Source organism: Pseudorhodoplanes sp. (assembly GCF_035565855.1).
Lineage (GTDB): Bacteria > Pseudomonadota > Alphaproteobacteria > Rhizobiales > Xanthobacteraceae > Pseudorhodoplanes.
Genome location: NZ_DATMRX010000331.1, coordinates 1 through 41,425, shown reverse-complemented (window position 1 = coordinate 41,425; position 41,425 = coordinate 1). Strand labels below are relative to the sequence as shown.

The 41,425-nt window shown below is 62.9% G+C and carries 40 protein-coding genes and 1 pseudogene; 17 read left to right on the top strand and 24 right to left on the bottom strand.

The window, feature by feature from the left end; all coding sequences use genetic code 11:
- Nucleotides 1–629: pantoate--beta-alanine ligase (panC, locus tag VN004_RS19035; protein WP_325613442.1), on the bottom strand; the 629-nt coding region annotated here is incomplete at its 3' end.
- A 160-nt stretch (nt 630–789) separates the two neighbouring features.
- Between panC and VN004_RS19030 the strand changes: the two genes are divergently transcribed.
- The 3 genes from VN004_RS19030 (at nt 790) to VN004_RS19020 (ending at nt 3,361) form a co-directional block, all read left to right on the top strand.
- Entirely contained in the window at nt 790–1,710 is a 921-nt protein-coding gene (locus VN004_RS19030) for a division plane positioning ATPase MipZ (protein WP_325613435.1), read from the top strand.
- Nucleotides 1,711–1,912: 202 nt separating this feature from the next.
- Complete coding sequence (locus VN004_RS19025) at nt 1,913–2,644, top strand: VWA domain-containing protein (protein WP_325613432.1); 732 nt, start codon at nt 1,913–1,915, stop codon at nt 2,642–2,644.
- Between the two features lie 18 nt (nt 2,645–2,662).
- Complete coding sequence (locus VN004_RS19020) at nt 2,663–3,361, top strand: DnaJ domain-containing protein (protein WP_325613428.1); 699 nt, start codon at nt 2,663–2,665, stop codon at nt 3,359–3,361.
- A 44-nt stretch (nt 3,362–3,405) separates the two neighbouring features.
- On the opposite strand, the gene VN004_RS19015 is transcribed toward VN004_RS19020, so the two are convergent.
- Nucleotides 3,406–5,133 (bottom strand): serine hydrolase, encoded by a 1,728-nt coding sequence (locus VN004_RS19015; RefSeq protein WP_325613424.1) that lies wholly within the window; start codon nt 5,131–5,133, stop codon nt 3,406–3,408.
- Between the two features lie 282 nt (nt 5,134–5,415).
- Here VN004_RS19015 and VN004_RS19010 point away from each other — a divergent pair, with 282 nt between their 5' ends.
- Entirely contained in the window at nt 5,416–5,766 is a 351-nt protein-coding gene (locus VN004_RS19010; RefSeq protein ID WP_325613421.1) for a phasin family protein, read from the top strand.
- A 98-nt stretch (nt 5,767–5,864) separates the two neighbouring features.
- Here the strand turns inward: VN004_RS19010 and VN004_RS19005 are convergent, their stop codons facing one another.
- Together VN004_RS19005 and VN004_RS19000 are read right to left on the bottom strand one after the other, a co-directional pair.
- Complete coding sequence (locus tag VN004_RS19005) at nt 5,865–7,169, bottom strand: TadE/TadG family type IV pilus assembly protein (protein WP_325613417.1); 1,305 nt, start codon at nt 7,167–7,169, stop codon at nt 5,865–5,867.
- Between the two features lie 167 nt (nt 7,170–7,336).
- Nucleotides 7,337–8,926: a vWA domain-containing protein gene (locus VN004_RS19000; protein ID WP_325613414.1), complete on the bottom strand. Its 1,590-nt coding sequence runs from the start codon at nt 8,924–8,926 to the stop codon at nt 7,337–7,339.
- A gap of 563 nt (nt 8,927–9,489) precedes the next feature.
- On the opposite strand from VN004_RS19000, the gene clpS reads away from it, so the two are divergent.
- The 4 genes and pseudogenes from clpS (at nt 9,490) to VN004_RS18980 (ending at nt 14,343) form a co-directional block, all read left to right on the top strand.
- Nucleotides 9,490–9,882 carry an ATP-dependent Clp protease adapter ClpS gene (gene clpS / locus VN004_RS18995; protein WP_325613412.1) on the top strand — a complete coding sequence of 131 codons (393 nt, stop codon included), beginning with the start codon at nt 9,490–9,492 and terminating at the stop codon, nt 9,880–9,882.
- Nucleotides 9,883–10,035: 153 nt separating this feature from the next.
- Nucleotides 10,036–12,480, top strand: a complete 2,445-nt coding sequence (gene clpA, locus VN004_RS18990; RefSeq protein ID WP_325613410.1) for an ATP-dependent Clp protease ATP-binding subunit ClpA — start codon at nt 10,036–10,038, stop codon at nt 12,478–12,480.
- Nucleotides 12,481–12,654: 174 nt separating this feature from the next.
- A pseudogene (locus VN004_RS18985) lies at nt 12,655–13,936 on the top strand (gallate dioxygenase).
- Between the two features lie 221 nt (nt 13,937–14,157).
- Nucleotides 14,158–14,343, top strand: a complete 186-nt coding sequence (locus VN004_RS18980; RefSeq protein WP_325613408.1) for a hypothetical protein — start codon at nt 14,158–14,160, stop codon at nt 14,341–14,343.
- 80 nt (nt 14,344–14,423) lie between these two features.
- On the opposite strand, the gene VN004_RS18975 is transcribed toward VN004_RS18980, so the two are convergent.
- Nucleotides 14,424–15,044, bottom strand: coding sequence for a glutathione S-transferase family protein (locus VN004_RS18975; protein ID WP_325613405.1), 621 nt, complete (start codon nt 15,042–15,044; stop codon nt 14,424–14,426).
- A gap of 374 nt (nt 15,045–15,418) precedes the next feature.
- Here VN004_RS18975 and VN004_RS18970 point away from each other — a divergent pair, with 374 nt between their 5' ends.
- Nucleotides 15,419–16,126 carry an AzlC family ABC transporter permease gene (locus tag VN004_RS18970; RefSeq protein ID WP_325613402.1) on the top strand — a complete coding sequence of 236 codons (708 nt, stop codon included), beginning with the start codon at nt 15,419–15,421 and terminating at the stop codon, nt 16,124–16,126.
- The gene (locus VN004_RS18965) at nt 16,123–16,473 is read left to right on the top strand and encodes an AzlD domain-containing protein (RefSeq protein WP_325613399.1); all 351 of its coding nucleotides are present in this window, start codon (nt 16,123–16,125) and stop codon (nt 16,471–16,473) included. Before VN004_RS18970 ends, VN004_RS18965 begins: the two co-directional genes overlap by 4 nt.
- Before the next feature lie 3 nt (nt 16,474–16,476).
- Here the strand turns inward: VN004_RS18965 and VN004_RS18960 are convergent, their stop codons facing one another.
- The 4 genes from VN004_RS18960 to VN004_RS18945 form a co-directional block, all read right to left on the bottom strand.
- Entirely contained in the window at nt 16,477–16,905 is a 429-nt protein-coding gene (locus VN004_RS18960; protein WP_325613397.1) for an HIT family protein, read from the bottom strand.
- A 69-nt stretch (nt 16,906–16,974) separates the two neighbouring features.
- Complete coding sequence (locus VN004_RS18955) at nt 16,975–18,231, bottom strand: GNAT family N-acetyltransferase (RefSeq protein WP_325613395.1); 1,257 nt, start codon at nt 18,229–18,231, stop codon at nt 16,975–16,977.
- A 22-nt stretch (nt 18,232–18,253) separates the two neighbouring features.
- Entirely contained in the window at nt 18,254–18,979 is a 726-nt protein-coding gene (locus tag VN004_RS18950) for a glycerophosphodiester phosphodiesterase family protein (RefSeq protein ID WP_325613394.1), read from the bottom strand.
- 13 nt (nt 18,980–18,992) lie between these two features.
- On the bottom strand, nt 18,993–19,460 hold the full coding sequence (locus VN004_RS18945) for a RidA family protein (protein WP_325613392.1): 468 nt from the start codon (nt 19,458–19,460) through the stop codon (nt 18,993–18,995).
- A 121-nt stretch (nt 19,461–19,581) separates the two neighbouring features.
- On the opposite strand from VN004_RS18945, the gene VN004_RS18940 reads away from it, so the two are divergent.
- Nucleotides 19,582–20,430, top strand: coding sequence for a cell envelope integrity EipB family protein (locus VN004_RS18940; protein WP_325613389.1), 849 nt, complete (start codon nt 19,582–19,584; stop codon nt 20,428–20,430).
- Nucleotides 20,431–20,439: 9 nt separating this feature from the next.
- Here VN004_RS18940 and VN004_RS18935 read toward each other — a convergent pair whose 3' ends face one another.
- Both VN004_RS18935 and VN004_RS18930 read right to left on the bottom strand, forming a co-directional pair.
- A complete protein-coding gene (locus VN004_RS18935) occupies nt 20,440–21,717 on the bottom strand; it encodes a DNA polymerase IV (protein ID WP_325613385.1) in 1,278 nt (425 codons plus the stop codon).
- A gap of 25 nt (nt 21,718–21,742) precedes the next feature.
- Complete coding sequence (locus VN004_RS18930) at nt 21,743–22,042, bottom strand: DUF3572 domain-containing protein (protein WP_325613382.1); 300 nt, start codon at nt 22,040–22,042, stop codon at nt 21,743–21,745.
- Nucleotides 22,043–22,176: 134 nt separating this feature from the next.
- On the opposite strand from VN004_RS18930, the gene VN004_RS18925 reads away from it, so the two are divergent.
- On the top strand, nt 22,177–22,548 hold the full coding sequence (locus VN004_RS18925) for a response regulator (protein ID WP_325613380.1): 372 nt from the start codon (nt 22,177–22,179) through the stop codon (nt 22,546–22,548).
- Between the two features lie 12 nt (nt 22,549–22,560).
- The gene (locus VN004_RS18920; RefSeq protein WP_325613378.1) at nt 22,561–23,934 is read left to right on the top strand and encodes a PleD family two-component system response regulator; all 1,374 of its coding nucleotides are present in this window, start codon (nt 22,561–22,563) and stop codon (nt 23,932–23,934) included.
- Between the two features lie 371 nt (nt 23,935–24,305).
- Here VN004_RS18920 and rpmG read toward each other — a convergent pair whose 3' ends face one another.
- The 9 genes from rpmG to VN004_RS18875 all read right to left on the bottom strand — a co-directional run bounded on the left by rpmG (nt 24,306) and on the right by VN004_RS18875 (nt 35,280).
- Entirely contained in the window at nt 24,306–24,473 is a 168-nt protein-coding gene (gene rpmG, locus VN004_RS18915; RefSeq protein WP_325613376.1) for a 50S ribosomal protein L33, read from the bottom strand.
- A 71-nt stretch (nt 24,474–24,544) separates the two neighbouring features.
- A complete protein-coding gene (locus VN004_RS18910) occupies nt 24,545–25,288 on the bottom strand; it encodes an NUDIX hydrolase (protein WP_325613373.1) in 744 nt (247 codons plus the stop codon).
- Entirely contained in the window at nt 25,276–25,725 is a 450-nt protein-coding gene (locus VN004_RS18905) for a DUF983 domain-containing protein (RefSeq protein WP_325613370.1), read from the bottom strand. Before VN004_RS18905 ends, VN004_RS18910 begins: the two co-directional genes overlap by 13 nt.
- The gene (rnr, locus tag VN004_RS18900; protein WP_325613367.1) at nt 25,722–27,998 is read right to left on the bottom strand and encodes a ribonuclease R; all 2,277 of its coding nucleotides are present in this window, start codon (nt 27,996–27,998) and stop codon (nt 25,722–25,724) included. Before rnr ends, VN004_RS18905 begins: the two co-directional genes overlap by 4 nt.
- Before the next feature lie 43 nt (nt 27,999–28,041).
- Entirely contained in the window at nt 28,042–30,798 is a 2,757-nt protein-coding gene (topA, locus tag VN004_RS18895; RefSeq protein WP_325613363.1) for a type I DNA topoisomerase, read from the bottom strand.
- A 405-nt stretch (nt 30,799–31,203) separates the two neighbouring features.
- Nucleotides 31,204–32,304: a DNA-processing protein DprA gene (dprA, locus tag VN004_RS18890; RefSeq protein WP_325613438.1), complete on the bottom strand. Its 1,101-nt coding sequence runs from the start codon at nt 32,302–32,304 to the stop codon at nt 31,204–31,206.
- Nucleotides 32,305–32,327: 23 nt separating this feature from the next.
- A complete protein-coding gene (gene plsY / locus VN004_RS18885) occupies nt 32,328–32,927 on the bottom strand; it encodes a glycerol-3-phosphate 1-O-acyltransferase PlsY (RefSeq protein ID WP_325613361.1) in 600 nt (199 codons plus the stop codon).
- A gap of 89 nt (nt 32,928–33,016) precedes the next feature.
- Nucleotides 33,017–34,324, bottom strand: coding sequence for a dihydroorotase (locus tag VN004_RS18880; protein ID WP_325613359.1), 1,308 nt, complete (start codon nt 34,322–34,324; stop codon nt 33,017–33,019).
- Nucleotides 34,325–34,326: 2 nt separating this feature from the next.
- Entirely contained in the window at nt 34,327–35,280 is a 954-nt protein-coding gene (locus VN004_RS18875) for an aspartate carbamoyltransferase catalytic subunit (RefSeq protein ID WP_325613358.1), read from the bottom strand.
- 123 nt (nt 35,281–35,403) lie between these two features.
- Between VN004_RS18875 and VN004_RS18870 the strand changes: the two genes are divergently transcribed.
- Nucleotides 35,404–37,002, top strand: a complete 1,599-nt coding sequence (locus VN004_RS18870) for an acyl-CoA dehydrogenase family protein (RefSeq protein ID WP_325613355.1) — start codon at nt 35,404–35,406, stop codon at nt 37,000–37,002.
- Here VN004_RS18870 and ruvX read toward each other — a convergent pair.
- Nucleotides 36,999–37,484 carry a Holliday junction resolvase RuvX gene (ruvX, locus tag VN004_RS18865; RefSeq protein WP_325613352.1) on the bottom strand — a complete coding sequence of 162 codons (486 nt, stop codon included), beginning with the start codon at nt 37,482–37,484 and terminating at the stop codon, nt 36,999–37,001. The genes VN004_RS18870 and ruvX overlap by 4 nt on opposite strands.
- A 120-nt stretch (nt 37,485–37,604) precedes the next feature.
- On the opposite strand from ruvX, the gene VN004_RS18860 reads away from it, so the two are divergent.
- Nucleotides 37,605–38,378, top strand: coding sequence for a type II CAAX endopeptidase family protein (locus VN004_RS18860; RefSeq protein WP_325613350.1), 774 nt, complete (start codon nt 37,605–37,607; stop codon nt 38,376–38,378).
- Here VN004_RS18860 and VN004_RS18855 read toward each other — a convergent pair.
- Nucleotides 38,375–38,701, bottom strand: coding sequence for a hypothetical protein (locus tag VN004_RS18855; protein ID WP_325613348.1), 327 nt, complete (start codon nt 38,699–38,701; stop codon nt 38,375–38,377). The genes VN004_RS18860 and VN004_RS18855 overlap by 4 nt on opposite strands.
- Before the next feature lie 229 nt (nt 38,702–38,930).
- On the opposite strand from VN004_RS18855, the gene VN004_RS18850 reads away from it, so the two are divergent.
- The gene (locus VN004_RS18850; protein ID WP_325613346.1) at nt 38,931–40,007 is read left to right on the top strand and encodes a hypothetical protein; all 1,077 of its coding nucleotides are present in this window, start codon (nt 38,931–38,933) and stop codon (nt 40,005–40,007) included.
- A gap of 98 nt (nt 40,008–40,105) precedes the next feature.
- Nucleotides 40,106–40,345, top strand: coding sequence for a hypothetical protein (locus VN004_RS18845; RefSeq protein ID WP_325613343.1), 240 nt, complete (start codon nt 40,106–40,108; stop codon nt 40,343–40,345).
- Nucleotides 40,346–40,418: 73 nt separating this feature from the next.
- Here the strand turns inward: VN004_RS18845 and VN004_RS18840 are convergent, their stop codons facing one another.
- Both VN004_RS18840 and VN004_RS18835 read right to left on the bottom strand, forming a co-directional pair.
- Entirely contained in the window at nt 40,419–40,709 is a 291-nt protein-coding gene (locus VN004_RS18840; protein ID WP_325613340.1) for a DUF2218 domain-containing protein, read from the bottom strand.
- Between the two features lie 82 nt (nt 40,710–40,791).
- Nucleotides 40,792–41,283 (bottom strand): hypothetical protein, encoded by a 492-nt coding sequence (locus VN004_RS18835; protein WP_325613337.1) that lies wholly within the window; start codon nt 41,281–41,283, stop codon nt 40,792–40,794.
- Nucleotides 41,284–41,425: the final 142 nt, after the last annotated feature.

Here is a 41,425-nt window from a genome sequence, read left to right as displayed (position 1 = left end):
ACCCGGTAGAGCACGGGAGCGGTCTGCCGCTCCTCCGGGGAGAGGTAGACGTTACGCGAGGACATCGCGAGGCCGTCCTTCTCCCGGACGGTCGCACAGCCGACGATCCTGACCGGGATATCGAGATCCCGGGCCATCCGGGTCACGACCTTGAGCTGCTGGTAGTCCTTCTGGCCGAACAGCGCGAAATCCGGCGTGACCTGGAGGAACAGCTTGGCGACCACGGTGGCGACCCCGCCAAAAAAATGCGGGCGATAGGCATCCTCCAGCCCGACCTGGGCGGGTCCCGAGGGGGAGACCGCCGTCGAAAATCCGTCGGGGTACATCGCGGCGTCGGTGGGCGCCCAGACCAGATCCACTCCAAGTTTAGATAACGCGGCTACGTCGCGTTCGAAATTGCGGGGATAAGATCCGAAGTCTTCGGTCGGTGCGAACTGCTTTGGATTCACGAAGATCGAGACGACAACGGCTCCGGCCTGTCTGCTTGCACGTTTTACAAGTGAAAGATGCCCTTCGTGCAATGCACCCATGGTCGGGATCAGCGCAATGCTCTTACGCTTGCGCCGTAAGTCGGCAATGGCCTTGCGTAGCGACGGAAGCGTTCTGACGATCACCGGCCTTCGCACGATTAACCCTCCGGTTCGCTGCGCGACATGTTTCTGATCCGATTGGCCGCCGCGCCGTTGCCGCGCGGCCACGGATTAATGATGAACGCGCCGGCGTGCAACGAATGCTTGACCGGGCACGATGCAAAGGCAGAGGATAGCAAGCGGCAAGGGTGTTTGCGTCATGTTGGTCCAGGCGAATATTGGGCCCCGCAAATCAGCGCATGTTGTCGTTGTCGGAAACGAGAAAGGCGGGTCTGGCAAGTCCACCACCGCCATTCACGTCGCCATCGCGCTGCTGAAAGCGGGCCAGAAGGTTGCGACCATCGATCTGGACTCGCGCCAGAAGAGTCTGACCCATTACGTACAAAACCGTAAACTCTGGGCGCAACGCGAAAATCTGCCGCTCGAGATTCCTCTTCATTTCTGCGTCGCCCGGGCCGAAGGCTTGCGCAATGACGAGAACGAGCATGCCGAGTTCATCGCTTTTGCGGAGACCATCGGCGCCATCGAGCATACCCACGACTTCGTCGTCATCGATACGCCCGGCTCGGACTGCTACCTGATGCGCCTCGCGCATGCGATGGCCGACACCCTGATCACGCCGCTCAACGACAGTTTCGTGGATTTCGACGTCCTTGGGACGGTCGATCCCCAGACCTACGAACTGACCGGCACCAGTCATTATTCGGAGATGGTGCGGGATGCGCGGCGCCAGCGCCGCAAGGTCGATCAGGAGGCCGCGGACTGGATCGTCGTGCGCAACCGGCTTTCAACTTTAGGATCGCGAAACAAGCGTTTGTTGTCGGAGGGATTGCAGTCGCTCGGACTCCAGCTCGGCTTCCGCGCGACCGATGGGTTCTCCGAACGCGTCGTCTACCGCGAGTTTTTCCCCCGCGGGCTTACGGCGCTCGACGCCATCAACGAAACCACGTTGGGCACCCGGCCAAATCTGTCTCATGTCACCGCTCGCGAGGAGGTCTATTCGCTCCTCGAGGCGCTGATGCTGCCGATAGACGAAAAGGGCCGGCGCCGGGCGGCGGCGCGCGCGGAATGGTTCAACTCCGCCCACAAGCCGCTCGAAATCCACGACCTTCTGGATTGAGTGGTTAGCGCCACAGGCACGACCGACGCGGATTTTGACCTTCGTCCGCCAACCAGCCATTGATTCTATTCAGGAAAAAGCTTGTCCGCGCCGCGGTGTCGCGGCTACGAGGCGCGCAAAGTGAGGCGTGTGCCCCTATATTGCCGTGCGAGCGAGGGAATCGGACCTTTGCTGGCGCTTCGCAGGATCAGGGTCAGGCTGGATGAGCAAGGATCGTCCCGATACCGGGGTTTCCAAGACCGGCTCCGCAAAGCCGGTCGCGTCCCGTGCGGAAATCGACGCGTTTCTGGCGAGAGTTCGCGAGATGGCGCCGGTCACGCTGGCCGGGCAGCGCGGACGGCTGGTGTTTGCGCTCGACGCCACCATGAGCAGACAGCCGACCTGGGATTCCGCATGCCAGCTGCAGGCGCAGATGTTCGAGGAAGCTGCACGGATCGGCGGCCTGGATGTCCAGCTGGTCTATTTTCGCGGGCTCGGTGAGTGCAGGGCGTCCGATTGGGTCGCCCAGCCGGAACGGCTCGGCGCTTTGATGGAGCGGATCGATTGCCGGGGCGGGCATACCCAGCTTGGCCGGGTTCTGAAGCATGTCCGCAAGGAAACGAGCAGGCGCAAGGTTCAGGCGCTGGTCTATGTCGGCGATGCCATGGAAGAGCCGATCGACGATCTCTGCGCGGTCGCAGGCGAGCTTGGCCTCAGCGGAACTCCGGCCTTCATGTTTCAGGAGGGAAGCGATCCCATCGCCGAAAATGCTTTCCGCGAGATCGCGCGCCTCAGCCGCGGGGCCTATGGCCGCTTCGCGCCGGGTGCAGCGCAGGAATTGGCGGAGCTGTTGCGGGCGGCGGCCGCCTACGCAGCGGGTGGCATGAAAGCGCTCAGCGATCTGTCAGCCCGGCAGAGCGGCGGTGCGCAAAAGCTGCTACGTCAGATGAGCTGATCCGGGCATACCTCAGACATGGGTCCTCTTATCCTCGGCGCCGTTTTGCTGCTCGTTGCCATATGGGCAATGTATGGCTTCGCTCGCGTTGATCCGAAGGTTGCGGCCCAGGTGCTGCGCAAGAGCGGCGGCATCGCCGCGTTGGCAGGAGCGGCCTTTCTGACCGCGCGGGGGCAAGTGGGGCTCGGGATCCCGCTCGGCTTTGCCGGACTTTCGCTGCTCGGCTGGGTGCCTGGCATGGCCAGTCTCGGCAAGCGCATGAACAAGAGCGCCGGTCAAACGTCGCAAGTGCGTTCCGAGTTCGTCGAAATGGAGCTCGATCACGATACCGGCGTGATGCGCGGTCGCATTCTCAAGGGACGCATGGCCGGCGTGACGCTCGACGCGCTCGATGTGCCGGGCCTGATATCGGTGCTGCCGGAGATGGACGACGAAAGCCGCGCGCTATTGATGGCGTATCTTGACCGCAGGGAGCCCGCCTGGCGTGAACACGCGAATGCGGGTGCGGCAGCGGGGCCGGGTCACGTCGACAGCGGAAAAATGACGGAAGAGGAGGCCTATCAGATCCTTGGCGTGGAGCCGGGAGCGAGCGCTGCGGACATCGGGCGCGCGCATCGTGCGCTGATGAAGAAACTCCATCCCGATCAGGGGGGCTCGACGTATCTCGCGGCGCGGGTCAATCAGGCCAAGGATCTTCTTCTCAAACGCCATCGGTAGTCTTCCTACTCAACGCAACACACACACAGACGTGTCGATCAGCTTCAGTTCCTGGTCGTGAAGCAGGCGATCTTGCTCCGCTTCAACTCCTTGCAGGCCTGTTCGGCTGCGCTTTCGTTCAGTCCTGCAAAGCGCGCGCGGTAAAAGCGCTTGTCGCCCTTCGCATAGACCTCAGTATAAGGCTCAGCTCCTTTCAGAAGGTTACCAGCCTTGCTTTTTGCATCTGCGAGCTTTTCGCGCGCTTCGTCGGGCGCTTCAAAGGCGCCGACCTGAATGATCCAGCCGCTGCCCCTTGGCTTGCGATCGGAGATCGAGAGCGGCGCGGACGATTTCACTGGCGCCGGTGCCGTCATGGCGGATGAGGTCGTTGGAACCATCGGCGTGACAGATGCGGTGACGACGGGCTGGGCAGGGGGCTGCGTCATGTCTTTCGCGCTGAGAACGCCGAGCACACCAGGACGCGCGCCAGGCGGCGGCGGAGGCAGCCGCTCGGACTCGGTTTCCGTGCGCGCGTTCTCGGCCGACCCCGATGCGTCGGTGCTCAGCGCGGTTCTTGCGGCAAGCGGTTCCGGCGACAGCATCGACAGCGCCGTAACTGTTTTCGGGTTTCCGGCCTTCACCGAGAAGGTCTTAACGAGCAGCGGCTTGATGGGCTCGGTCGAGCCCGGCACCGGCTGCTCCGGCTCTTTCGCGCTGCGTTCGGCCGTCCGGGCCTCCGGCTTGCGTTGAGGTGCCTCGGCCTTGGCGGGCGGGTTCGCAGCAGCGAGTCGGACCGGCTTTTCGGGGCGAGCCTGCGGTTCGGGTCGGGGCGTAGGGGCGGCTACAAGGACCGGCTTCGGCGCCGCAGCGTCGGCCACTTCGACGATCTTCGGAGCTGTGCGTGTGGTCGAGGCGAGGACGATCTTCTGATCGATCAGGCTGCGCATCTTGGCATCGCGTGAGCCGGCCGATGCGCCGCCCAGCACCACCGCAACGATCCGCCGGTCGCCGCGCTGGACTGCGCTGACCAGATTGAAGCCCGAGGCGCGGATATAGCCGGTCTTGATACCGTGCACGCCCGGCACGCGTCCGAGCAGCCGGTTATGGTTGGACATGCGAACACCGCGATAGACGAAGCTCTGCGTCGCGAAGTAGCGGTAATAGCGCGGGAAGCGGTCCTGGATCGCCAGACCCAGCAGCGCCTGGTCGCGCGCCGTGGTCACCTGACCGGGATCGGGCAGACCGTTCGCGTTCCGATAAACCGTCCTTGTCATACGCAGGGCCCGCGCCTTGCGGGTCATCAGCCGGGCAAATTCGTCTTCGGAACCGGCGATGTGTTCGGCAATCACCACCGAGGCGTCATTGGCGGATTTCGTCACCAGCGCCTTGATGGCGTCCTCGACCATCAGCGTCTGGCCGGGGCGCAGGCCAAGTTTGGTCGGCGCCTGACTTGCGGCATGCTCGGACACTTCCATCTGCGTGTCGAGTTTCACCCGGCCGGCTTCGAGCTGCTCGAACAGCAGGTAAAGCGTCATGATCTTGGTGAGGGAGGCAGGATAACGGATCGCATCCGCATTCGTCGCATGCAGCACGTCGCCGGTATTGGCGTCCACGACGATGTCGGCGTAGCGCGCGTCCATGGTCGAGGTGGCGGCTGTGTTGCGTTTGAAGAATTTCCGTTTCCCCCGGGCGTCCGCATCGGTCGAGGACAGCGACAGGACGGCCACGGTGCAGGCCAGGACGGCGAGACCGCAACGCAGCCCAAGCGAGGCTCCGGTCGTTACGCGAAACATGGTCACCCGATTTCCGCTTGATGAAGGCGCGTAGCGCGAATGTGATTTCCCCCAGCGATCCGGCAGGACGTCGCCGGACGCGTCCAAACTTCCACCGAAAATCAAGGTAGGAGCGTGACATTGCTAAAAAGTAAATCAAATCTGATGGTTAATGGAACTTGCCGCGATGCGGAAATCAGGCCTTGATTTTTTGTGCAGTGCAACATAAATGTGGCAACGGCGGAGAGAAAATGGCCGCCTTGAGACAAACGGCCCTGCGGGCCGGCGCAAAGGGCAAATGACATGACTCACTTCGACACCAAGACTTTCGACGAGTTCCAAAAGTTCGGCAAAGAGAGCGTCGATGCCGGATTGAACGCTTTCAGCACTCTCTCGAAGGGTGTTCAGCAGATCGCGGTCGAAACTGTCGACTACAGCAAGAAGGCGTTCGAGGACGGCACGGCGACTTTGGAAAAGCTGTTCGGCGCCAAGTCTCTCGAAAAGGCCGTGGAGATTCAGCAGGACTACGTGAAGAGCGCCTATGAAGGCTTTGTCGCACAGGCGACCAAGGTGGGCGAACTTTATGTCGACCTCGCCAAGGAGGCCTACAAGCCTTACGAGAGCTATCTCGCCAAGGTGACCCCGGGCAAGTAAGGGCCTGATCAGACGACCCATCGGCTCCACGACTTTGCCGACGATGAGATCAAGGCCCGGCCATGCGCCGGGCCTTATCGTTTCCAGCGGCGCGCCGATTATTTCGAGAGCCGCAGCCTCGCGAGATTCTGCGCGATGGTGGAGAAGACCGCGCTGAGCTGCGAAGCATTCTGGACGTCGTAATACATGTCACTTCTGGTCGCGCAGTCCTGCAGGAGCGATGCGTTGCCGTTGATGACGCGCACTGTGTAAAGCTTGATATTCGACGCTTTGACGTTGTCGCAGGCGAGCCTCGTCCTCGCATCGATCGATTTCTGGTTCGTCGACCAGCGGTTCTGCGTGTTGTCACCGTCGGTGAGCAGGATGATGACCTTGTCGATGTCGGCCTGAGGCGCGGCGGCGTTGAACGGGGCGACCGGCGACAGCATCTGGAACGCCATCTGCAAGCCGATGGTGACGTTGGTATTGCCGGTCGGGGTCATGGCATCGACCTTCGCATTCAGCGCAGACCAGTTGTTCGTCAGCGTTATCATTGCCGCCGGGCAATTTTTGGCCTGGCTGGCGGGATAGAGCGTGGCTTTCGCGCCTGCGCTAGCCGGAGCATTGTTCACGTCATTGTCCTGGTCGCGGTCCGTGACGCAGCCCTCCCAGGTATTCCTGCTGGCCGGCGTCCATTTCGATCTGGCGCTCTCGCAGCTCGATTTCGTGCTGTAGCCCCCCTGGGCACAAGACCCGTTGGTCTCTTCCCAATCCTGCCACCGGATCCAGGTCGCACTCCTGTTGGCTGTGTCGACATTGACGTCGGTGGCGAACGGCACGATGCCGATCTTCACATCGTCCGGCTTCTTGGCCGCGTTTTGCAGCGTCTTGAGCAGATCTTTCGCCGCGAGCTTGAGCTGCGCCATCTTGTTCGCCGACGCCATCGATAAGGTGTTGTCCAGCGCCAGTACGAGCTCGAGCCGCTTCATTCCCCAGACCACCTGAGCCGAGGAGCCGATCGCCATTTCCGGTTGCCACAGTGCCATGACGGTCGTTTTGACCAATCCCGTCGCAGACAGTTGCAGCTGGAAGCTGCCCGGCTGGGTCTCCGAAAAGGCAGCAGTAATCTTCAGATCCCTGACGTCGGGCCGATTGAAGTTGGTCTGAAATACCGAGACAGCCTTGGCCTGAAGCTGTTCGCGCGTAAGCGTCTGTGCGTCGCGCGACAGGATGAGGCCGGTCGCATCGAGTGCGGCCTGGATTGCGGTGCGCGCCGCGTTGGCGCGGCTGTAATCGATGGCCGCTCCAACGCCGCCGATCACGGGAATGAGGAGGAGCGCAAATGTCATCGCGACATTGCCGCGCCGATCCGCCGCAAGCCGTGTGATCGTTGCCGTGAACCGGCGGAAAAGATTGCGTATCATGACGCCACCCGATTTGCCGTTGGCTCGGGTGTAGGGCGGGCGGCTGAAAGCGCCGTAAAACGAAGCCCCGGAAAGTGGTTACGTTTCGTAAACGAACTGCCTCGAACGCCGCGCAAATTTTACGCCAATGCCCCGCTCTCGGCCAACATCCGCAAACCTGCGGCTGGCTATCTGGCCAGCCGCAGATTGGCGAGGTTTTGCGCGATCGTTGCGAAGACGGCAGTGAGCTGCGAAGCGCTCTCGACGTCATAATACATGTCCGACTTGGTCGCGCAGCCCTTCAGAAGCGTCGCATTCCCGTTGATGACCCTGATCGTGTAGAGCTTGATCGACGCGGCCTTCACGTTCTCGCAAGTGAGCTTGGTGCGCGCGTCGATCGCGTTCTGGCTGGTCGACCACCGGTTCTCGGTATTGTCACCGTCGGTCAGAAGCACGATGACCTTATCGAGGTCGGCTTGAGGGCTGGCCGCTGCAAACGGCGCGACGGGCGACAGCATCTGGAAAGCCAGTTGCAGTCCGATGGTGACGTTGGTGTTGCCGGTCGGCGATAGCTCGTCGACCTTCGAATTCAGTGCCGACCAGCTGCTGGTCAGCCCGATCATCGAGGCCGGGCAGTTTTTCGCCTGGTGCGCAGAATAGAGTGTATTCTTGAGCGCGGCCGAAGTCGCAGTGTTCTTGACGTCATTGTCCTGGTCGCGATCCCAGACGCAGCCGTTCCAGGTGCTGTGGGGGTTTGGGACCCAGCTGTGCTGGTAACCGGTGACCTGCTTACATTGCTTATTATTGCCAGATCCGGAGCAGGTGCAGTTCTGCAGATTGCCGCAGCTCGCATTCTTGCCGGTCGCGACCGTCTTGGTTTGCTTCACGCTATTGTAGCAGCCATTGGCAGCGGTTCCGTCCGTGTTGGAGCTCGGGCAGATGTAGCCGCTGTAGGTGCCGCTGGAGGGGATGGTCGTTACGGTGCTGGTGCTGCCCGGGCTTGCAAGGCATCGGAACTTGTAAGGCGAGCTGTTGGTGAACGGGCAGGTCGATCCCGGGCCGATGCTCGACCAGTTGGAGGGCCGGCTGCTGGCAAGATCCTTGTGCTCGGCCTCCCATTCGTCCCAGCGGATCCAGGTCGCGTTGACGTTGCTGGTTCCGACATTGACGTCGGTTGCGAAGGGCACGATCGCGACCTTGATGTCGTCGGGCTTCTTTGCCGCGTTCTGCAGCGTCTTGAGCATGTCCTTTGCGGCAACCTTGAGCTGGGTCATCTTGTTGGACGAGGACATCGAGCCCGTAACGTCCAGCGCCAGCACCAATTCAAGGCGCTTCATTCCCCAGACCACCTCCGTGTTGGCGCCGATAGTCATTGTCGGCTGCCACATCGCGGTAAAGGTGGTCGGGACCTGCGCGGTGGCTGACAGATCAAGCGAGTAGCTGCCGCTTTGCACAGTCTTGAAGACGGGGGTGACAACGAGATTGCTCAAGCTGGGATAGTTGAGATTTGCTTTGACCAGGGCGTCGGCCTTGGACATCAGCTGAGCCTGCGTGAGGGTTTGCGCGTCCTTGGACAGGATGAGCCCCGCCGCATCGATCGCCGCCTGCAATGCCGATTTTGCCGAATTGGCCCGGCTGTAATCGACGGCGGCGCCGACCCCGCCGATCACCGGGATCGTCGCGAGCGCAAAGGTCATGACCACATTGCCGGACTTGGCCGCGGCGAAGCGGGTAACGAGCTTCCGGGCCCGTTCGAAGAGTGCTGCGGTGTCAAACATGTGAGCGCACCTACGAGAGAAGGTTGCCGCAGCATGCTCCTGGGCCAGTCAAGGCCCGGTAAATTCAAATGAGTAAAGCCGGGGCGAGCGGAACATGAGCCGGCCGGATCGTCCCGCTATGCTGAAGAGATCGGTAACTCCGGCGCGCAAATTCGACCGATCTCCTTAAGGCTTCGCCGCACCGGCGCTCGACGGACGGGTTGTCAGTGAGCTCCGGCCTCAGCTCCACGGGCCTCGGAACTTCAAAGGGGGGCAGATGGGCGACATCGGGGAGGGCAAGCCTGGCAGGAACTCCGACGATGTCCCGCGGGACCTGAGGATAGTGGCTTGTTTTGCGACGTTTTCCGGTGGAAATGCCGCGAATTGTCCGCATTTGGCCGGATCATGGGTGGTGGACGCCCGCGATCGGTCCGACCAAGCCGTTCGCCAGCCTTGCGTTTCTGCGTGTGTCGCCTATTTGCCGCGGTCTGGCACAGCGCTTGCTCCGGCATTAATATAGTGCAGATTGCTGCGCGCCCGCCAGGATCACGACGCCCGAAACTCTGTGAATGCCCGAATCTGCAATGTCCGCTCTTCGTTCTGACCCGACCCGGGTTCCCTCTTGGCGGCTTGCGCCGCGCCTGGCCGATGACGACCGCAAGAAGCGCTCGGATTCCGGCGCGCCGGGGACCGCTGTCATCACCAAGACGCGGCCGCAGACCAAGCGGCCGAGCATGTATCGCGTGCTGCTGTTGAATGACGACTACACTCCGATGGAGTTCGTGGTCCATGTGCTGGAGCGCTTCTTCAACAAGGACCGCGAGGCCGCGACTCAGATCATGCTGCATGTCCACCATCACGGCATCGGAGAGTGCGGCATTTACACATACGAAGTGGCCGAAACAAAAGTCACACAGGTCATGGACTTTGCCCGCAAACATCACCATCCTTTGCAATGCGTCATGGAGAAGAAGTAGTCTTGGCTTCGCGCCGGGCTTTTCACGCAGCAAGTCACGACGTCGTCGATGAGGGGACGCAAGGCCGGGGGCGGCCATAAACAGGGGCTCTTGAAACCGGATCAATCCAGTCACTAATCCGGTTGAGACCCTGGGGACCTTTAGGGATATCGAATGCCAAGTTTCTCGCGCAGCCTCGAACAGTCACTTCATCGGGCGCTCGCGCTCGCCAACGAACGACACCACGAATACGCGACGCTCGAGCATCTGTTGCTTGCGCTTCTCGACGATTCCGACGCCGCCGCGGTGATGCGTGCCTGTAACGTCGATCTGGACAAATTGCGGCGGTCCCTGACCGCCTATCTCGAAGCCGAGCTGGAAAACCTCGTGACCGACGGTGGCGAGGATTCCAAGCCGACGGCCGGCTTCCAGCGCGTGATCCAGCGCGCGGTGATCCATGTCCAATCTTCGGGCCGGGAGGAAGTGACCGGCGCCAATGTGCTGGTCGCGATCTTCGCCGAGCGCGAAAGCCATGCCGCCTATTTCCTGCAGGAGCAGGACATGACGCGGTATGACGCGGTGAATTACATCAGTCACGGGATCGCCAAGCGGCCGGGCCTGACCGAGTCGCGCCCTGTGCGCGGGGCCGACGAGGATACCGATGCGAAAGGCAACGAGGAGCCCAAGAAGAAGGGCGACGCGCTCGAAGCCTATTGCGTGAACCTCAACAAGAAGGCGAAAGAAGGCAAGATCGATCCGCTGATCGGTCGCGACGCCGAGATCAACCGCACCATCCAGGTGCTGTGCCGCCGGCAAAAGAATAACCCGCTTTTCGTCGGCGATGCCGGTGTCGGCAAGACGGCGATTGCCGAAGGCCTGGCGCGCCGCATCGTGCATGGCGAAGTTCCCGATGTGCTGAAGAACGCCACCGTGTTCTCGCTCGACATGGGCACGCTGCTCGCCGGCACCCGCTATCGCGGCGATTTCGAAGAGCGCCTGAAGCAGGTGATCAAGGAGATCGAGGCGACTCCGGGCGCGATCATGTTCATCGACGAGATCCACACCGTAATCGGTGCCGGCGCCACTTCGGGTGGGGCGATGGACGCCTCTAACCTGCTCAAGCCGGCGCTGGCCTCCGGCACGATCCGCTGCGTCGGCTCGACTACCTACAAGGAATACCGCCAGTATTTCGAGAAGGACCGCGCCCTGGTGCGCCGGTTCCAGAAGATCGACGTCAACGAGCCGTCGGTTCCGGATGCCATTGAAATCCTCAAGGGCCTCAAGCCGTATTTCGAGGAATATCACAAGCTCAAATATACCAATGAGGCGATCAAGGCCGCGGTCGAACTGTCGGCGCGCTACATCCACGATCGCAAGCTGCCGGACAAGGCCATCGACGTGATCGACGAGTCGGGCGCCGCGCAGATGCTGTTGCCGGACTCCCGCCGCAAGAAGACGATCGGCATCAAGGAGGTCGAGACGACCATCGCGACGATGGCCCGGATCCCGCCGAAGACCGTCTCCAAGGACGATGCCGAGGTCCTGCAGCATCTGGAACAGACCCTGAAGACGGTGGTCTACGGCCAGGACAAGGCTGTCGAGTCGCTCGCCGCCTCCATCAAGCTGGCCAGGGCAGGGCTCCGCGAACCGGAAAAGCCGATCGGCTCCTACCTGTTCTCCGGACCGACCGGCGTCGGCAAGACCGAAGTGGCCAAGCAGCTCGCGGCTTCGCTCGGCGTCGAGCTGATCCGCTTCGACATGTCCGAATACATGGAGCGCCACACCGTATCGCGGCTGATCGGTGCGCCTCCCGGCTATGTCGGCTTCGACCAGGGCGGGCTCCTGACCGACAGCGTCGACCAGCATCCGCATTGCGTGCTGCTGCTCGACGAAATCGAGAAGGCGCATCCGGACCTGTTTAACGTGCTCCTGCAGATCATGGACCACGGCAAGCTGACCGACCACAATGGCAAGCAGGTCGATTTCCGCAACGTGATCCTGATCATGACCACGAATGCGGGGGCGGCCGATCTCGCCAAGGGCACCTACGGCTTCACCCGCAACAAGCGGGAAGGCGACGACGTCGAAGCGATCAACCGGCTGTTCGCGCCGGAATTCCGCAACCGCCTCGACGCCATCATCGCCTTCGGCCATCTGTCGCAGGAAGTCATCGCCAAGGTGGTCGAGAAGTTCGTGCTGCAACTCGAGGCGCAACTCGCGGACCGCAACGTCACGATCGAGCTGTCGGACGAGGCGTCGCGCTGGCTGATCGCGAATGGATACGACGAACTGATGGGTGCCCGACCGATGGCGCGGGTGATCCAGGAGAACATCAAGAAGCCGCTCGCCGACGAGGTGCTGTTCGGCAAGCTAAAGGATGGCGGCCACGTGAAGGTGGTCGTGGTCAAGGAAGAGGGCCGCGACACGCTTGGCTTCGAATATCTCGAAGGGCCGGTGACGCCGAAGCCCGAGAAGTTGCCCGCCGCGCGCGCCAAGGCGAAGCGCAAGCCGCCGCAGCGCAAGCCGAAGCCGCCTTCATCGGGTGGTGGTGGCAAGGGCAATGGCGGCTCGGATCCGTCGGGCCGCGGCTCGGTGCCGAAGGTGCCGCTGAAGGCGTAACGCTCAAGGTCCGACGCGGACAATTCAATCGATGACGAGGACGCCCGGAGCAATCTGGGCGTCCTGCGTTGCGGGATCCCCTTTCGCGGTCCGGCGGCGTGCTTGCGTTAGATCAATGTTGTGGGCGGAGCAGCCACGCAGCGTGCCTGTAACCATACCGGCAGGAGACGCAACATGGCCCGCATCATCGGCGCGATCGCGACATCACACACTCCAACGATCGGTTTTGCGTACGATCGCAACAAGCGCGACGATCCGGTGTGGGGGCCCATCTTCGAAGCCTACGAACCGATCCAGCGCTGGATCGCGGAGAACAAGCCCGATGTTCTGTTCATGATCTACAACGATCATGTTCACGCTCGGCATCGACGATCGCTACGAGGTCGCCGATGAGGGTGGCGGACCACGGGCGCTGCCGCCGGTGAGCGGGCACGCAGCGCTATCGCATCACATCGGCGCGTCGCTGATGGCCGATGAATTCGACATGTCGTTCTTCCAGGACCGTCCGCTCGATCACGGTTGCTTCTCGCCGCTGTCGATGATGTGTCCGCACGAGCCGGACTGGCCGGTGTCGATCGTGCCGCTTCAGGTCGGCGTACTGCAATTCCCGATCCCCACGGCGAGGCGCTGCTGGAAGCTTGGACAAGCCCTGCGGCGTGCCATCGAAAGCTATCCGGAGGACCTGAAGGTGGCGATGGTCGCCACGGGCGGGCTGTCGCATCAGGTTCATGGCGAGCGCGCCGGCTTCAACAACATGGAATGGGATCGCCGCTTCCTCGATCTGATCGAGCGCGACCCGATGCGGCTGACGGAGATGACGCACGCCGAATATGCCGCGCTCGGCGGGCTCGAAGGCGCCGAAGTGATCATGTGGCTGGTAATGCGCGGCGCGATGTCGGCAAATGTCCGCAGGATCCATCAGACCTATTATCTGCCGTCGGTGACCGGCATCGCGACAGCGATCTACGAGAACGAGGCGATGCACGCGCCAGCGGAGATTGTCGAGCGGCACCGCGCCCATATTGACCGGCAGTTGCAAGGCGCAGAAGCACTAAGCGGAACCTATCCTTTTACCCACGCCCGTTCGCTCAAAGGCTATCGCATCAACAAGTTTCTGCATCGTCTGATTGAGCCCGGCCATCGCGCGCGATTTCTCGCCGACCCTGAGCGGTCATTCGAAGAGGCACAGCTTTCGCAAGAGGAGCGCGCCATGATCCGCAACAGCGATTGGCGCGGGTTGATCAAATACGGCGCGAATTTCTTCATGCTGGAGAAGCTGGCCGCGGTAACAGGGTCATCCAACCTGCACATCTATGCCGGAATGCGCGGCGAAACGCTCGATGCCTTTATGAAGACGCGCAATGCGCCGGGTGCGCTCTATTCGGTTGCCGGCAAGGACGCAAAGAGTCTCGTTTGGGACAAGCCGGAACCCATGATGGAAAAGACGGACGCTTGATCCCGCACATAGGGTCGATGTTTTTTGTCGCGCGCAGCACTCACGCGCGCGATTTTTCTTGCTTGAACTTGCATCCAAGTACCATTCACGAATGCGGAGCCACACCTTCGTACCGACGATACGCATTTGCGCTGGAGGAACGAACGCCATGCGTCATTGTTTGTTTTGCATCGCTGCTTTTTCGTGCAGAACTGCAAGGCAGATGTGGAGTGAGTTTGCCGATGGTGGATGCGTCAGATCCGAAGAATATCAAGAACAAGATCGTGGATTTCCGCGAACGGGCCGCTCAGGCCAAAATGAAGGCGGCCGCCACTTCGGAGCGCGGCGCAAAGCGGATGTTCGAAGACGCGGCGCAGCAATACGAAGAGATGGCTAACAAGCTCGAACAGACAGGGCGGATTTATTAACAGCGCTGACCGGTTGAATTCGATTGATGGCGAGTGAAGGGTGATGGTCCTCACTCGCTGCGAGACTATCGGGACCAGACTCAATCCCGCTTCGGCATTGCCGCATCATCGAGTTCCGTTGCGCGTTTCGCTGCCGGCCGTGCCGCGAGCTTGGCGTAATAGGTTTCGAAGACCGGCCGCTTTTCGATTGTGCCAAACTGCATTCCCCAACCGAGATGCGAGCCGACATAGACGTCTGCGGCGGTGAAGCGCTCGCCGGCGATGTAGGGCGAACTCATGAGTGCCCCCTCCAACGTATCCAGGACTGCCTCATAGGTCCCGTAGCCGATCATCGCCCGGCGATCCGCGGGGACCTCAAATCCGAGCGCGCGATTGACTGCGGCGGCCTCCAGGGGGCCGGCGGCGAAGAACAGCCAGCGGTAATAATCAGCACGGTCGGCCGTGGCGGGCGCAAGGCCTGATTGCGGAAACGCATCGGCCACATAGGCGCAGATCGCAGCGCATTCGGTGATGACTTTGCCGTCATGCACGATGGATGGCACTTTCCCCATCGGATTGATCGCGAGATAGGCCGGCGCCTTCATCGTCGTGCCGAAATCGAGAATTTCGGTATGGTAGGACACGCCGGCTTCCTCGAGCATCCACCGCGCAATGCGCCCGCGCGACATCGGATTGGTATAAAGGATCAATTCGCCGGCCATGGAATCCCTCTTTGCGCGACTGGTGTTTGAATGGGAACAAGGCTCCGCTTGTTCGCGCAACGCTGCGTAATGCGCAAGGCGTTTCGATGACAGCGGAAAGGCATTTGGGCCGCGCCCGGGTTTCGGACGAGGGCAGGGCGCCCAAACGATGATCGCCGAATGTCGCTTGAAGACTGACCCCCATCATCGCCATCGCGCAACTCAGTGGCCGCTGTCTTCAAATCATGCTCGAGGGGTGATAGGACTATTTTCATGTGAAACGTTCGTCGGACCCATGCAGCGATAGCTGCACGCCATGAGGCAGTTAGCCGTTGTTCTTGCGCGCGGGGTTCAGCATGCTGCGGTCTATGCCGGAGCCCTACCGAATCAATTTCGTGAGCGACACCGCGGCCTGGCTCGGCGGCATCCGCTCTGCGTGGCTCTCGGTCTTCGCGTATGTGCTGTTCGGCACGTATATCGGCATCGGCGCGCTGGCCTACGATTTCAACTTCAGTCTCGCCTGGGTGATCTGGTCGACCCTGCTGGTTTGGGCAGGACCCGCGCAAGTGATCCTGATCTCGACCCTCGGCGGAGGCGCGCAGCTCATCGAGGTGGCGATAGCGGTCGGCCTGAGCGGTGTGCGCTTGCTGCCGATGGTGGTGTCTCTCATGCCGCTTCTGCGCGCACCGCAGACGCGCTCCTATCAGCTTCTGCTGCCGGCGCATTTCACGGCGGTCAGCATGTGGGTGGAATCGATGCGTCTGGCGCCGCAGATGCCGGTTGAGCGCCGCATCGCGTTCTGCAACGGTCTCGCCAGCGGCTACATGATGTCGGCCATGATCGCGACGGTCGCGGGCTATTACCTCGCCGCGCGCCTGCCGATCCTGCTTACGGCAGCACTTTTGTTTCTGACGCCGATGTCGTTTCTGGTTTCGATCGCGCGCAATTCCAGCATGCTGGTCGACCGGCTCGCGATGATCTTTGGACTGATCCTCGGACCGGTCCTCGCCTTTCAGAATGTCGAACTCGACGTGATGTGGGCTGGGATTGCCGGTGGCACGCTGGCCTATATCGCTCACCGGATCAGGAGCGGCATGCAATGAGCCTCACCACCTCGACGCTCTGGCCCTATGTCGTGCTGGTCCTCGTGGGCTTTTTGCCGAACGAAATCTGGCGCTGGCTCGGCTTTGCGCTCGCGCGCGGCGTCGATGAAGGATCGGAACTCCTTGTGTGGGTGAGGGCGGTTGCGACCGCGGTCCTCGCGGCCGTGATCGCCAAACTGATCTTCTTCGCGCCAGGAGCGCTCGCCAGCGTTCCGCTCTCGGTTCGGCTCTCGGCGATGGCCGCCGGCTTTGTTGCCTTCACGCTGTTCCGCAGATCGGTTTTCGCGGGCGTTGCCGTCGGCGAGGCGGTGCTGATCGCGGGCGCCTTCGTGGCCGAGAAACTCTAGCGCTTAAACGGACGGCATCGCGGCCGCCAGCTTTTTCGCCTGCTCCGCAAGAACCTCCGGCTTCTCCTTGTAAGAGGCGGCCGGCTTCATCGGCACGCCGTCCTTGCGCGGGATCACGTGCACATGCAGGTGAAACACCACCTGGCCGCCGGCATTCTCGTTGAATTGCTGCACGGTGACGCCATCGGCCTCGAACGCCCGCATGCCCGCTTTCGCCACGCGCTGCGCAATCTGGGCCACATGCGCGAGATCGTCGGGCGCGACGTCGAGGATATTGCGTGCCGGCGATTTCGGGATGACGAGGGCATGGCCCGGCGCACGCGGCATGATGTCGAGGAAAACGAGTGCGCGGTCATCCTCGTAAACCTTGTGACAGGGCAATTCGCCGCGAATGATCTTGGCAAAGATATTGTTGGGATCGTAATCCGGCATCGTGTCCTCACAGCGTCGCAAGTCGCGAAGAAATGGATAGCGTCCGAAATCGGACGCCATCGCTTCGGGCTAATCCTCAGTCTTGCGGAAAGGGGTCATTGCATCAAGTTCGCGGCCGGCGGCGTCCACATAGGCTCGCTCGCGCTTGAGATAATCGGCGATCGCCCGCCGCAGCGCGGGATCAGCAATATGGTGCGACGAATACGTGGTCACGGGCACATAGCCGCGCGCGAGCTTGTGCTCGCCCTGGGCCCCGGCTTCCACCGTGGTCAGCCCATGGGCGATGGCAAAGTCGATCGCTTGATAATAGCAGAGCTCGAAATGCAGGAACGGATGGTGTTCGATCGCGCCCCAGTGCCGGCCAAACAGGGCATCTGCGCCGATGAAATTGATCGCGCCGGCGATATAGCGACCGTTGCGCTTCGCCATGACGAGCAGGATCCGATCGGCCATGGCTTCGCCGATCATCGAGAAGAACGCGCGCGTGAGGTAAGGGCGGCCCCATTTGCGCGATCCGGTGTCCATATAGAAGGCGAAGAAATCGTCCCACACCGCTTCGGTGAGATCGCGGCCGGTCAACGGGTGGATGGTGATGCCACTCTCGAGCGCATCGCGACGCTCGCGGCGAATGGCCTTTCGTTTGCGCGAGGCCAGCGCCGCCAGGAAATCGTCAAAGCTCGTATAGCCTTCATTGCGCCAGTGGAATTGCTGATCGGTTCGCTTGAGAAAGCCGTGCTCGCTGAGCCTGTCCCAGTCCGGCTTCGGCAGGAAGGTGACATGCACTGACGAGGCCTGCCGGCGTTCACCGAGTGCGATCAGGCCTCGGGCCAGCGTTTGTTTGACCGCGTCGGCATAAGGCGACGGCTTGGCGAGCAAGCGCGGGCCCGTTGCCGGCGTGAACGGCACCGAGACCTGGAGCTTGGGATAATAGCTGCCGCCGGCGCGTTCATAGGCGTCGGCCCAGCCATGATCGAACACATATTCGCCCCGCGAATGCGACTTGAGATAGCAGGGCACCGCGCCGACGAGCTCGCCATCCGCGGTTTCGGCCAGCAGGTGCTGCGGTGCCCATCCGGTGCGGGGTGTGGCCGATCCGGACCGCTCCAGCGCCGACAGGAAGGCATGCGACACGAAAGGATTGCCGATCCAGCGGGCGGCGGCCGGTCCCTGCTCACCCATTGCATGAGGCTCTTCACCGCACGCTTGAGCCGCGCCGACCCCGGCGCAGGCATCCCATTGCGCGGCCGGAACTTCGCCGAGATTGGAAATGACCCGCAGCGTGAGTTCGAGGGGCCTGTCGGTCTGGTGTGAGGCGGCGTCGGACATTCGTTGGGTTCCTAGCCCGTCTTTATGGCCGAAATCCTTCGAAAATCATCTGGTCAGCCCAGCGCTGCGCGCGGAGCCGGTCCTTGTCGGTGCGGACGGTCCAGGTGAGGAGCGGCAAGCCGAAACCCCACCGGCCAAGCAGCGGCCAGAACCTTGTCAGGTCCCGGACCGACCAGGCGAGGAAATGCGGACGCGCGCGAAAGGCGTTGCGCACATATCGTGCTCTGCCGACAGGAACTGCCTCATCGCGCCGACTTTGCGCGACGAGGCCGCGCGGAAGTCCGGGCGCTTCGCGCTGCAATGCGCGGATCAGGGCCGGGTCGAACGACATTCCCGCCACCGGCCCGGCATAGCCCTGCAGAACCTCGGCAACCCGGCTCGCCAAGCGCACATCGCCGTCGAAGTGGCTCTTCAGTTCCAGCAGCAACGGCACCCGTCCGCCGACGAGATCGCACAATTCCTCAAGCCGGAGCATCCGGTCCGACGTGTTCTTGAATGCAATCGTCTTGAGCGTTGCGGCCTCGCGCGAGGCGACCGCGCCGTGGCCCTCGGTCAGCCGGTCGAGCGTATCGTCGTGAAACACCATCGCCTCGCCATCGGCGGACAGCTGGAGATCGCATTCGATGCCATATCCGCCCGCAATCGCGGCCGAAAACGCCGATCCGGTATTTTCGATCACGCCGTTGGCTGCGTCGTGGAGTCCACGATGCGCGATGGGTCGCGCAGTCAGCCAATCGAGACCGGCCATGGATGACGTGCCGTCAGGAGACCTCGAACATCCCCTCGACCTCGACCGCGGCGTCGAGCGGCAGCACGGAAACCCCGATTGTCGTACGCGCGTGCCGGCCCTTTTCGGCGAAAGCGGTCACCATGAAATCGGACGCGCCATTCATAACCTTCGGACCGTCGAGGAAGGACGGCACCGAACTGATGAAGCCGCCGAGCCGCACGACGCGCACCACCTTGTCGAGATCGCCGAGAGCAGCCTTCACCTGCGCCAGCACGTTGATTGCGCACATTCGGGCGGCCTTTTGTCCGTCCTCGACCGAGACCTCGGCGCCAAGTTTACCCTTGGCCACCAGCTTGCCTTCGGCGTCGAGACAAAGCTGTCCCGATACGACCAGCAGGCTACCGGTGCGCACGAAACCGACATAGTTTGCGATCGGGGAGGCCGGTGTCGGCAACACGATCCCGAGATCGGTCAGCTTCTTCTCGACAGAACCGGCCATTTCATCCTCCTGCGCGCCTCACAATGGACGCATTCTCTTCGCCGATTGATGCCGCCTCCGCAAGGGGCCGTTGCGACGGGCCCGTCCGGATTTTATCTTCCGAGTCAAAGGATTCGCACAAATGGGCCATGCCAGAATTTTGAACGTCGCCTGGGTGGTTCTGTTGACCTCGGCGGGGGCGGGTTTGGCCGCACCTGCGCAAAAGCCAGACACCATCACATTCGCGTCGCATCGCGCGATCTACGACCTCAAGCTTGCATCGGCGCGCGGCAACCGGCCCGTCGAGGCGGTTCGCGGCCGCATCCTCTATGACTTTTCCGGCAATGAGTGCGAGGGTTACGCGCTTCAATTCCGCCAAGTATCCGAAATCGATGCGGGCGAGGGCGTCCGCATGACGACGGACATGCGCGCCACGACCTGGGAGGACGCCGCGGCCAACGCCTTCCGGTTCAATTCTCAGAATTATGTCGATCAGAAGCTGAAGTCGTCGGTTGACGGGCGTGCGGAGCGAGAAAACGCACAGGTCGGTGTCAAACTGGAGAAGCCTGAAAAGAAGGCGTTCGAGATCACCGCACAGATCATCTTCCCTACCGATCACATGCGGCGCATCATCCTTGCAGCGCGGGAAGGCAAGACCTTGTTGCAGGGACCGGTTTTTGACGGGTCCGACAATGGTCAGAAGGTCTACGATACGCTGACCGTCATCGGCCAGCCGATCGAGCCGAGTGCAGCGCAGCCGGACGACGCCGCGGGCAAGGACGAGCATCTCTCGAAGCTGCGCCGATGGCCGGTCAGCATCAGCTATTTCGACAAATCCAAGACCGAGGGCGATCAGCTGCCGGTCTACGGCATCAAATTCGAACTGTACGAGAATGGGGTGTCGCGCGCTCTTGCGCTCGACTACAACGACTTCGTCGTCAGTGGCACGATGACCGCTCTCGAGACCCGCCCGACCAAACCCTGCCAGTGACAATCGCGCTCAGGCGCCATCGTCCAGCGCAAGTCCGCGCTTGATCGCTTCGCGCCCGAATTTTTCCCGCAGATAGTCTATCGTTCTTTCGCTTGCGGTCGCCTTGCGCGCGTAAGGGTCGAGCAAATCGTCGGGGTCGGCGCCCTCGGCGGTCCGAAGGTTCGATACCCCGATCCCGATCAGACGGAATTTGGTGCCGTCGATTTCCTTCTCCAGCAATTCACGACCGCAGCTGAAGATGCGTCGCGCGAGCTGGGTCGGATCGCTCAGCGAACGCGCGCGGGTGCGAATCTGGAAGTCCGCCGATTTCAGCTTCAGCGCAACCGTCGTGCCGCTCAACTGGACAGCCTTGAGCCGCGCGGACACCTTTTCGCTGAGATCCCAGAGGATTTTTTCGAGCGCGCGCATGTCCGCGATATCGGTGTCGAAGGTGGTCTCCGCCGAAACGCTTTTTGCATCGCGATCCGGCACCACCTTGCGGTGATCGATGCCGCGGGCGAGGCGACTGAGCCGCTGCCCCTCGGCGCCGAGGCGACGCATCAGCTCGATTTCGTCGAGCCTCTGCAGGTCGGCGATGGTGCGAAATCCCTCTCGGGCCAGGCGCTCCTGAGTCACCTTGCCGACGCCGAAGATGATGGAGATCGGCTTGCTCGCGAGAAACGCAGGAGCTTCCATCCGCCCGAGCATCGCAAAGCCGCGCGGCTTGTCGATATCCGAGGCGATCTTGGCGAGGAACTTGTTGTAGGACAGGCCGATCGAGACGGTGATGCCGATCTCGCGCTCGACCCTGGAGGCGAACAAGGCCAGCGATTGTGCGGCGCTGCGGCCATGCAGGCGCTGCGTTCCCGACAGATCGAGAAACGCCTCGTCGATCGACACCGGTTCGACCAGCGGCGTGAGCTCGCGCATCAGCGCCCGCACCTCGCGCGCCACCGCGACATACTTCGCCATATTAGGCTTGATCACCACCGCGTGCGGACACAGCCGCCGGGCCTTGAACATCGGCATCGCCGAATGGACGCCAAACGTGCGCGCGATGTAGCAGGCGGTCGAGACCACGCCGCGCGTTCCGCCGCCGACGATCAGCGGTTGATCGGCGAGGGCAGGTTGATCGCGCTTTTCAATGGTCGCGTAGAAGGCATCGCAATCGACATGCGCGACGCATAATTCGTCGATTTCGGAGTGGCGAGCGAGGCGCGGCGAACCGCAATTTGGGCAGCGACGGCCGGCCCCGGCATCCGCCAGGCAGTCGCGGCAGAATCCCTTGGTGCGGACGACAGGGGTCATGGCAGGGTCACGCCAACGGCAAAGGTCACGGAATGTCGCGTTCCACCGGCGGTCCAGACAACAGCCGACGGGCCTGTGCGACCCGCTCGGGCGCCACGCCGGCATTCTCGGCAAAGGCGATCATGTCTGATTCGTGTTGGGCCAGATGCTCAAGGACGCCCGCCAGAAACCACTTTTCCCGGGCGGCGGCTCGGACATCTCCCGGACCCATACCGGTCGCCGCCAGAAACCGGCCCAGACGCTCGGCATCAGCGGCCAGGAATCCAAGGGCCTGAATTGCCATGATTTCGGCGTCCTCGGACCGCAGCGTCGCATTGTTAATCATGGCTTTCCGTTTGCCTTTCCGTAACAAATGAGAATTACCTTCCGCCGCATTGCCCGAGTCCGCTTCCGGCGTGGCGGCGCCCGGCGCCCTTTCAGGCTGGGCGCGCGGAAGACTAGCCCAGGAGGGGCGGGGGAATGGCCAAGACAGTGCTGATTGTGGAGGACAACGAGCTCAACATGAAGCTCTTCCACGATCTTCTTGAAGCGCATGGCTATCACACCGTCGGGACTCGCAACGGCATCGATGCCATGGACCTTGCGCGCCAGCATCGGCCCGACCTCATCCTGATGGATATCCAGCTGCCGGAAGTCTCGGGACTGGAGGTCACGAAGTGGCTGAAGGATGACGCTGAGCTCAAGGCGATTCCGGTCATCGCGGTGACCGCGTTCGCGATGAAGGGGGACGAAGAGCGCATTCGTGCGGGGGGCTGCGAGGCCTATCTGTCAAAGCCGATCTCGGTCGGCAAATTCATTGAAACCATTCGTCACTTTCTCGGTAATGCATAAGGCTGATCGCAAATGACAGCGCGTGTTCTTGTCGTCGACGATGTCCCGGCCAATGTGAAGCTTCTCGAGGCGCGTCTCTCGGCGGAATATTTCGACGTGATGACCGCCCAGAGCGGTGCCGAGGCTCTCGCGATCTGCGAACGCGCCGAGTGCGACATCGTTCTTCTGGATGTGATGATGCCAGATCTCGACGGGTTCGAGGTTTGCCGCAGATTGAAGAGCAATCCGGCGACGCATCACATCCCCGTCGTCATGGTGACGGCGCTCGATCAGCCATCGGATCGTGTCGCCGGGTTGCGCGCGGGAGCCGACGATTTCCTCACCAAGCCGGTGTCGGACATCGCGTTGATCGCCCGTGTGCGCTCGCTCACGCGCCTGAAAATGATGACGGACGAACTGCGCATGCGCGCCGTCACATCGCGGGAAATCGGGATCGAGAGCGCAGAGCGCGAGGCGATCAATGAGTCCGGATCGCAGGGCCGCATCCTGATCGTGGATGACCGCCGTGCGTCCTATGAACGGCTCGCCGCCATGCTCGGACAAGAGCATGTCGTCGATATCGAATCCGACCCGAGTGCGGCGCTGTTTCGTTCCGCCGAAGGAAATTACGAGCTCCTCGTGGTGTCGCTTGGCCTTGAAAACTTCGACGGATTGCGTCTGTGCAGCCAGTTGCGCTCGCTCGACCGGACTCGAAATCTGCCAATCCTTGCGATCTGCGAACCGGACGAGACGCCGCGGCTGTTGCGCGGTCTCGAAATCGGCGTCAACGATTACCTGATGCGCCCGATCGACGGGCATGAATTGCAGGCCCGCGTCCGCACCCAGATCAAGCGCAAGCGCTATACCGAGCGGCTGCGGGACAACGTGCAGATGTCGATCGAAGCCGCGATCACGGACGCGCTCACCGGATTGCATAACCGCCGCTACATGGAGAGCCATCTCGCCAAGCTGGTCGAGCAGGCGGGGTCGCGCGGCAAGCAGCTCGCCGTGCTGGTTCTCGACATCGACTTTTTCAAATCCATCAATGACACCTACGGCCATGATTGCGGCGATGACGTGCTTCGCGAATTCGCCATCCGGGTCCGCAAGTCGATCCGCGGCATCGATCTGGCGTGCCGGGTCGGCGGCGAGGAATTCGTGGTGGTGATGCCGGAAACCGACATGTCGGTCGCCTCAACGGTCGCGGAGCGGCTGCGCCGCCGAATCGCCGCCGAGCCGTTCCCGATCGAGCAGGGGCGGCGCAGCATCGATGTCACGATTTCCGTCGGGATCGCGGCGCTGGAATCCTCCCACGACACTGCGGCCCAGCTTATCAAGCGGGCCGACCAGGCGCTGTACCGTGCCAAGCGCGATGGGCGGAACCGGGTAGTAGCGAACGCCGCCTAAGGGCTCGGTCCCACCCGGAGGACCCCGTGGACCGGTAAACCCTAATCTTTTAGGTTGATAGCAGATTGCCGGCCCGGAGCGGTCTTTGGGCTTTGATTTCCGGGAGTTGTGCGGGTAGCCTGCCGGCCAGCATCAGGTGCGGTCGTGGCCGCGCTGACCCGCGGCTGATGATGCCGCAATGGGTCGATCGACCTTTGAAAACCCTACGGAATGCTCAGGTCCGCCGCATCTCCTGGGTCCGTGGGGTCGGCCGGTCCGGAGGCGGTGACGAGTGGCCTCCTCATAACACCGCTTCCGGCCGGCCACCATTTTCTGGCGGAACCGGACCCAAGGTCTTCGCCCTGTCGCGTTTCAGGAACGCCGGCGGCGTCTTACTTGATCTTGGTCTCGCGGAACTCGACGTGCTTCTTCGCGATCGGATCGTATTTCTTCTTCGACAACTTGTCGGTCATCGTCCGCGAGTTCTTTTTCGTGACGTAATAAAAGCCGGTGTCAGCGGTCGACAGCAGCTTGACCTTAATGGTGACGGCCTTGGCCATGGTAACCTCGAATGGCGGGATTTGGCCGGGAAACTAGCGGCTGATCCGGCAAAGTCAAGAAATCCGCTAATTTAGGCGATCAGGTCCCGGAAGAAGGTCTTCCGCGGCATCCGGTAGAAGGGAACCGGCAATTCGTGGCCGAATCCCTCTGCCACACGCGCCTCGAGCTCCTGCAGGACGACACCGGTGATCGTCGGCATATCGAGGTTGCGCGCCTCTGAGATCGGCATCCAGACCAGTTCGACGAGTTCGGCATCGGCGTGGACGACGTTCTCGACCTTGTGCGCGATCGTGGCGGCGTCCACCGCGAAGAATCGGGTGTCGAAGCGGCGGGGGCGTCGGGAAGGGGTGATAGCGCGTGCGATGAAATGCAAGGACGACAGGTCGGGATAAAAGCCTGCCTTGGCGAATTCCGTCCAAGGGCCCTCCGGCACCGGTCCGGCATTGCTCAGCGGTGCTCCGAGAATGAGGCCGGTCTCCTCAAAGGTCTCGCGGATCGCGGCGAGCGCAAGCCCGCGCGCCCGCCCGATGCTCGGCCGCCTCGTGCCGTGCATCAGGTACTTTTCCGTGTATGCATTCAGAGGCGCCGCGACCGGCATCAGCCGATCGGTGGGCTCGAGCCGGCCGCCCGGAAACACGAACTTGCCGGGCATGAATTTGTGGCCGTGATGGCGCTTGCCGAGCAGTACCTTCGGCGTCGCGCCTGAACGGTCGACGATGATCAGCGTCGCTGCATCCCGGGGCCGGACATTCGGCGAACTGCGCTCGCGCTCGGCTGCCGTCAGCCGCTTTTCGAGATCGGTCAGCTGGCGCATTTCGAGGAAGTCGTTACCGCCGGGACCGGATCATTCTTGTCACCGCGAGGATCAAAGCCATGCATTCGCATGGCCCATTGCCAGGCGACCACACCGCCCTTGATCGGATGCATCAATGCGAAAGCAAGACCTAACGTCAGCGGCATCCAGATCGCGCCGTGGACCCAATAGGGCGGGGCGAACGCGGTTTCGACCGCAAGCACCAGCGGCACGATGATGTGTCCGACAAGGACGATATTGAGATAAGCCGGGAAATCGTCGGCGCGGTGATGATGCAGGGCCTCATCGCAAGCGGGGCAATGATCGTTGACCTTGAGCAGGGCGCGAAACAGACGGCCGCGGCCGCAGGCCGGACATGCACCGGCAAGTCCGCGCTTCACAGCCTGCCAGCCATCGCGTGGCGGCAGCGTCGTCATGTCGTGATTTATCGTCATCATCCTCGCCTCCTGCGTGGCAACCGATCTTCCCGCCGCCCGGTCGGGCGTGCGCGGGTTGAGCGGAGCGCGACGCGCTTGCCGGCCCGTCCGGCAGACATCAGTTCGAACCGCAGCGCACCCGCCACGGGAATGGCTTCCACGAGCTTTACCGTCACCTGATCGCCCAGCCGGTAGGTTTCTCCGGTCGAGCGTCCGATCATGGCGTGGCGGTCCTCATGATACTGGAAATAGTCGTCGCCGATGGTGCGAGCCGGAATGAATCCGTCGGCGCCGGTTTCGTCAAGTTTGACGAACAGGCCGGCACGCGTCACCCCGCCGATCCGGCCCTCGAACACGGCGCCGATCCGGTCGGCCAGATGGTGCGCGATCAGGCGATCGGTGGTCTCGCGCTCGGCGGCCATGGCCCGGCGTTCTGACGCTGAAATCCGGGCCGAAATCTCGTTGAGAGCCTTGATATCCGCATCGGCCGGAAGTGCGCCATCGCCCCATTTCAGCGCCCGGATCAGGGCGCGGTGGACGACGAGGTCTGCATAGCGGCGGATCGGCGATGTGAAATGCGCATAGCGCCGCAGGGCGAGGCCGAAATGGCCGTAATTCTCCGCGGAATATTCGGCCTGGGCCTGACTGCGGAGCACCACTTCGTTCACCAGGGTCTCGGTGTCGGAGCCTCTCACTTGCTGCAGCACGGTGTTGAACATGGCAGGCCGCAGCACCGCTCCTTTCGGAAACGACATGTCCAGCGTACGCAGCAGGTCGCGCAGGGCTTCGACCTTTTCGAGAGAAGGCTCGTCGTGGACCCGATAGATCAACGGCACGCCCGCGCGTTCGAGCGTTTCGGCCGCCGCGACATTGGCTAGGATCATGAATTCCTCGATCAGCCGGTGCGCGTCCAGCCGCTGCGGCACAATAACCCGATCGAGCGTGCCATCCGGATTGAGCAGGATTTTCCGTTCCGGAAGATCGAGATCGAGTGGACCGCGCGCATCGCGCGCTTTCCTGACGGCGCGGTAGGCCGCGTAGAGCGGGTCGAGTACGGCCTTGTTGATGGGACCCGTGGTGTCGTCGGCATTGCCGTCGAAGGCATCCTGGGCCTGCGCATAATGCAGCTTCGCTGCCGATCGCATGAGAATGCGATGAAACGTGTGCGAGCGCTTTCGTCCATCGGGCGCGATCACCATGCGGACGGCAATTGCAGCGCGGTCCACCGATGGCTTCAGCGAACACAGGTCGTTCGAGATGCGCTCGGGCAGCATCGGCACCACCCGGTCCGGGAAATACACCGAGTTGCCGCGCTCGAGGGCCTCACGGTCGAGGGCGGAGCCCGGCCGCACATAATGCGCAACGTCGGCAATGGCGACGGTGACGATGTAGCCGCCGCGATTGGCCGGGTCGGTATCCGGCTCGGCATGGACCGCGTCGTCGTGATCCTTTGCATCGGCAGGATCGATGGTGACGAGCGGCAGCGCGCGCCAGTCTTCACGGCCCTTCAAATCGGCCGGCTTTGCCGCTTCCGCTTCCGCCAGCACCTCGCGCGGGAAGACATGCGGAATGCCATGCGCATGGATCGCGATCAGGCTGACCGCACGCTCGCTCTTCAACGAGCCGAGACGTTCCTTGATCCGTCCGGTCGGCAGGCCGAAGCGACCTTCCTTCGCCACATCCGCAGCGACGAGTTCGCCATCCTGGGCGTCCATGGTCGCGTGGGGCGGGATGGCGAGTTCACGGCCAAGGGCCTTCTTGTCGACCGGCACCAGCCGTCCACCGCCGCCCGGAAGCGCGCGGAAAATTCCGAGCATGCGCTTCTTGGCGCGGTCGAGAACCTTGATGACACGGCCGGTATAGGTCGCGCGGCCGTCGCGCTCTGTGAGTTTCTCCACGCGCAGCAGCGCGCGGTCGCCGATGCCAGCGGCTTCGCCAGGCTTCGCCGCTCTGCGCAGTGTTGCGATCAGGATGCGCGGAGCCTCGCCATGGGCTTCCTCGTCCCAATCGGTCGGCATCGCGACAAGCTCACCATCGCGGTCGCGCTCGACGATGTCGGCCAGGGTGACCGAGGGCAGAGAGCCCGGCTTATGATGCTTCTTTCGGCGCGTTTCCACCGCGCCTTCATCGGCAAGATCGCGCAACACCCGCTTCAACTGGGCACGATCGGCATTCTTCAGCCCGAAGGCGCGCGCAATCTCCCGGGTGCCAGCCTTGCCGGCATGATCTTTGACGAATGCGAGCAGCTGGTCCCGGGTCGGGAAGGGGGCGGGGTTTTGTTTCGATCGGGCCAAGATGACCTCGATGTGGCCTCGGCCGGACCCTCCGGCAAGGGGGTTAATGAGCAACCTTGCGTTTTCGTTCTGCCACCTTCTCGGTTGCAGCCGGCCCGGCCGTTTTGGACCGGGATTTGGCGGCGGCCGACTTCGAGGCCGCCTTGCGCGCAGTGGTTTTCTTCGGCGCGGGCTTGTCGTCGGCATCGCCGGAAGCCGAGGCCTTGGCCTTTTTCGCCTTCGCCGGCTTGTCGGTTCCGTCCGGCTTGGCCGTCTTCGCCGCAGCCTTTTTCTTCTTGCCGCCGCCGGCCGCGATCCGGGCGTCGATCAGACCGACCGCTTCTTCGAGCGTGATATTGTCCGGCGTCTTGTCGGAGGGAAGCGTCGCGTTGACGCCGTCATGGCTGACATAGGCGCCATAGCGTCCGTTCTTGACGATGACCGGCCCGCCCTTGTCCGGGTGTTCGCCGAGCGAGCGGCCGGGATCGGCACCGAAACGCCGGCCCTTGCCGGGATTGGCCTTCTTTTCCGCAATCAGCGTGACCGCCCGGTTCAGACCGATATTCAAAACATCGTCGCCGGGTTCGAGATTTGCGTAGGTCTTGCCGAGCTTCACGTAGGAGCCGAACCGCCCGATACCGGCGATGATCATCTCGCCGGTTTCGGGATCCTTGCCGACGTCACGGGGCAGCGACAACAAACCAAGCGCCGTCTTCAGGTCGACATCGTCCGGTGACAGGCCTTTCGGCAGACCGGAGCGCTTCGGCTTCTCCTTGGTCTCCTTGTTACCCTCACCGAGCTGGACATAGGGGCCGAACCGTCCGCCGCGCAGCGTGACGTCCTCGCCGGTCTCGGGATCCTTCCCGAGGAGTTTCGTGCCGGTGTCGCCGCCATTCGCGCCCGGCGTGAGCTGACGGGTGTAATTGCATTCCGGGTAGCGTGAACAACCGACGAAGGCGCCGAACCGGCCGACCTTCAACGAAAGCTGCCCTTCGCCGCAATTCGGGCATTGGCGCGGCTCGCCGCCGTCTGCGCGCTTCGGGAACACATGGGGCCCGAGCAGATCATTGAGGGCGTCGAGCACCTGGGTGATCCGCAGCTCCTTGATCTCGCCGACCGCGGCGATGAAATCCTCCCAGAAATCCCGCAGCAGCTGGTGCCATTCCAGTTCGTTGTTGGACACCTTGTCGAGCTGCTCTTCGAGCGAAGCCGTGAAATCGTACTCGACATATTTCTGAAAGAAGCTCTCCAGAAAACCGACCACGAGCCGGCCCTTGTCCTCCGGAACAAGGCGTTTCTTGTCGAGCCGGGTATAGCCGCGGTCCTTCAGCACGGCGAGGATCGACGCATAGGTCGAGGGGCGGCCAATGCCGAGTTCTTCCATCCGCTTGACGAGGGACGCTTCGGTGAAGCGCGGCGGCGGCTCGGTGAAATGCTGGGTGGCGCTGATCTTTTCCTTGCGCAGCGGCTCACCCTGCGACACCGCCGGCAGACGCTTCGAATCCTCGTCTTCCGTGTCGTCGTCCTCACCCTCCTGATAAAGGGTGAGGAAGCCGTCGAACTTGATCACCTGACCGGTCGCGCGCAGCTCCAGATTGCGACCCGCGACCTTGGCCGCGATGTCGACGGTCGTGCGCTCAAGCTCGGCCGACTGCATCTGGCTGGCGACCGCGCGATTCCAGATCAGCTCGTAAAGCTTGGCCTGATCGGAATCGAGTGCCCGCGCCACATCGCGCGGGGTGCGCGATGCATCGGTCGGACGGATTGCCTCGTGTGCTTCCTGCGCGTTCTTCGACTTGTTCTGATAGCGGCGCGGCGTGTCCGGCACGTAATCCTTGCCGTAATTCTTGCCGATCATGGACCGGATAGCGGCGATCGCCTCCGGCGCCATGTCAATGCCGTCGGTACGCATATAGGTGATGAGACCCACGGTCTCACCATTGATGTCGACGCCCTCATAAAGACGCTGCGCGACCCGCATGGTATGCGCCGGCGCAAACCCGAGCTTGCGGCTCGCTTCCTGCTGCAGGGTCGAGGTGGTGAACGGGGGCGGGGGATTGCGCCGCGCAGGCTTCGCCTCGACCGAAGAGACGGTGAAGGCGGCATTCTCGAGTGCCTGCTTGAAATCCTCGGCGTCCTTGCCGCTGCCGATATCGAGCCGGGTGATCTTCTGCCCGTCGGCGCCAACGAGGCGCGCCTCGAAGCTCTCGTTGCGCGGGGTGGCGAGCGTCGCGATCAGCGACCAGTATTCGCGGGCGACGAATTTCTCGATCTCGAGCTCGCGGTCGCAGACGAGGCGCAGCGCCACGGATTGCACGCGGCCGGCGGAACGAGCGCCCGGCAATTTCCGCCACAACACCGGTGAGAGCGTGAAGCCGACCAGATAATCCAGGGCGCGGCGCGCGAGATAGGCATCGACCAGCGCGTGGTCGATCTTGCGCGGGTGCTTCATCGCCTCACTGACGGCCTGTTTGGTGATGGCGTTGAAGACGACGCGCTCGACGGTCTGGTCCTTGAGCGCCTTCTTTTCCTTCAGCACTTCGAGGACGTGCCAGGAAATCGCCTCGCCCTCGCGATCCGGGTCGGTGGCCAGAATGAGCTTGTCGGCGCCCTTGACGGCCTTCGCGATGTCATTGATCCGCTTCTGGGCGCGCTCGTCGACCTCCCAGATCATCCGGAAATTATGGTCCGGATCCACCGATCCGTCCTTGGCCGGGAGATCGCGGATGTGTCCGAACGAAGCCAGAACCTCGTAGCCCGGGCCAAGATACTTATTGATGGTCTTGGCTTTGGCCGGTGACTCTACGACCACGATATTCATGAAATTCCAATGAGTTAGGTCCGCGCCGGGGGCGTCACTTTCCGATTCAGGCGCTTAGTTGGGGCCGGACCATGGGTAAATCGACCCCGGGAGTCAAATATAGGACCTGCATTCACAACAGGACGCCGCAAATTGTACCATTGCCAGAATACAACCTTTGAGTGATATTGTTTGGTGATGCAATCTTTTGGACAGGGTCGGAGCGGGTCGGCCAGAACGAGCGGCGAGCCCAGCTCAGCTGCGGATCGAACCGCGGCCGCCGCCTATATTGCCGATCTGACGGGCAGCCTTGCCGTGATGGCCCGGCGCCACGGATTGCATGCGCTCGGTTATCTCCTCGACATGGCAAAGCTGGAAGCCGAGTCAACCAGGACGGGGGATCCCAGCCCCTGACCGCATCGCGGGTCAAAGGAGCGCCACGCGGCCTCCGGTCTGCCGCTCGAGGCGGCCCGCGATTTCAAGTTCGAGCAACACGGTCCTGACGACCGCTGCACGAGCGCCGGATAGACGAATGAGATCGTCGATATCAATAGGCGTCGGTCCGAGCAGCGAGGTGATCCGTCTCCGCTCGTCGGCCGCGGGCTCGGCGGTCGAGGCGTGGTTGTCCGCCTCCGGTTCTTCCGCCGGGGCGCTGATGGTGCGCCCGAGAATGGGATCGAGCGCCGTCAGGATGTCGCTGGCCTCGGTCACCAGCGTCGCGCCCTGTTTCAGGAGGCCATTGGTGCCTTCGCAGCGGGGGTCGAGCGGCGAGCCGGGGATCGCAAACACTTCGCGGCCCTGTTCGAGCGCAAGACGGGCAGTGATCAGCGAGCCGGATCTGCGGGCGGCCTCGATCACCACGACGCCCAGCGACAGTCCGGCAATGAGGCGGTTGCGGCGCGGGAAGTCGCGCGCACGAGGTTCCCAGCCGAACGGCATCTCGGAGATGGCAGCGCCCCGCTCGACAATCTCATCCAGGAGCGGCGCATGCTCAGGCGGATAGATCTGATCCTGTCCACCGGCGAGGCACGCGATCGTTCCGGTGTCGAGCGTCGCCCGATGTGCGGCGGCATCGATCCCGCGCGCCAGACCCGACACCGTGGTGAATTCGGCCTGGCCAAGGTCGCGGGCAATCTGACTGGCAAACTTGGCGCCGGCGGCAGAGGCGTTTCTAGAGCCGACAATCGCGACCATCGCAGATTTCAGAACGTCGCTCCTGCCCCGGACGGAGATCAAGGGCGGAGCGTCATCGATCATGCGCAAACGCGCCGGATAATCGGGCTCGCCGAGCGCAACAAAGCGCGCTCCGATACGGGCGGCCGCTTCGAACTCCCGTTTCGCCTGATCGAGTGAGCAGATGCGGCCGGGCGCCTGCGCGCCGCCGCGCCGTGCCAATGCGGACAGCATCTCGAGCGCGGCGGCAGCGCCGCCGTAATGATTCACAAGCGCACGGAAGGTGCGGGGGCCCACATTCTCGCTGCGGATAAGGCGCAGCCAGTCGAGTCGCTGGTCGTCGTTGAGCGTCATGCCCGCGCCGGCTTGCGGACGCGTCACGGCTTCACCGCGGATCGTCCGATCTTCGTTTCCGTCCCGGCCATCAGTCGCGCGATGTTCGCGCGATGCATAATGACGACGAGTAACGCCATCACCACGAAGAGGCAGGCCACGACGGGCAAACCGAGCGCCCACAACACCAGCGGAGTAAGGGAGCAGGCAGTCAGCCCGGAGAGCGAGGAATACCGGGTCAGAGCGGCGATAGCGATCCAGATCGCGCAGAAAATCAGCACCGCCAGCCAGGAAAATCCAAGCAGCACGCCGATATAGGTGGCGACGCCCTTGCCACCCTTGAAGCCGAGCCAGACCGGAAAGAGGTGGCCGACAAAGGCACCGAAACCGCCGGCAATCGCTGCCTCGGGCCCGAAGACATATCGGGTCAGCAGGACCGCGGCCGTTCCTTTCAGCATGTCGCCGATGAGGGTCGCGGCAGCAATTCCCTTGCGGCCGGTGCGGAGCACATTGGTCGCACCGATATTGCCCGAACCGATGCTGCGAATGTCCGGTCCACCGGTGAGCTTTGTCAGCAGAAGGCCAAACGGAATTGAGCCGAACGCGTATCCGATTGCCAGCGCGCACAGCAGGACGGGCAGCATTGTCTGTGTAAAGGTCATCTCAGCAGCGCCCCCGCCACTTCACCGCGATGACGGCGGGCCTGATTTCAGTTCCGCCGGTCGGCAAATCGTCAGGCGGAAGCGTACTCGTAGGCCGTGCGTCCGGCAACGATGGTGCGGATCACGCGGCCTTCGAGTCTGGCCTCGTCGAAGGGCGTATTCTTGCACTTGGATTTCAGGTCGGCCGGATCGAGCACCCAGGAGATATCCGGATCGATCACGATCACGTCGCCTGGGGCGCCATTGCGCAAAGTGCCGCCCGGCAGGCCAAGGATTTGAGCCGGCTTCGTCGACATCGCGGCGAGGAGTTGTGTCAGAGAAAGCTGTCCGCCGTGGAAGAGACGAAGGGCCGCCGTCAGCATGGTCTCGAGCCCTACGGCGCCGGGCGCAGCTTCGGCGAAGGGGAGGCGTTTGGTCTCGACATCCTGAGGATTGTGATCCGACATCACGATGTCGATCAGTCCCGATGCCAAGGCCTCGACAAGGGCCGCCCGGTCGTCTTCGGCGCGCAAAGGCGGAGAGAGTTTGAAGAACGTCCGATAGGGTCCGATATCGATCTCATTCAGGGTGAGATGGTTGATCGACGCCGCCGCGCTGACCGGCAGTCCGGCATCCTTGGCGCGGCGCAGGATCTCGATCGATTCACGGCAGGTCAGCGAGGCCGCGTGATAGCGGCTGCCGGTGAGCGCAACGAGACGCAGGTCGCGCTCCAGCATGATGGCTTCGGCCGCGGTCGGGATGCCATGCAGGCCGAGGCGAGCGGCGAGTTCGCCCTCGTTCATTACGCCTTCGCCGATGAGGTCCGGGTCCTCGGTGTGATGAACAACGAGCGCGTCGAAATCGCGGGCGTAAGTCAGGGTCCGGCGCATCACCTGCGCGTTGGTCACGCTCTTGGTGCCATCGGTGAAGGCCACGGCGCCCGCGGCCTTCAGGAGGCCGATTTCGGTCATCTCCTTGCCTTCGAGGCCCTTGGTCAAAGCTGCCATCGGCTGCACATGCACGATCGCGGTGTCACGCGCCCGGCGCAGGACGAAATCGACGATGGCGGGCTCGTCGATCGCCGGCGATGTATCCGGCTGACAAATGATGGTGGTCACGCCTCCCGCCGCCGCCGCCTGACTCGCGGTGGCAAGCGTGTCGCGATACTCGGCGCCCGGTTCGCCGACGAAGGCCCGCATGTCGATCAGCCCGGGCGCGACGATGCGGCCCTTGCAATCGACGATCTCGGCGCCCTCGGGCACGCCGGCCGCACCGATCCCGCGCTTGGCATCCCGGATCACGCCATCGGCAATCAGAAGGTCGCCCGGAAAATCCAGATTGCGCGACGGATCGATGATCCGGGCGTTGGCGAGCAGGATCGGTCTGCGGTCGGACAGCATGATCAGGCGTTCGGCAGGTTGCGCGACAGCGCTTCGAGTACCGCCATGCGAACGGCGACCCCCATTTCGACTTGTTCGCGGATCAACGATTGCGCGCCGTCGGCCACGCTCGAATCGATCTCGACGCCACGGTTCATCGGTCCCGGATGCATGATGAGTGCGTCCGGCTTGGCATAGGCGAGCTTCTTCTGATCGAGCCCGAAATAGGCGAAATATTCCTGGGTCGAGGGAACGAAAGAGCCGTTCATGCGCTCGCGCTGCAGGCGCAACATCATGACAATGTCCGCGTCCTGCAATCCTGCGCGCATGTCGCGCGTGACTTCGACACCCATCCGTTCGACATGGGACGGCAGCAGCGTCGAAGGCCCCACGACACGCACCCGCGCGCCAAGCGCATTCAACAGGATGATGTTGGAGCGGGCGACCCGCGAATGCAGAACGTCGCCGCATATCGCGACGATCAGTCCCTCGATCCGGCCCTTGTTACGCCGGATGGTCAGGGCGTCAAGCAAAGCCTGGGTCGGATGTTCGTGTGCGCCGTCGCCCGCGTTGATGACCGAGCCGTCGACTTTCTGCGCCAGCAGTTCCACGGCGCCGGAAGCATGGTGCCGCACCACCAGGATGTCCGGATGCATGGCGTTCAGCGTGATCGCGGTGTCGATCAGGGTCTCGCCCTTTTTCATGGCGGAGGACCCGACAGCCATGTTCATCACGTCGGCGCCGAGCCGCTTGCCGGCGAGTTCGAACGAGGACTGGGTGCGGGTGGATGATTCAAAGAAGAGATTGATCTGGGTGCGGCCGCGGAGCGATGCCCGCTTCTTCTCGATCTGACGGTTCAGATCGACGAATTCCTCGGCGAGATCGAGCAGGCCGATGATCTCGTCGCGCGAGAGTCCTTCGATCCCCAACAGATGGCGCCGGTTGAGGACGAACGACGATGTGGCAGCGATGGTCATTAAAGGCGGCTCTATAGGCCCATCGTGGAGGGGCTGCAAGGCGCGTTTCCCGCCATCCCCAACACATCCTGAATCGGCCAAAGCCTGGGTGCCATGTTACGATCGGCGGGACCGGAGTGGGCCATGCCAGATCCGCGTGACGACATCGACAATCAGCCGCCTCGTTTTGCGGATGTCGATTTGTTTCTGACCGACCGGCCGCTGTGCGAAGCGGTGGCGGCCAATGGCGCGGCTGGTGAAAGCGATGCGCTGACCGCATTCGGGCGCCACTGGGGCCGCGCGGCAATGTTCGTCCGTGCGGCACTGGCCGACAGCCATCCGCCGCGCCTGCATGGCGAAGCGGTCCGTTTTCATCCGGCCTACCACGCCTTCATGGCCGAGAGCATGGCGGCGGGTCTGCATTGCTCGACATGGAATGCGGACGGTTCCCCCGCCGGCGCTCCGGCCGAGGTCGCGCGCGCGGCGCGCTTCTACATGGTCGCGCAGGTCGAGAACGGGCATATGTGTCCGATCACGATGACCCGGGCGTCGGTCGCGGCTTTGTCGGCGCAGCCCGAGCTGCGCGCGGAACTGATGCCGAAGATCGTGTCGCATGCCTACGATCCGGCTTTCGCTCCCTGGCCGAAGAAGTCGGCGATGACGCTCGGCATGGGCATGACCGAGAAGCAGGGCGGCACCGACGTTCGCACCAACACCACGCAAGCCGTGCGTGACGGCGAGGCCTATCGCATCACTGGCCACAAATGGTTCATGTCGGCCCCGATGTCCGATGCCTTCCTTGTTCTGGCGCAGGCCCCGGATGGTCTAACCTGCTTTTTCATGCCGCGCTTTCGGCCCGACGATCGCCTCAACGGGCTGCATTTTCAGAAGCTCAAGGACAAGCTTGGCAACCGCTCGAATGCGTCCTCCGAGGTAGAGTTCCTCGACGCCTATGCGCGCCGTGTGGGCGATGAGGGTAGGGGCATCCGCACCATCATCCAGATGGTGCAACTGACGCGGCTCGATTGCGCGATATCCTCGGCCGGATTGATGCGCGCCGCGCTTTCGCGCGCGCTGCATCACGCGCGCCATCGCGTCGTGTTTCAGAGAAAGCTGGCCGATCAGCCGATGATGCGCACGGTACTCGCCGATCTTGCGCTGGATTGCGAGGCTGCGGTCGCCGTCGTCATGCGGCTCTGCCGGTCGTTCGATCAAGCTTTTAGCGATCCTCTCGAACGCGCGCGCTCCCGCATGCTGACGCCCGCGGTCAAATACTGGGTCTGCAAGACGGCGCCGGCCTTCGTCTATGAAGCGATGGAGTGCCTTGGCGGCAATGGCTACGTCGAGGACCATGTGCTGGCGCGGCTCTATCGCGAAGCCCCGGTCAACGCGATCTGGGAAGGATCGGGTAACGTGATGGCGCTCGATCTGCTGCGCTCGTTCAAGGATGCCGATGAAGAGGGTGCAGTGCTCGCTTCACTCAAGGATGAAACCCGCGGTCTTCCGGAGGCGGAGTCCGCTCTGGCGGACATCGGGCTGATGCTGAAGGCACAGGATGCCGAAGCGAACGGGCGGCGGATCGCTGGCACGCTTGCAATCCTTGCCGCGGCCGCGGCCCTGCAATCGACCGCTCCCGAGATCGCCTCGGAATTTGCGCGGACGCGGCTGCGCGGGGGATCGCGTCTCTATGGCACGCCGCCCGGCAATGCGAAGCGATTGCTGGAACGCGCGGCTCCGGCCTAGACGCTCCGGTTCCGCATTTGGCGCAGGAAATCCAGTGCGCCTTGCAGAATGAACGCCGCAGCATGCTGATCGATGATCGCAGCGCGCTTGGCACGGCTCGCATCCGCTGCAATCAGGTCACGCTCCACCGCAGCCGTGGACAGCCGCTCGTCCCAGAACGCGATCGGCATATCCGTCAGCCGCGCCAGATTGCGCGCGAAGGCGCGCGTCGACTGGGCGCGCGGGCCCTCCGAGCCGTCCATATTCAGGGGCAGCCCCAGCACGAAGCCGACCGCGCGGCGCTCCGCCGCCAGCGCAAGGAGACGGGCGGCGTCAGTCTGGAAGGCTTTCCGCGCGACGGTTTCGACGCCGGCCGCGAGGCTGCGGTCAGGATCGGAGGCTGCGACGCCGATGGTTTTGGTACCGAGATCAAGCCCGATCAGCGCGCCTCTGGCAGGCAGGATCGATGCGGCTTCGGCGAGCGGGCAGACGGGTGCGGTCATGCCTTGTCCTTAGCATCACCACGGTCCGGCGGCAGCTTGTGATATCGGGCAGGTCTGGTGTGATGGTATGAGCCTGCAAGGCCGCGCGACTGATTCTCCGGCCGTCCGATCGAGCCTCGCATGACAAGCATGGAGCCCGCGCCTCATCCCGGCAACCAGGCATGCACGCCCTGGGGTTTCTGGGCCACCACGGCTTACGGAATGGCGGCCATCGTGGCCTGGATGGCAACGCAGCTATCGGTGGCCTTCCTGGTGCTGGCCGCCATCGGCGTTGGTCGCAACGCATCGGACTTCGAGGTCGAGACTTTGGCGTCTCATGCCTTGACGATCGCGCTCGCGACCATTCTGGCGATGCCCGCGCCGATCGCCGTCATCGCGGCTGCCGCGCGGTTGCGGCGCTGTGCGGTTGCCGATTATCTGGCGCTGCGATCGCCCAAACCGGCCGACCTGATTGTCGGCCTGATCTTCATCGCCGTGCTGTTGCCGCTCGGCGACCTCAGCTCATGGATGACAGGCCGCGATCTCGTTCCGGCGGCGGTAGTGGAAGCGTATCGCAGCGCGCGTTCGTCAGGAACGCTGGTGCTGCTCGCCTTGGCACTGGTCGTCGCGGCGCCGCTCATGGAAGAATTGCTGTTCCGCGGCTTCCTGTTTCGAGGTTATGCCGCGTCGCGCCTCGGGCCATGGGGCGCCATTGCACTGACGTCGCTCGGCTGGGCGGTGATGCATGTCCAGTACGAGGCCTTCTATATCGTTCAGATTTTCGTGCTTGGCCTCGCGTTCGGATGGCTGCGCTGGCGCAGCGGCTCGACAACGCTCACTGTGATCCTGCATGGCATCGTCAACGCGCTGGCGCTCATGCAGGTCGCCTTCATCGTTGAACAGGCAGCCCCTTAGCGTTTTGCCACAAACCCGTCGCGAATAGCTTCGATGCGAGATTGCGTGGTGTAGCCCTCGCCGTGGTGCGGATGCCATGTGACCGCATCGTCGCATTGGACTTGCCCTGCGGGACGAATACGCCAGGTTTGGTTGTCGATCAGACGAAGTTCGCAGATGTTGCCGTCTCGCGGCGTGACCAGGATCGACCCGGTGCGAAGGTCTTCGTCTGCTGACGCCGCCCGCTGCGGGACGGCGGACTCGCGGCTCCCGAAGTCCGGGATCAGCTTTCCGTCCGAAAGGCTGGTGGCCGCGACAAAGATCAGCAACAGCGCGGCGAGCACTGCATGTTGCCAGTCACGAGCCCTGGACTTGTCGCGCTGGTCCGATCGGATTCGTATCGCCATTGCCGGCCCTTATCCCGAACGAACAATGTCAACGAATAGGGTTGACGATTGGTGACAGTCAAAAATCCGAGCAGGGACAACGAGTTGGCATAGGCTCACGGATTGTTGCGAAAGCTGCCGGCAAACGCCACATCCAATCCGGTGAATCAGCGGTAGAATTCTTTTTATGAAGGCTCTCGGCGAAATTCCGCTGGTCGATGTCCGCGAAGGCGGGACGCTGCGGCAGGCGCAGGAAAGCGCCGCACGCGCGCGCGCCTTGCGTGATGATTGCCTGACATTCTTTCCGCGGCCCGTCGCAGCGGCGCTGCCGGTCCTCGACAAGGCGGCGCGGCGCTGGTTGGCGCGGTCGCAATCGCCGTATCTGCATGAAATCGAGGGGATTGCCGCGGCGCTTGGCTTCAGCGGCGTCTGGTTCCTGAACGGCTCTTATTCATGGGGCTGCACCACGATGAGCCGGGACGAGGAGGGCGAGCCTTGGCTGGTTCGCACACTGGACTGGCCGTTCCCCGGTCTCGGGCGGCATGTCGAGGTCGCTCACAAGCGCGGCGAAGCCGGAGAATTCTACAGCGTGACCTGGCCCGGCTATGTCGGAACCTTGACCGCCTTGGCGCCGGGCCGGTTCGGTGCCGCGATCAACCAGGCGCCGCTCTGGCGACGCACCCGTCATCCGTGGTTGCGGCCTTACGACCTAGCGGCCAATGCGATGAGGACCTGGAACATCCGCAGTATGCCCCCGGACCAGCTTTTGCGTCAGGCGTTCGAAACCTGCTCCGACTATGCCTCAGCCCGCAGGGTGCTTGAACGGACGCCAGTGGCCCGTCCGGTCATCTATTCGCTGGCCGGCACGCGCCCGGCGGAACGCTGCGTGATCGAGCGGACGGAAGAGGATTTCGAAACGCGGGAGACCGCAACGGTTGCCGCTAACGACTGGCACAATCGCCGCGAGCCTTGGGAGGCCCGCATCGGCGGCGACCTCATCCTTACGTGCCGCTACGAAGAGGCTGGCGAGAACAGCCGTTGCCGGCGCGAGACCATGGAGAACTTTGCCGGCTCGCTGATCGACCAGCCGTTCGGATGGCTGGTCGAACCGGTCAATAACCGCTTCACCCGGCTTGCAGTCGAGATGTGCCCCGCGCGCGGGATCCTGCGCGTGATGGGACTCGAAAGCGAAGACGGTGGGAGCCTCGCGACACCCGTCACCCATATTCGCGAGGTTACTGCATCGGTCGCGATGGCGGCGTGATCGTTATCCGATGACCATAGTCACGCCACGTCGGCTTCCTTAAATCGAAGGAAGCCGAGTCGAACGTAATCGGCCTGATCCGTTCCAAGGAGGAAACAATGAGGGCTCTGTTACTTGCCGCAGCGATCGCTCTCGCGTCCGGCAGTGCTCACGCCGCGGCGTGCAAGATCGAAGCATCGAACAAGAAGCTCGCCGGCGCTGCGCTGAACAGCTTCATGACAAAGTGCGAGAAGGACGCGCAGGCGATATGCGACAAGTCTGCGGCGGACAAGAAGCTTTCCGGCGCGGCAAAGACCAGTCACATCAAGAAATGCGTGTCGGACGCGGTCGGTAACTGATCGCGGCGACTGCGCGTAAAAAAGGCCCGCGATGAGCGGGCCTGTTTGTTTCGTCCGGCCCGGTTCTCGGCCGTCAGATCCGGACCCAGTGGATATCGCCGAGGTCTTCCCGAAACGCGAAACGCTTCAGGTGATCGACGACCACGGTCTGGGTTCGCTCGAGCGTCGCCTCGTCGGCGGCATGTATCCGCATCGTAAGCTTTTCGGGATCGGCGGTGAAGTCGCAGCGGCGATCTTCCGAAAACGGCACCGAACCAGTCTCCGGCGTAAACTCCACCGGAAATTTGTGGCTCCAGTGCTTGCAGATTTGTTGCAGATAGCGGCTTGCCGACGCGGTTGCCACCTGCGCTTCCGATACGTGCATCTTCCCGTCCGTAGCGATTGATCTGACAGGTCAGATAAGCGAACCGGCGCGTGGCCGCAATCTGCCGCGCATCCGCTTAGATCTATTCCACACTCAGGGTCTTTGACTGGAAGAGCTGGCGGATCGCGTCGAGCCGCCTCTCCACCTTGCGTTCCCGGACAGGAAGGTTCGCGTTCCAGGTCACCTCCTCCTCGCAGACCACGTCTCCGCCGTCGCTTAATGTCCAGGTTTCATTGTCTATCCAGCGGCGGCGGCAGACATTGCCGTTTTGCGGCACGAACAGGAGAGTGCCGGTCCGCAATGCCGCGGCCATCAACATGGCCGCCTGCGCCTCTCGCGCGGCTGCGCGCGCAGCGGCGTTCGTCATCTGGGTATGGATGCCATAGCCGCTCAGCAGCACGCCCAGAAAGCAAGTCACCACCACCGCAGCGACGACGCCACGGCGCCGCTCGCTGTGCCAGCTTTTCGGCTGGGTGCTCGCGCGGACCGGCGTGGCGGGGGTGCGATCTGGTATTCGTCGAGGGGCGCGCTGAACCCGGGTGGGTTGGCGGAGGGGCGGGCGATTGCGAGTCATTGCCCGCACTGTGGGGCAAGCCTGTTCGGATCGCGTTTAGCCAGCGCGCGCAATTTGCTTCGAATTGTCGATAGCGGTATCGCTGTCGCCGTTCAGGCGTCGGACATTCTTCGCCGAGCCTGAACGTGCGATTGTAGCGCTC

Coding starts and splice junctions, on each gene's coding strand:
- VN004_RS19030 (WP_325613435.1), top strand. CDS start 790: ATGTTGGTCCAGGCGAATATTGGGCCCCGCAAATCAGCGCATGTTGTC.
- VN004_RS19025 (WP_325613432.1), top strand. CDS start 1,913: ATGAGCAAGGATCGTCCCGATACCGGGGTTTCCAAGACCGGCTCCGCA.
- VN004_RS19020 (WP_325613428.1), top strand. CDS start 2,663: ATGGGTCCTCTTATCCTCGGCGCCGTTTTGCTGCTCGTTGCCATATGG.
- VN004_RS19015 (WP_325613424.1), bottom strand. CDS start 5,133: ATGTTTCGCGTAACGACCGGAGCCTCGCTTGGGCTGCGTTGCGGTCTC.
- VN004_RS19010 (WP_325613421.1), top strand. CDS start 5,416: ATGACTCACTTCGACACCAAGACTTTCGACGAGTTCCAAAAGTTCGGC.
- VN004_RS19005 (WP_325613417.1), bottom strand. CDS start 7,169: ATGATACGCAATCTTTTCCGCCGGTTCACGGCAACGATCACACGGCTT.
- VN004_RS19000 (WP_325613414.1), bottom strand. CDS start 8,926: ATGTTTGACACCGCAGCACTCTTCGAACGGGCCCGGAAGCTCGTTACC.
- clpS (WP_325613412.1), top strand. CDS start 9,490: ATGTCCGCTCTTCGTTCTGACCCGACCCGGGTTCCCTCTTGGCGGCTT.
- clpA (WP_325613410.1), top strand. CDS start 10,036: ATGCCAAGTTTCTCGCGCAGCCTCGAACAGTCACTTCATCGGGCGCTC.
- VN004_RS18980 (WP_325613408.1), top strand. CDS start 14,158: ATGGTGGATGCGTCAGATCCGAAGAATATCAAGAACAAGATCGTGGAT.
- VN004_RS18975 (WP_325613405.1), bottom strand. CDS start 15,044: ATGGCCGGCGAATTGATCCTTTATACCAATCCGATGTCGCGCGGGCGC.
- VN004_RS18965 (WP_325613399.1), top strand. CDS start 16,123: ATGAGCCTCACCACCTCGACGCTCTGGCCCTATGTCGTGCTGGTCCTC.
- VN004_RS18960 (WP_325613397.1), bottom strand. CDS start 16,905: ATGCCGGATTACGATCCCAACAATATCTTTGCCAAGATCATTCGCGGC.
- VN004_RS18955 (WP_325613395.1), bottom strand. CDS start 18,231: ATGTCCGACGCCGCCTCACACCAGACCGACAGGCCCCTCGAACTCACG.
- VN004_RS18950 (WP_325613394.1), bottom strand. CDS start 18,979: ATGGCCGGTCTCGATTGGCTGACTGCGCGACCCATCGCGCATCGTGGA.
- VN004_RS18945 (WP_325613392.1), bottom strand. CDS start 19,460: ATGGCCGGTTCTGTCGAGAAGAAGCTGACCGATCTCGGGATCGTGTTG.
- VN004_RS18940 (WP_325613389.1), top strand. CDS start 19,582: ATGGGCCATGCCAGAATTTTGAACGTCGCCTGGGTGGTTCTGTTGACC.
- VN004_RS18935 (WP_325613385.1), bottom strand. CDS start 21,717: ATGACCCCTGTCGTCCGCACCAAGGGATTCTGCCGCGACTGCCTGGCG.
- VN004_RS18930 (WP_325613382.1), bottom strand. CDS start 22,042: ATGATTAACAATGCGACGCTGCGGTCCGAGGACGCCGAAATCATGGCA.
- VN004_RS18925 (WP_325613380.1), top strand. CDS start 22,177: ATGGCCAAGACAGTGCTGATTGTGGAGGACAACGAGCTCAACATGAAG.
- VN004_RS18920 (WP_325613378.1), top strand. CDS start 22,561: ATGACAGCGCGTGTTCTTGTCGTCGACGATGTCCCGGCCAATGTGAAG.
- rpmG (WP_325613376.1), bottom strand. CDS start 24,473: ATGGCCAAGGCCGTCACCATTAAGGTCAAGCTGCTGTCGACCGCTGAC.
- VN004_RS18910 (WP_325613373.1), bottom strand. CDS start 25,288: ATGCGCCAGCTGACCGATCTCGAAAAGCGGCTGACGGCAGCCGAGCGC.
- VN004_RS18905 (WP_325613370.1), bottom strand. CDS start 25,725: ATGATGACGATAAATCACGACATGACGACGCTGCCGCCACGCGATGGC.
- topA (WP_325613363.1), bottom strand. CDS start 30,798: ATGAATATCGTGGTCGTAGAGTCACCGGCCAAAGCCAAGACCATCAAT.
- dprA (WP_325613438.1), bottom strand. CDS start 32,304: ATGACGCTCAACGACGACCAGCGACTCGACTGGCTGCGCCTTATCCGC.
- plsY (WP_325613361.1), bottom strand. CDS start 32,927: ATGCTGCCCGTCCTGCTGTGCGCGCTGGCAATCGGATACGCGTTCGGC.
- VN004_RS18880 (WP_325613359.1), bottom strand. CDS start 34,324: ATGCTGTCCGACCGCAGACCGATCCTGCTCGCCAACGCCCGGATCATC.
- VN004_RS18875 (WP_325613358.1), bottom strand. CDS start 35,280: ATGACCATCGCTGCCACATCGTCGTTCGTCCTCAACCGGCGCCATCTG.
- VN004_RS18870 (WP_325613355.1), top strand. CDS start 35,404: ATGCCAGATCCGCGTGACGACATCGACAATCAGCCGCCTCGTTTTGCG.
- ruvX (WP_325613352.1), bottom strand. CDS start 37,484: ATGACCGCACCCGTCTGCCCGCTCGCCGAAGCCGCATCGATCCTGCCT.
- VN004_RS18860 (WP_325613350.1), top strand. CDS start 37,605: ATGACAAGCATGGAGCCCGCGCCTCATCCCGGCAACCAGGCATGCACG.
- VN004_RS18850 (WP_325613346.1), top strand. CDS start 38,931: ATGAAGGCTCTCGGCGAAATTCCGCTGGTCGATGTCCGCGAAGGCGGG.
- VN004_RS18845 (WP_325613343.1), top strand. CDS start 40,106: ATGAGGGCTCTGTTACTTGCCGCAGCGATCGCTCTCGCGTCCGGCAGT.
- VN004_RS18840 (WP_325613340.1), bottom strand. CDS start 40,709: ATGCACGTATCGGAAGCGCAGGTGGCAACCGCGTCGGCAAGCCGCTAT.
- VN004_RS18835 (WP_325613337.1), bottom strand. CDS start 41,283: ATGACTCGCAATCGCCCGCCCCTCCGCCAACCCACCCGGGTTCAGCGC.